Consider the following 48,946-nt stretch of genomic DNA (forward strand, 5'->3'; position numbering starts at 1 on the left):
GGTCGAGGAGACCGCGGAAGAGGTCGAGAAGGAGCGCGTCGAGGAGGTCGAGGCGGCAGCGGCAGCGCCGGCTGCTCCGAAGACCACCGGTGTCCCGAAGGCCGGCGGCCTGCAGATGAAGGGCGGTCTGAAGGCTCCGGGCGGACCGAAGACTCCCGGGGGCGCGAAGGCTCCTGCTGCCGAGGCTGCCGAGGCGCCGGCAGCGCCGAAGGCGAAGCCGGGCGGCCTGCAGATGAAGGGCGGTCTGAAGGGTCCGGGCGCGAAGAAGGCTGCGGCGCCGGCCGCACCGGCCGCGTCGTCCGAGGCTTCTTCTGCTCCTGAGACCGAGGCACCGGCAGCACCGAAGGCGAAGCCGGGCGGGCTGCAGATGAAGGGCGGTCTCAAGGCACCGGGCGCGAAGGCCCCGGGCGCTGCGAAGCCGGCCGCACCTGCTGCTCCCGCCGCTCCTGCCGAGTCGTCGGAAGCTCCCGCTGCCGAAGCACCCACGGTGCCGAAGGCGAAGCCGGGCGGACTGCAGCTCAAGAGCGGCTTGAAGGGACCGGGCGCCAAGAAGGCTTCTCCGGCGGCGTCCGCAGCTCCGGCTGCACCTGCCGAGGAGGCACCTGTTGCCGAGGCTCCCGCGGCGGAGTCGTCTACGGCCGAGGCGCCTGCTGCGGAGCAGCCGAAGGAGTCGGTGATCCCGAAGGCGAAGCCGGGCGGACTGCAGCTCAAGAGCGGTTTGAAGGGTCCGGGCGCGAAGAAGGCTGCGCCTGCCGCTCCGGCGAAGGCGGAGCCGACGCCGGAACCCGAGCCGGTCGCCGAGGCTCCGGCTGAGCCCGAGGCGCCCGCGACCCCGGCGAAGCCGGAGGTCGAGGCACCGAAGGCGAAGCCGGGCGCGCTCGGCTTCAAGCCCGGCGCGAAGGCACCTGGCCGCAAGTAGGTACGCAACGCGAGGTTGAGGCTCGCAACGCTGGCAGTGACTGCTGGCGTTGCGAGCCTTACTTCTTTGTTGCGTACCTCCCCGTCGGCCCGCTCCCCCGCGCCGCCCGTGCGAACGCCTCCCGCACCTTCGTTGCGACGGCGCCGCGGGTCCCGAGGTCCTGCCACGTCCACCGCACCACCGTCCACCCCGCGTGACGCAGTGCGTCCTCCCGCAGCTTCTCGCGGTAGACCACGTCCTCGGCGGCGGTGGTCGCGACCCCGTCGCGGCGGTACTTGATCCGACCGTCGAACTCGCCGATCACACCGTGCTCCGGCCACAGGAAGTCGACGCGAGCGAGCCACCTGCCGTCGGCGCAGAAGACGTCCACCTGCGTGAGCGGCATCGGGATCTGCTCACGGACGAACAGAACCCTGCTCCGCGACTCGCCGGCGCTGTCGCTGCACCCGCTCGACAGCTGCACGGCACGACGCGCATGCGCGATGCGGGGATGACTCCCCATCCGTTCCACGGCACGGGTCAGCTCGTCGGAGGCAACCAGCCCCGCTCGCAGCGCACTGTCGGCAAGTACGACGGCCTGCTCCACCGGCACCGTTGCGGCCACATCCGTGATCGTCCGTGCGACCGACAGCACCCGCGCTCCCCTCCGGTCCACGACGTCCGCCTCACGGAAGAGCGCCGCGTGCATGGCGCGGCCGGGTGTCCTCCGCGCTCCACTCGGCGCGTTGCGGGTGAGGTGCACATCATCGAGTGGGATCTGCCAGACGTCGAGCCCGTGCAGCACCGCGGCCGATACGTGGCTCAGCGCCGAGGTCGGTCCTGCATTGGCGATGAACGCCCGTGCCCGAAGAGCATGTCGAGCGTGATCGTCGGCCCCCGCGTATTGGTCGGACTGGACGAAGACTCCCGACGCGAGCCGAGTCCACGTTCCGTTCCGCACCAGACGTCGGATCTCCGCATCGGTGACGCCGCGCGCATTTGCCTCGCGCCGCAGAATCAACTCCCCCATGGCGCCTAGCATCGCCCGTCGACCCGGGCCGCAGGTGCCTACGAGGACGAATCGGCCGGATCTGTGGATGAACCGACCGCCTGTGGATGAACCGTCAGGACGCGCCGATCGCGGGACCGAGGACGGGCCACGAGTTGTGCAGGTCGTCCTGCCAGTAGCCCCAGTTGTGGGTGCCGTCGTCGTGGATGTCGATGGTGGCGGGGATGCCCAGTTCGTCGAGGCGCGTCGCCATGCGTCGGGTGCAGTCGGCCGCTGCGGCTTCGATGAGTCCGCCCTTGATGACCACGTCGGTAAGGTCTTCCTCGTCCTTGATCCACTCGGATTCGAGATTGTCGTAGCGGCCGGGCAGGCCGGTGCGCGACGACAGGTACAAGGTGGTGCCGCGCAGTTTCTCGGCGTTGACGTAGGGATCATTGGCGACCCAGGTGGGGTCGTCGAACGGACCCCACATGTTGAGCGGGTTGCCGAAGAAGCGGGCGGTGGCGGCGCCGGCGTCGGCGAAGATCTCGGGATCGAATTCGCCTCGGACGTCGACGTACTGGGCGATGGTCAGTGGAATGTCGCCGAGCAGATGCTGGGCAAACCAGATCCCGCGTTGGGCCGACGAGAGCGGGAAACCGTCGCCGGTCTCCCCGACATGGCGCCTAACTGCGACCACCGTATCGTGCCTGAATCGCATTTCGTTTCTCAGGCTCAATATTGATTCGCGAGAAATCGTGACTGTAGTGCTCGAGCAGTCGCGGGTCCATGATGCGCCGCCACAGCGGCGGGAACAGAGCCAGGATGATCAATACCGCGTAACCGGCGGGTAGCTGCGGCGCCTGCGGCATCGACCGCAGGGTCTGGTAGCGGCGCAGCGGATTGGCGTGATGGTCGCTGTGCCGTTGCAGGTTGTAGAGGAACAGGTTGGAGCACACGTGGTTGCTGTTCCAGCTGTGCTGGGGCTGCACGCGTTCGTAACTGCCGTCCGGTCGCTTCTCGCGCAGCAGCCCGTAGTGCTCGAGATAGTTGGCGCCTTCGAGGAACATGATCGCCATGACGGCCTGGACGACGAGCCACGGGGCGATCGACCAGCCGAACACGGCGATGAGCACCGCGTAGAGGACGACGCTCAGCGCCCATGCGTTGAGGATGTCGTTGTGCCGCAGATTCCAGAACGACGTGCCGCGACGTTCGAGCCGGCCCTTCTCGTAACGGATCGCGGAACGGAGGCTGCCGAACACCGAACGGGGCAGGAAGCGCCAGTAGCTCTCTCCCATGCGGGCGGTGGCCGGGTCCTCCGGGGTCGCCACACGGGCGTGGTGCCCCCGATTGTGTTCGACGTAGAAGTGGCCGTAGAACGACTGGGCGAGCGCGATCTTCGCGAGGCGCCGCTCGATGGTGGTGCGCTTGTGTCCGAGTTCGTGCGCCGCGTTGATGCCGACACCGCCGACGATGCCGAGTGTGGCGGCCATCGCGAATCGTTCGGCGCCGCCCATGGGCTGCGACACCCACATCCAGCACCCGAATGTCAGGCCCGCGTATTGCAGTGGGAGATAGAGATAGGTGCAGTAGCGGTAGTACCGGTCGTTCTCGAGCGTCCGCATCACGCTCTCGGGCGGATTGCTCGTGTCCAGCCTCGCGAACGCGTCGACCAACGGGCAGACGACGGCGATGACCAGTGCACCGGTGGCCCAGAAGACGCCGAGGTGGAGGTATTCGACGAGGAAGTAGGCGATGAAGGGGCTCAGGGGGACGACGAGTCCGTACAGCCAGAGGCGTTTCTTGGGGTCGGTCCATCGATCGTGTGTCGCACTGCGAGGAGTAGCCGAATCCACAAACACCAATCCCCCAGGAAGGAAAAACCGTCCGGTACGAATCCCCACGCACCGGAGAAAACAAACTGTTACCCCACGAACCGGATATACCTTACAAGCAGTACTTACCGACGGGTAGGCCTACACCTCCCGGCTGTGACAGAGAGCACACGACGACGGCGCCGCACCGGAAGTGCGACGCCGTCGAACGCGGAATTCTCGAAAGAGTGCGACCTAGATGGCGCGCACACCCTGAGCCTGCGGGCCTTTCTGCCCCTGGCCGATCTCGAACTCGACTCGTGCCCCCTCGTCCAGGGTCTTGAAGCCCGAACCCTGGATCTCGGAGTAATGGACGAAAACGTCTGCTCCCCCACCATCCTGCTCGATGAAGCCGAAGCCCTTTTCCGCGTTGAACCACTTGACAGTGCCCTGCGCCATACCACTTGCTCCTTGCATTCCCCCACGTCACCCCGACGTGAGGCCTAGATGGACCTCGATCATCGCATTGATCCGGACATTCGTCGCGCCTTGTTTCCCAACTCGTTACCGCAACCGGCAAAACGCGGATGAAATCCTGTTGCGGCACGGTGGCACGATGTAAGCCGTGACTATCGAGGAGCAAGGCCAACTTCACCATCACATCAGCCGTCGGCTCGAGCAGTCGTCGAAGCTCCAGAACGTGCTCTACGAGATCCGCGGGCCGGTGCACGCCCACGCCGCGCGGCTCGAGGCCGAGGGGCATCGCATCCTCAAGCTCAACATCGGCAACCCCGCACCGTTCGGGTTCGAGGCGCCCGACACGATCGTGCAGGACATGATCGCGGCGCTGCCCCACGCGCAGGGCTACTCGGAGTCCAAGGGCATCGCCTCCGCCCGTCGCGCGATCGTCACGCGCTACGAGCTCGTGCCGCGCTTCCCGAAGTTCGACATCAACGATGTCTACCTGGGCAACGGAGTCTCCGAGCTCATCACCATCACCATGCAGGCCCTGCTCGACGACGGCGACGAGGTGCTCATCCCGGCACCCGACTATCCGTTGTGGACGGCGATGACCTCGCTCGCCGGTGGCACCCCCGTGCACTATCTGTGCGACGAGACCAACGACTGGAACCCGGACCTCGACGACATCGAGTCCCGGATCACCGACCGCACCAAGGCGATCGTGGTGATCAACCCGAACAACCCGACGGGCGCCGTGTACTCGCACGAGGTGCTCGAGGGGATCGTGCGCCTCGCCCGCAAGCACCAGTTGCTGCTGCTCGCCGACGAGATCTACGACAAGATCCTGTACGACGATTCGAAGCACATCTCCCTCGCCTCGCTGGCCCCCGACCTGCTCTGCCTGACCTACAACGGCCTGTCGAAGGCGTACCGGGTCGCCGGCTACCGGTCGGGCTGGATGGTCATCACCGGCCCGAAGGATCACGCAGAGGGCTTTCTCGAGGGCGTCGACCTGCTCGCCTCGACCCGCTTGTGCCCCAATGTGCCGGCCCAGCACGCCATCCAGGTGGCGCTCGGCGGCTATCAGAGCATCGAGGACCTGGTACGGCCCGGTGGGCGCCTGCTCGAGCAGCGCGACGTCGCGTGGGAGCGCCTCAACGCCATCCCGGGCGTGAGCTGCGTGAAGCCGCGCGGTGCGCTCTACGCCTTCCCGCGTCTGGATCCGGAGGTCTACGACATCCACGACGACGAGAAGCTCGTGCAGGATCTGCTGCTGCAGGAGCGCATCCTCGTCACGCAGGGCACGGGCTTCAACTGGCCGAACCACGACCATCTGCGCATCGTCACGCTGCCGTGGGCACGCGACCTGGCGGTGGCGATCGAGCGGATCGGTAACTTCCTGTCCTCCTACAAACAGTAGGAACAGGGCTTCCGACCCCGGGCGGGCAATCGTTGCCGAACAGTTATATTGTGCCTTTCGGGACCGAAGTCCCTGTTTAGAGGCACGGTCGACCTACCCGAACGGACAGTTTGTCGGCTTCGTGACCATCGACACATGCCAACCCCTCCCCAACCCGGGTCGGAACCAGTAATTTGTCTGATGGCACTAAGCACTACGCACTGTGCCGGGCTCCCTGATCGATCGCCATCCCCCCTGTGCGAGATCAGGTGACGGTGGCGGGGACACCCCCCTGCTCCCCGCCACCACCAGCCCCAACCATCTCGCCTCTTGGCTAGCCTGTCCGGGTGAATCACGGACACGGCCATTTCGGCCACGGACACGGCCACGGGCAGGACGAAAGTCCCATCCCACTCGGACCCATCGCCGCGAAGATCGTGGTCGGCCTGCTGGCTGCGATCGGTCTCCTGGTGCTCTTCGGCACCGCCCTGTTATGGCCGAGCAGCCGTGCCGTGGACATCCCCGCCCCCTTTCAGACGAGTAGCGGCGGCGCGGTCGTCACCGAAGCCGGAACGGTCGTCGAGCAGAACACCGGCCCGTGCGGCAGCGCGTCCTTCGGGCGCGTCTTCACCGGTGAGCCGTCCCCTCCCTCGAGCAACGCCTTCGACTGCGAACGCAGCATCGTCGCCATCGAATCCGGTCCCGACGACGGTGCCCGGACCCTCCTCGAGGTGATCCCCGGCCCGGGTCAGCCCGATCTACAGGCCGGCGACGAGATCCGTCTCGTCCGCCAGACCGATCCGGCGGGCGCCACCCAGTACTCCTTCTACGACTACGCCCGCGGCTTCCCGCTCGCCCTGGTGGTCGCAGTGTTCGCTGTCGTGGTGGTCGCCATCGCCCGCTGGCGCGGTCTGCGGGCCCTGATCGGCCTGGTGGTCGCGTTCGGTGTGCTGGTGGTGTTCATGCTCCCGGCGCTCCTGGACGGCAAACCCGCCGTGCCGGTCGCACTGGTCGGCGGTGCACTGATCCTCTACGCGGTGCTGTATCTGGCGCACGGTGTGAATCTGAGGACCAGTTCGGCGCTGCTCGGCACGCTCGCCTCGATGGTCGTCGCGGCCCTGCTGTCCTACGTCGCGATCCGCATGACACATCTGACCGGTCTGTCGGAGGAACAGAACACCGACGTGCAGCTGTACATCGGGCACGTCTCGATCTCGGGCCTACTGCTGGCGGGATTCATCATCGGCTCGCTCGGTGTGCTCAACGACGTCACCATCACGCAGGCGTCGTCGGCCTTCGAACTCGCCGGGCTCGATCCCGAGTCGTCACGTCGTGAGATCTTCTCGGCGGCGATGCGCGTGGGCCGCGACCACATCGCCAGCACCGTCTACACGCTCGTCCTCGCCTACGCGGGCGGCGCGCTGCCTCTCCTGCTGCTGTTCTCGGTGGCCGGGCGGTCGATCACCGATGTGATCACGAGCGACGCCGTGGCGATCGAGCTGGTCCGCGCATGCGTCGGCGGCATCGCGCTCACGTTGTCGGTGCCGCTCACCACGGCGATCGCCGCCGTGCTCGCGCGTACCGACGCCCCCGGACAGCAGACGGGTGGCCGGCACGCGCGACGCGCGTGAGCGGGTGACTCAGGGAAGCCGGATCTGCGGCAGCGGCGGCAGCTCGATCGTCGGCAGCGGCGGCAGCGTCGGGACCGGCACTCCCAGCCCCGGGATGGTCGGAGCCGGAGCGGGCGGAGGTTCGGGGGCCGGCGGAACCGGGCGCGGTGAATGGGTGGTCGGAGCCGGCTCCTGCTCGACCGTGGTGGTCGTGGTGACCTGCGTGGGCGCTACCGCCGGCGCGGGATTCTGCCGCGGCGCGTTGGTGGTCGTCGGGATGTACGACTGGGTGGGGCTCGTCTCGTCGGTCGACGAACTCGTGAAGCCGGTGCTCAGCGCCACGCCGATGACCGCGACGACCGCGAGAGCCGTGCCCGCGATCCCGGCGCCGGAGATCTGCCTGCCGCTGACCGACGGACCGCGACCGGCCAGCGACGACCACCACGGCTTCTTCGCGTCGGCGGACTCCGCGCCGGTGGCGGCAGCCGTGGGCGCAGCGGCCGCGGCGGCGACGACCGGGATCTGCTCGGTGTCGGCGCTCGTCGACGGGGGCTGACCCGGCACGATGCGCGTGAGGGTGCTCACCGGTTGCGAGGTGGCCGGTTGCGCGGCGGCCAGGGCCCCGCCCTTGGCGAGGACGAGTTCGGGCTCGTGCGGCACCACCAGGGGCAGGCCGAGCCAGGAGCGCAGCACCTCCTGCACGAGCGGGATGTGCGCGCCGCCGCCGAGCAGGACCACGGCCTCGGGGTTGCGACCGGCACGGGAGATCACCTGGTGCACGAATTGCGCCGACGACTCGACGCACTGCGCGATGAGCGGATCGAAGGTCTCGCGCGACATGAGCACGACCCCTGCCGCGCCCGGCACGGCCACGGTCTCGCTCTGCGAGAGCTTCTCCTTGGCCTCGCGGCACTGGGCCGACAATTCGTCGTCGGTGGCGGGGTCGTCGGGGCGCCACACACCGTTGGTGTCGAGCTGGTGGTCGCGGATCACGTTGTCGAAGACGCGGCCGCCGATGCTGTCGGTGCGTTCGGCGAGCACCTCGCGGGAGACGAGGTCGACGACGGTGACGGTGAGCCCGGCGTCGCCGAGGTCGTAGAAGACGGCGGTGTTGCTGCCGAGCTCGCCGGTGGCCTGCAGATAGGTGACGGCGGCTTCGGGTTCGGAGACGAGCAGGTAACGGTCGATGTGCTCGACGGCCATTGCCGCGCGCAGGCGCTCGCCCTGGGCCTGGTCGCGATAGACCAGTCCCACCCGTTCGATCGGATCGCCCGCCACACCGGTCTGGAAGAGCACCCCGAGGGTGCCTGCCGCCAGCCGCGCCGGATCGTCCTTACCGGTTTCGACCACCTGGAACTGGAACCCCGCCGTCGGGGTCGTTCGATCCACCGGCCGCACCACCCGAACGGCGCTCTCCCCCACGGTCACACCGAGAATAGAACTCATCAGCCGCCTTCGACGTTGGATGCGCCAGCCGCGTCAGCTTCCCCCGGCGCCCGAAATCACCGACGATGGTACAGAACGTTACCGGCGGGTCACGAGGGCCGTTCGTATGACGTACGCCGGGACCGAGCACCCCGGAGATGGCTCCTGAGCGCCTGGATAGCGTCTCCCATAGGATCGCCGAATGCGGATTCTCTATGTGTGTACCGGAAACATCTGCCGATCACCCACCGCAGAGAGGTTGACCACCGCATACGCGGCCGAGGCCGGTCGCGAGGACCTTTCGGCGCACAGCGCCGGCACCCGGGCGATGGTCGGTTACGGCATGGAACCCACCGCGGCACTCGTGTTGCAGCAGCTCGGAGGCGATCCGGACGGATTCGCTGCGCGTCGGATCACCCCGCCGATCGCGGAGGACTCCGACATGATCATCACGATGAGCGAGCGGCACCGCGCCAAGGTCATCCAGCTCGCACCGCGCAGGATGCGGGTGACGTTCACGCTGCGCGAGGCCGCCCGGCTGCAGAACGCCACCGGTGCGCGGACCATCGCAGAACTGACGACGGCCCGGGCGCAGATGTCTGCACCCGGGCCGGAGGACATCGTCGACCCGATCGGCCGAGACGAGGAGACGTTCGTCACGGTCGGATCCGAGATCGCCGATCTGTTGCTACCTCTCCTCGCCGCTCTCCGAGCCTGAGTCGTTCACCGGGCGTCGCGGTGCGTGCACCACGGGTCGCGACAGCGGCTCGGCGGCGGAGTACGCCTGCGGCGCCTGGTAGGGCTCGCTGCCGTATCGCTCCGATGCCGGCTGCGGCGCCGGCGGGAACTGCTCCGCAGCGCGGTAGTGGTAGGCGTCGTTGCTCGGCGCCGGGTGGGCCTGCGTGGCCGGCGGCTCGACATGATGCTGACCGTTCTGCGGCCGGCCCGGTCCCTCGACGGGTGCCGACGCGGTCGTCTGAGCCTGCGCAGCCGGCTGGGCGGCCGGTGCGGTCGGTGCCGGCGCTCCGACACGCTGCGTCGCCGGCGTGCTCGTCTGGGCGGCTGCCGGAGCAGCACCGTCCTTGTCGGAGCTGTAGTAGTAGCGGTATTCGTAGGCCGTGCCGCGTCCCTTGGTCGGGGTCAGCGCCAGGATCGTGCCCAGCACGGGCGCGTTGACCGCCCGCAGGTTGCCGACGGCCCGCGCGAACTGCTCGCGGGTGGTCTTGCCGTAACGCGCGATGAGCAGCGCACCGTCGGCGATGTTCGTGAGGATCGCCGCGTCGGTGACGGGCAGCAGCGGCGGCGCGTCGATGATGACGTAGTCGAAGCGCGACCGCAGGTCCTCGACGACCTCCCGCGCATGCGCGGAACCGAGCAGCTCGGACGGGTTGGGCGGCAGACCGCCGGCCGCGAGCACCCACATGCCGTCGAAGCGCGTCGGCTGGAGCACGTCCTCGAGTGCAGCCGTGTGTGCGAGCACGTTCGACAGGCCGGCGTCGCCGAGCGTGCCGAGGTACTTGGTCACACGCGGGCGGCGCAGGTCGGCTTCGACGAGCACGACGGAGTGACCGGCCTCGGCGAGCACCAGGGCCAGGTTGACGGCCGTGGTGGTCTTGCCCTCACCGGGCAGGGAACTGGTGATAACGATCGCGCGCGGCGGGTTGTCGACCTCGAGGAACTGCAGGTTGGTCCGCATCTCCCGGTAGGCCTCGGCGTCGCCGCTGTTGGCGTCCGCGAACACGATCGCCGGCTCTTCGTGCCGGGCCTTCTCGAGCGGGATCACACCCACCACACCGGTGCCGGCGAGCTCCTCGACGGCGTTGCGGTCCTTGATGGTGTTGTCGAGGCGATCGCGCAGCACCGCGAGGGCGATGCCGAGCAGCACACCGACGGCCAGACCCAGCGCGACGTTCCGTGTGGTCTTCGGCGTCACCGGCGCCGACGGCGTGGCCGCGTACTGCTCGACCACCACGCGGGCGGTCGGCGGGCCACCGTCCTCGGGGGTCTCCAGTTCGCGTGCCATGACGACGAACTCGTCCGACAGTGCGTTGGCGAGGTCGCGGGCACGCTCGGGCGACTCGTCGGTGACGGCGGTGTCGATGAGCACCGTGTCGGGGGTCGACGAGGCGGTCACCTTGCCGGCGAGATCGACGGCCGACATCTCGCCGAGACCGAGCTTGTCGAGGGTGCGCTGCGCGAGGGTGGTGCCCTCGAGCAGTTCGGTGTAGGAGGTGACTCGCTGCTGCGAGAACAGGTTGCCCTGGTAGATCTCCTGCACCGACGCGCCCGACGAGGTCGACACGAACAGGCGTGTCTTGGCTTCGTACTGGGGCGTGGTCAGCAGGGAGGCGCCGAGGGCGGCAAGAACCGCCACCACCGTCGTGACGGCGACGATCTTCCACCTCGCCTGCAGAATTCGCAGGTAATCATGTACTTCCATCAGGGCGTCTCCCTCGTTGCGGTAACACTGCGTGCGCACCCGGCGGGCGCGGTGTGGGGGTCGTCGTGGCGCTCGAGCACGCTGTCGAGCACCGGGCCGATCGCACGCACCGCGTCCGCATCGGCCAGTTCCGAGTGCGTGAACGGCACCGGATGTTCGACGACGAGACCGCGCACATATCGCTGCCAGGTGGCGGCGAGATCTGGGTGCCGGTCGAGATCGGGTTCGGCGACCACCAGGTCGATGTCGCCGTCGTATTCGCTGAGGGTGTGTCGGCGCACCGCGTCTTCGACGGCCTGCGCGGCGGCGTCGGTGCGGCGCCGGACCTCGGCGACGAGTTCTTCGGGCAGCCCGGCGATGTCGGGTACGTTCTCTGCCGTCGGGTGGGGCTCGGCAGGCACAGTCTCGGGCGTGAGCGTGTCGAGCAGCACTACCGCACCGACCTGCTCTCCGTGCTCGCGGAGCTGCACGGCCATCTCGTGTGCGATGGTGCCGCCCACCGACCAGCCCAGCAGGTGGTAGGGACCATCGGCCCTCACCTTACGGATTTCGGCCACATACCGCGCGGCGAGTTCGCCGATGCTGTCCGGAATGTCGTCGAAGCCCGTTGCCTGGAGACCGTAGAGGGTACGGCCGTCGAGATGCTGCGCGAAACCGGCGTACATCCATGCGAGTCCGCTGATGGGGTGCACGCAGAACAACGGCGGCTTCTCGTCACCGCGACCGGCGATCTCGACGAGGCTGCCGAGCGGGTCGCGTTCGTCATTACTGCGGCCGTGGTCGATGCGACCGGCGAGCGACGCGAGATCCGGGCTGGTGAACAGCCACTCGACGGGAACGTCGGCGCCGAGCTCGTCGCGCAGTTCACCGGCGACGGTGACGGCCGCGATGGAACTGCCACCGAGGTCGAAGAAGCTTCGGTCAGCAGAGATCTCGTCGATCGGCCGGTCGAGGTGGCGGGCGAACACCGCGGCGACGGTCTGCGCGATGCGTCCCTGCGGCGCCACATATGGTTCGTCGACGGCGGTGTCGGGGGCGGGCAGCGCCGCGCGGTCGACCTTGCCGGACGCCATCAGCGGCAGTGCGTCGACGACGGTGATGCTCACCGGCCGCAGGTGACGCGGCAGGTCGGCGACGAGCGCGCGACGCAATGCTGCCGTGTCGGGTGCGGTGCCGGTCTCGGGCTGGATATAGGAGACGAGCACGGTGTCGCCGTCACGTCCGGGATGCGGAACGGTCACGGCCGCCGCGACTCCCGGACGGTTCAGCAGCGCGGCGTCGACCTCGGCGGGTTCGATGCGGATGCCGTGGATCTTCACCTGGTCGTCGATGCGGGCCACGTGATCCAGTACCCCGTTCGGCAGGATCCGAACCAGGTCGCCCGTGCGGTACAGCCGCGACCCGCCGTCGTCGAACGGGTTCGCGACGAATCGGGTTGCGGTGAGTCCGGATTCGTAGCGGTAGCCGCGGGCGGTGCTGTCACCGGTCACGTAGAGCTCGCCGACGGTGCCGCGCGGCACGGGGTGCAGACGCGAGTCGAGCACGTAGGCGGTGGCTCCCGCGACAGGCGTGCCGATGCTCGGCTTCTCGTCATCGGTGAGCGGCGCGGAATACGAGACGGCGACGGTGAATTCGGTGGGTCCGTAGCCGTTGACGATCCGGTGCCGCGACCAGCGGCCCACCAGTGCACCGGGTAGGGTCTCACCCGCGGCGACGATCGTCGTCGGCTCGAATGCCTCGGGGTCGAGGGTGCCGAGCACGGTGGGCGTGAGGTTGAGGTGCGTGACGCGCTCGTCGACGATCAGCTCCTGCAGGGGTTCCCCGGCGAAGGTGTGGTCGGGGGCGATCACGAGGGCGCCGCCGTGCGCGTGGGCGGAGAGCAGTTCGAAGACCGCGGCGTCGAAGGTGTGCGAGGCGACCTGCAGCACGCGCGATTCCGGGCCGAGGTCGAGCAGGGCGGTCTGCACGTCGAGCAGCGCCGCGAGCCCACGGTGGGTGACGTCGACGCCCTTCGGTGTGCCCGTGGTGCCGGACGTGTAGATCGTGTAGGCGAGGTCGTCGGATGTGACTACGGGACGCGGGGGTTCGACGGCGTCGAAGTCGATGCTGCGGTCGGCGGTGAGGTCGAGCCACGTCACGTGGCCGAGTTCGCGGTAGCCGACGGTCAGGCCGATGCGGGCACCGGAGTCGGTGAGGATCGCGGCGCTGCGCGCGTCGGGCTGGGTGAGGTCGACGGACACCCATGCCGCACCGAGTTTCGTGATCGCCCATACGGCGAGCGGCCAGTACTCGCTGCGCGGCACGGCGATCGCGACGAGGTCTCCGCGTCGCACGCCGTGGGAGGCGAGCACGGAGGCGATCTCGTCGGCGCGGGCGTCGAGTCCGCCGTACGTCCAGACGACGGTGCCGGAGCGCACCGCGATGCGTCCGCGATGCTGCTCGACGGCGGTCGCGAAGATCTCGGGCAGGGTGCGCGGCGCGACGGCGGGAGCCGACAGCGGTGCGGGCACCGGCACGGCGAGATCGCCGACGGCACGCTCGGGTTCGGCGAGGGCCGCGGCGAGCATCGCCACGAGGTCGGTGAGCATCGCGTCGCCGGTGGTGTCGTCGAACAGATCCGTCGCATAGACCAGGCGCAGGTCGAGTCCGGCCTCGCGCTCGACGAGTTCGACGACCACGTCGAACTGCGCGGCCGGTTCCCCGGCGTCGGTCTCGGCGATCTGCACATCCGGCAGTTGCGGCAGCACCTCGCCGGCCTCGACGCGGTGCGTGAGCAGCACCTGGAAGAGCGGGCTGTACGACGGGTCGCGGCGCGGCGCGAGACGGGCGACGACCTCGTCGAACGGCACGTCGGCGTGCGCGAGCGCACCGAGATCGGTGGCCCGCACGTCGCGCAGCAGGTCGGTGAACGGACGCGACGGGTCGACGGCGGTGCGCAGCACGACGGTGCCGACGAACATGCCGACGAGCCGGTCGAGGCGGGCATCCGTGCGACCCGCGATCGCCGTGCCCACGGCGATGTCGGTGCGTCCGCTGCGACGCGCGAGCATCGCGGCGAGCACCGCGTGGACGAGCATGAACACGGTGACGTCGTGGCTGCGCGCGACGTCCCGGAGGCGACGGTGGGTCTCGGTGTCGAGGGTCGAGACGATCTGCGCGCCACGGTGGGTCGGCCGCGCGGGACGCGGCCGGTCGGCGGGCAGCGGAAGCGGGCTGTCGGGCAGGCCGGCGAGTGTGGTTGTCCAGTAGTCGAGTTGGCGCGCGGCGACCGAACTCGGGTCGGTGGCGTCGCCGAGCAGTTCGTGCTGCCAGCGCGCGTAGTCGCCGTAGGTGACGGGCAGCGACTCGAAGACCGGCGCTTCTCCCCCGCGACGCGCGGCGTAGGCGACGGCGAGATCGGTGAGCAGCGGACCGACGGATGCGCCGTCGAACGCGATGTGGTGCACGGCGGCGGCGAGCACCCAGCGGCCGGGTTCGACGTCGAACAACCGGATCCGCATCGGGGCCTGCGTCGTGATGTCGAAGGGCGTGGTGATCGTGGCGGTCACGGCCGCGGCGACGTCCTCCGGCGCGGAGTGTTCGAGCACCGGCGGGTCGACGGGTACCTGCACGTCGTCGGTGAAGGCGGTGCGCAGCACGCGGTGGCGGTCGACGACATCGCTCACCGCGACGGTGAGAGCGTCGACGTCGAGGTCGCCGCTCAGCGTCAGCACGACCGGCACGACATAGCCGGCGGTGCCGGTCTCGGCCCGCGCGACGATGCCGAGGCGGCGCTGCGCGGGTGCGATCGGTGCCGGGGTGTCATCGTCGTAGTGCCGCAGCGCGACGCGCTGGTCGTCGCCGGATTCGATGCGGGCAGCGAGCACGGCGAGCGTGGGGGCGGCGAGCACCTCGCGCACCGGCACGTCGGTGCCGAACGTCTCGCTCAGTCGCGCGGCGAACACGACGGCCGACAGCGAATCGCCGCCGGCGGTGAAGAACCCCCGGTGCGCGGCCGGGCGAGCACCGAGCACGTCCTCGGCGACGGTGACGACGAGATCCTCGGCATCGGTGAGCGGCCGGTCGAGGGCCGCGTCGTCGTCGAGTGCGGCGGCGTCGTGCAGTTCGAGCGCGGCGACGTCGAGCTTGCCGTTGGACGTGAGGGGCAGCTGGTCGAGCGCGTGCACGCGGGTCGGCATGCGGTGCGGCGGCACGACGAGCGCGAGTCGCGCGGTGATGTCGTCGGCCGACAGATCCGGTCCGGCCGCGAACGCGACGAGCGTGCCGCTCACCGCGACCACCGCTGCCTGCCGGATACCGGGCTGGGCGAGCAGCGTCGCCTCGAGTTCGCCGGGTTCGATGCGCACGCCGCGCACCTTGAGCTGGCGGTCGGTGCGGCCGAGATAGCCGAGGGTGTCGTCGACGCGGCGGTGGACGCGGTCGCCGGTGCGGTACATGCGGGCACCACCGGGAGCGGCCACGAAGCGTTCGGCGGTGCGCGCGGGGTCGTCGAGATATCCGGCGGCGAGGCCTTCACCCGCGAGATACAGCTCGCCGACGCCTCCGGCGGGCACGGGACGCAGGCGCGCGTCGAGCACGTGGGCGACGGTGCCGGGCACGGGCTTGCCGATGCTCGGGCGGGTGCCGGGTTCGATGTCGACGAGGGTCGCGACGATCGTGGCCTCGGTCGGTCCGTAGGCGTCGAGCATCACGCGGCCGTCGGCCCAGCGCGCGGCGAGCGACGGCGACAGCGATTCGCCTCCGGAGGCGACGACCTTCAGGTCGGGCAGTCCCTCGGGGCCGAGGGTGCCGAGCACCGTGGGGGTCGACAGGTAATGGGTGATGCGCTGTTCGGCGAGGTAGCGGTGCAGGTCCTGCCCGGCGTAGACGTCCGGGGGTGCGACGACGAGCGTCGCACCGGTGGTGTGGGCGAGCAGCAGTTCGAGCAGCGCGGCGTCGAACTCGGGTGAATAGCCGTGCAGCACGCGGTCTCCGGGCTCGACCCGGTAACGCTCGGCCACTTCGGCGGCGAGCGGGGCGAGTCCGCGGTGCGTCACCGCGACCCGCTTCGGGGTGCCGGTGGAGCCGGAGGTGGACACGACGTAGGCGGTTCCGGGCAGGCACGTCTCCCCTGCCTGCCGCGAATGCGTGAAGGCCGCACCGGTCTTGGTGATGGCCCACAGGGTGCGGATGTAGTCGACGCTGCGCGGTGCGTCGATGCGCACGATCTTCCCGTCCCGCGCGCCGTCGGCCCGCAACTCCTCGGCGAGGGCGTCGGACTGCTCGTCGAGTTCGCGGTAGGTGAGCGATTCGCCCTCGCCGCGCAGGGCTTCCCGGTCGGGATGGGCGGCGGCGGTGGCGCGCAACATCTCGGCGAGTGTGTGTGCCGGGGCCGGTTCGCCGCCGTCGAGGGCGGCGGCCGGGGCATCGACGACCACTTCACCGATGGTCCTGTCGGGTGCGCTCGCCAGGCTGCCGAGCAGCGCGACGAAGCGGCTGACGAGCAGTTCGGCTGTGCGGCCGGCGAAGCGGGAGGCGTCGAACACGAGCGTGCCGATGTAGCCGTCGGGGCGCGGGGCGAGCGTGAACTGCAGGTCGAACTTCGGTGTGTCGTCGAGGACTTCGCGCGCCTCGACGGTGAGCTCTCCCAGGCTGATCGGGTCGATGCCGAAGTCCTGCAACGCCAGCGCGACCTGCGGTGCGCCGCTCTGCCGCTCCGACAGCAGCTGCTCGTAGGGCACGGCGACGTGGTCGAAGGCGGCGACGTCGAAGTCGCGGACCTGGCCGAGCAGCCCAGCGAACGACATGTCGGGGGCCACGCGGGCGCGCAGCACGAGGGTGTCGAGGAACGGGCCGACGAGGTCTTCGAGCTGCGCCCAGCGGCGTCCGCCCACCACGGCGGCGACGGCGATGTCGTCGCTGCCGCCGAGTCGCGCGAGCAGCACCGACAGCGCGGCGTGCAGCACCATGAACTCGGTGGCGCCGTGGGCGCGGGCGAGGTCGGCGAGCGCGTCGCGTACGTCGGTGGGCACGGTGAAGTCGACCCTGCGCGCACCGGTTTCGGTTCCGGTGGCGTCGGCGGGCAGTTCGGTGACGGTCAGTCCGTCGAGGGCGCGCCGCCAGTGCTCGAGGTCGCGTTCGGGGATGCCGCGTTCGGCTTCCCACAGGGCGTAGTCGGCGTACTGCAGCGGCAGCGGTTCCCACTGCGGGGCCGCACCGTTCACGCGGGCGAGGTAGGCGATGGTGAGGTCGCGCAGCAGCGGCCGCAGCGACGTGCCGTCGGCGATCGAATGGTCGACGTCGAGGTGCAGCACGTGCTGGTCGGGGCCGGTGCGTTCGAGTCGCACGCGCCACCGGTCGCTGCGCGGCGCTTCGTGGACCTGCTGGTACACGCCGTCGCCGTCGACGATGTAGTCGGTGCGCAGGATCTCGTGGCGCAGCGCGACGTCGCCGAGGGCGGCCTGCAGGGCACCGAGGTCGAGCGGTCCGCTCAGGTTGACCTCGCTGCGCAGCCGGTAGGCATCGGGGGCGAGCGAACTCAGTCCCCACAGGCGACGCTGGGCGCGGCTGAGCGGGATCCGTTCCGGTCGCGGCGACACGGCGACGGGTCCGGCGTCGGTATCGAAACCACCGGCGTCGAGGGCGGCGGCGAGTGCGTCGACGGTGGGGTTCGCGAAGACGGTGCGCAGCGGCACGTCGGTGCCGGTCTCGTCGCGCAGGCGTCCGACGAGGACGGTCGCGAGCAGCGAGTTGCCGCCGACCGCGAAGAAGTCGTCGGTGCGTCCCATCGTGGTGCCGTCGCCGAGGACGTCGCCGATGATGCGGGCGACGAGTGCTTCGGTCCCCGTGCGGGGTTCGCTGCCTTCGCCGCCGGCAGGTTCGGGCAGGGCGGCGGCGTCGACCTTGCCGTGGGAGGTGAGCGGGATCGCGGCGAGCGGCACGATCGCGGTGGGCACGAGGTGCGCGGGCAGGAGGGTGCGCAGCTGCGCTCGCAGGTCTGCGTCGTCCAGGTTATTGCCGTCGAGGTTCTCGCCGGTGACGTAGGAGATGAGGCGACCGCTGCGCACGAGGGTCACGGCCCGCTCGACGCCGTCGAGAGCGGTGAGGGCGGTGTCGATCTCGCCGGGTTCGACGCGCACGCCGCGCAGCTTGATCTGGTTGTCGCTGCGGCCGACGAATTCGAGGGCGCCGGTGCGGGTCCAGCGCACGAGGTCGCCGGTGCGGTAGCGACGGCCGTCGGGTCCGGCGACGAACCGCGAGGCGGTGCGCGCGGCGGCGTGACGGTAGCCCGACGCGAGTCGCGGTCCCGAGACGTACAGTTCGCCGACCACGCCGGCGGGCACGGGACGCAGTCGCTCGTCGAGGACCTCGACGGTGACGCCGCGGACGGGGGTGCCGATGACGATGTCGTCGCCCGGTCGCAGGGGTTGCGAGTTGGTGACGAACATCGTGGCCTCGGCCGGGCCGTAGCTGTTGATCAGGGTGCGCCCGTCTCCCCAGCGGTCGACGATCTCGCAGGTGAGCCGGTCGCCGCCGAGCACGAGCGTGCGCAGGGCGGGTAGGTCGCGCACCGGCACGGTCGCGAGCGTCGACGGTGTCATCACCGCGTGAGTGATCGCGGCGCTGTCGAGCAGGTCGCCGAGGGCAGCGCCACCGTAGCTGTCGGCGTCGGCCACCACGAGCGTCGCGCCGGAGATGCCGGCGGTGAGCATCTCGAGCATCGCGGCGTCGAACGACGGTGCCGCGACGTGCAGGACGCGATCGCCCGGGAAGGCTGCGAGGTATTCGCCGATGTCCTCGGCGAACGCGCTCGCGGCGCGCTGGGTGACGGTGACGGCCTTGGGGTGTCCGGTGGTGCCGGAGGTGAAGACGAAGTAGGCGGGGGCGTCGGGTGCGGGATCGACGACGTCGGCGAGCGGTTCCTCGTCGTCGGAGGTCACCTCGAGCCACCGCACGGTCGCCGGAAGTGTCGGCGCTTCACCGACTCCCACGTGCACGTCGGCGAGCATCTCGGCCAGGCGCGCGGTGGGGGCGGCGGGGTCGACGAGCATGGGTGCGGCGCCGGCGCCGATGATGCCCCACACGGCGAGCACGGATTCGAGCGAGCGCGGGTAGGCGCACGCCACCGGATCACCCGGGCGCACCCCGGCGAGCTGGAGACGCGCGGCGAGAGCGTCGGAATAGTAGAGCAGTTCGGGATACGACAGTTCGCGGTCGCCGTCGACGATCGCGAGTTCCTCGCCGCCCGCAGCCGCGCCCTGCGCGAGCCACTGGCGCAGCCACCGGGGTGCGCCCGGCACAGCGCCGACAGTGGGCAGGCCGGCGTCGCCGTGCAGGTCGATCTCCCCGACCCGCACGTCCGGATCGGCGACGGCCGCGCTCAGGATCGTTCGCAGGCGGTCGGCGTAGCCGGCGACGGTGTCGGCGTCGTACAGGTCTGTGCTGTAGAAGAATTCGAGGTCGATGCCGTCCTGCTGCTCGGTGACGGTGACCTGCACGTCGACGTTGACCGTTTCGGTGTCGACAGGCGCGGCGGTGACGTTCAGGCCGGGCAGCGCGAAGGTCGACGCGACGGGTCGTGCCTGCGACAGCGCCACCTGGAACAGCGGGTGCCGTGCTTCGCTGCGGGCGGGCTGCAGCTTCTCGACGAGCGTCTCGAACGGTGCGTCCGGGTTGCTGTAGGCGGCGAGGTCGCGGCGGTGCACCTGCGTGAGCAGGTCGGTGAAGGTGGCGTCGGGGTCGACGTCGGTGCGCAGCACGAGGGTGCCGGCGAACATGCCGACGACGTCGTCGAGCTGCGGGTCGCCGCGACCGGAGACGGCGGTGCCGATGGGGATGTCGCGACCGGCACCGTGCCGCGCGAGCAGCGCCGCGAGCGCGGCGTGCAGCACCATGAACACCGTCGCGTGACCCTCACGTGCCAGCGTGTGCAAACCTCGGACGAGGTCGACGTCGAGCGAGACGGTATGGGCGGCACCGTGTCCGGTGGGCTGTGCGGGGCGTGGCCGGTCGCCGGGCAGGGTCACCTCGTCGGGCAGGTCGGCGAGTTCGCCCAGCCAGTACGGGATCTGCTCGTCGGCGACGCTGCGCTGCCACCGCGCGTAGTCGGTGTACTGCACGGGCAGCACCGGCAGTTCGGGGGTCGCGCCGGTGAGGCGGGCGTCGTAGGCGACGGCGATGTCGCGCAGCAGCGGCGTGAGCGACCAGCCGTCGGCCGCGATGTGGTGCAGGACGACGAGCAGCACGTGCCGATCCGGTGCCGTCCGGTACAGCCGCATGCGGGCCGGGGGTTCGACGGTGAGGTCGAATCCGGTGGTGGCGTAGTCGCGGACGAATTCGTCGAGGGCGTCCTCCGGCACGGCCACCGGGTCGAGATCGGGGCGTGCCGGGGGCAGCACGGTGTACTCGTCGGCGGCCGGGTAGACGGTGCGCAGTGTGCGGTGCCGTTCGAGCACGTCGGCCACGGCGGCGGTGAGGGCATCGACGTCGAGGGTCCCGTCGAGCCGCACCGCGAAGGGCAGGTTGTAGCTCGGGGACGCCGGGTCGAAGCGGTTGATGAACCACAGGCGCTGCTGCGCCGCCGACAACGGGGCGGGTGCGTCGGGGTCGGCGACGAGACGCGCACGGCGAGAGGGCTTATCGCTTCCACTGGTTATGTGTGAAGTTAGGGCTGTAATGGTCCGGTTCTCGAAGATGTCTCTCACGGTGACGTCGGCGTCGAGCACGTCCGACAGGCGACCGGCGAGGCGCGTGGCGAGCAGTGAGTTGCCACCGAGGTGGAAGAAGTCGTCGTCGGCGCCGAGGGTGCCGGAGGTGATGCCGAGCAGTTCGGCGCACACGTCCGCGACGAGTTCCTCGACCGGTCCGTGCGGTGCCGCTCCCCCATCGGCGGTGACGTCGGGGGTGGGCAGCGCGGCGCGGTCGAGCTTGCCGTTGGCGGTGAGCGGCAGCGCGTCGAGAGCCACGGCGGCCGACGGGACGAGGTAGTCGGGCAGGCTACGTCGCAGGTCGCACAGGGCCGCGGTGGCGTCGCCGCCGACGAGATAGGCGACGAGGCGGTCGTCGCGCAGCAGCACGACGGCCTGGCGCACGCCTTCGCTGCGCAGCAGGGCGGCTTCGATCTCGCCGGGTTCGATACGGTAGCCGCGCAGTTCGATCTGCTGGTCGGCGCGACCGAGATAGTGCAGCGCACCGCCGGCGTCGCGGCGGCCGAGGTCGCCGGTGCGGTAGCGGCGGGTGCCACCGGGAGCGGCGACGAAGCGGGTCGCGGTCTGGCCGGGGCGTCCGCGATAGCCGCGCGCGAGTTGGTCTCCGCGCACGTACAGTTCGCCGATCGCACCGGGCAGTGCGGGTCGCAGCGACGAGTCGAGCACGTCCACGGCGAGACCGGGCAGCGGCGCACCGATGCCGGTCGCGGTGGCGTCTCCGGAGGTGACGTGCACGGTGGTCTCGGTGATGCCGAACATGTTGACCGCCCGCACATGCGGATGACGTTCGGCCCACGGGCGCACGCGCGCGGGGTCGAGGGCTTCGCCGCCGAAGATCAGCAGCCGCAGGTCTTCGAGCGGCGCGTGATCGGTGGCGGCGAGCTGGTAGAAGGCCGTGGGGGTCTGGTTGAGCACCGTCACCCGGTTGCTGGTGAGCACGTCCACGAAGGCGGCCGGGTCGCGCACGGTGAGGTGGTCGATCACCACCACGGAAGCGCCGGTGGCGAGCGGTGCCCACATCTCCCACACGGAGAAGTCGAAGGCCGGCGAGTGGAACATCGTCCACACGTCGTCGGCGCGCAGTCCGAACTCGTCGACGGTCGCGGCGAGCAGCGACAGCACGTTGCGGTGCGTGACCTGCACGCCCTTGGGGGTTCCGGTGGAGCCGGAGGTGTAGACGATGTAGGCGCCGAGATCCGCGACGAGCGGGAAGTCGAACAGGGCGCCGTCGTCGAGGCGGCCGGCCACCTCCGGGTCGTCGAGTCGCAGCGTCGGCACGCGGACGTCGGTGAAGTCGTTGTCGGTGACGACCAGCGAGGGCTGCGCGTCGTCGAACAGGACCTGCAGTCGCGTGGCGGGATGCGTGACGTCGACGGGCAGGTAGATTCCACCGGCGCGGGAGACGGCGAGGATCGCGACGACCAGCTCGGGGGTGCGCGGCAGCGCGACGGCGACGACGTCCTCGGCGGTGACGCCGCGTTCGCGGAGGAGTTTGGCGAGCGCGCCCGAACGCGACCACAGCGCGCCGTAGCTGAGGGAGTACCCGTCCCCCACCACGGCGACGGCCGCCGGATCGTCGGCCACGCGCTGCGCGACCAGCTCGGGCAGCGACTCTGCCGAAAGTTGTTGCGCGACGCCGACGGGGGTGAGGTCGGCGTCGCCCAACTCGATACCGCCGACCGACACAGCCGGGTCGGCGGTAACGGCATCGAGGATACGCACGAACCACGACTGCCACTGCGCAATCGTGTGCGAATCCAAAAGTTCGTCCGCGTACGTGAGGACCGTTTCCAAACCGGCGGGTACACCGGTCTCGGAACGGCGTTCGCGGACGGTCAGTTCGAGGTCGACGCGGGCCGTGCCCACCGGGATTTCGCGGATCGTCGTGGAGCTGCCGGGCAGCGTGAACTCGTCGAGCGAGAACGACTCGTACGCCAGGATGACCTGGAACAACGGGTGGTGCGCGTCGGTGCCGGCACCCACCGCGTCGACGATCCGATCGAACGGCACGTCGGCGTGAGCGAAGGCGTCGAGATCGGCGCGACGGGTATCGGCGAGCAGGTCGGCGAAGGTGCGGCGCGGATGCACCCGCAACCGCAGCGGCACGGTGCCGACGAACATGCCCACCACGTCGTCGACCGCGGCGTCGCTGCGTCCGGAGACGGGCGTGCCGATGGTGACGTCGTCAGTGGCGGCGAGCGCCGACAGCAAGATCGCAAAGGCCGCGTGCATCACCATGAACGGCGTGACGTCGTGGGCGCGGGCGAGCTTGTCGACCGCGGCGTGCAGTTCGGCGGGGATCGTGAAACTCGCGCGACCCGCGGTACCGGTGGTCGCCGCGCTGCGGGGACGGTCGGTGGGCAACGCGAGCAGCGGCGACGCGTCGTCGAGGGTCTGCTTCCAGAAGGCGAGCTGCCGTGCCGCGAGGCTGTCGGGGTCGTTCTCGTGGCCGAGCACGGCCCGGTGCCAGCGCGCGTAGTCGCGGTAGGTGACCGACGGTGCCGGCAGCTCCGGCGTCTCCCCGTCGCGGTGGGCACGGTAGGCAGCGACGGCGTCACGTCCGAGCGGCAGCAGCGACAAGCCGTCGGCGGCGATGTGATCGATCACCACGGCGAGCACGTAGCCGGAGTTTGTCCGATACAGCCGGGGGCGGATCGGAAGGTCGACGGTGAGATCGAAACGCGCGCGAGCGAATTCGGTCAGCTCCGCATCGAGATCGGTGCCGGCGTCGACGGGCTCGAGGTCGAGCGTCACCGTCGGCAGCACGTGCTGGCGTGGGCCGGACGGGCTGTCGGGGAAGACCGTGCGCAGCGATTCGTGGCGGGCCAGCACGGTGGCGGCGGCCGCGCGCACGGCGTCGAGGTCGGTCTCGGCGTCGAGGTCGAGCGCGAAGGCGATGTGGTCGCCGCCGTCGATGCCGTCGGCCACGTCGAACCGATTGAGCAGCCACATGCGCTGCTGCGCCGGTGCGAGCGGGGCGTCGCTGTCGTCGTCGATGTGCACGAGCGGCAGGTGCTCGCCGGTGGGTTCCTCGGCGAGCAGGTTCGCGAGTTCGGCGACGGTGGGGTGCTCGAAGATGTCGCGCACACCCACCCGGCGACCCGCGACTCCCCGCAGACGCGCGGCGAGCTGGGTCGCGAGCAGCGAGTTGCCGCCGACGGCGAAGAAGTCGTCGGATCCGGCGACGCTCGGCAGGTCGAGCAGGTCGGCGACGACACCGGCGACGAGTTCTTCGGTGGCGCTGCGATATCCGTCGGTGCGGGTCGCGGCGACCTCCGGTTCGGGCAGCGCGGCGCGGTCGATCTTGCCGGTGCTGGTGAGCGGGAACGCGTCGAGCACGGTGACGGTCGCGGGCACCATGTGCCGGGGCAGACGCTCGGCGGCCCATTCGCGGATCTCGTGCGGGTCGAGGCGGCCGTTGCGGCTGTGCACGTAGGTGGCGAGGGTGTCGCCGCGCACCACGGTCACGGCGGTGCCGATGCCCGGGTGGGCCTGCAGGGTCGCGTCGATCTCGCCGAGTTCGATGCGGAAGCCGCGGATCTTGACCTGATGGTCGCTGCGGCCGACGAATTCGAGGGCGCGGTCGTCGTCGTGTCCCGTCCAGCGGACGAGATCGCCTGTGCGGTAGAGGCGTCCGGTGTCGAACGGGTTGGCGACGAACCGGTCGGCGGTGAGCGCGGGTGCGTCGAGATATCCGCGGGCGACGCCCTGTCCCCCGAGATACAGCTCGCCGGTCACACCCTCGGGCACGGGCCGCAGGCGTTCGCTGAGCACCACCGCGGTGACGCCGACGAGGCCGGTGCCGATGGTGAGCCGGTCGCCGGGTGCGAAGGGTTCGCTCGACGTGGCGAGCACCGTCGTCTCGGTGGGTCCGTAGACGTTGAGCAGGGTGCGGCCGGGTGCCCAGCGTTCGGCGGTCTCGACGGGCCATGCCTCGCCGCCGATCGCGATGGTGCGCAGGGCGTCGAGTCCGGTGGGGTCGAGTTGGGTGGGCACCGAGGGCGTCGAGAACCAGTGGGTGATGCCTTCGGTGCGAAGCAGTTCCACGAGTTCGTCGCCACCGAACAGGTCGGCGGGTGCGACCACCAGCGTGCCGCCGGAGGTGAGCGCCAGGACGTATTCGAGCACCGCGCCGTCGAAGGCGGGGGTGGCGAAGTGCAGCACCCGTGCGTCGGTTGCGGTGTCCGAGATGGTGGGCAGGTCGAAGCGTTCGACGAACGACTGGGCGAGCGGGCCGAGTCCGCGGTGCGAGACCACCACGCCCTTGGGCCGGCCGGTGGAGCCGGAGGTGTAGACGACGTAGGCGGTGTTGTCGACGTGCAGCGGCCGCACACGATCCGCGTCGGCGATCGGGCGGGTGTCGCCCTCGACCGTGAAGGCGATCGGCTCGACCCCGTCGGGCAGCGCGACGTCGCCGTCGACGATCGCGTACTGCGCGCCGGACGCGCCGAGCAACTGGGCGATGCGTGCGGCGGGCTGGTTGGGGTCGACGGGCACGAAGGCCGCGCCACTCAGCGCGACGGCCGCGGCGGCGAGCACCGACCGCGTCGACCGCGGGAGCACGACGGCCACGCGGTCTTCCGTACCGATGCCCCGCTCGATCAGCGTCCACGCGAGCGGGCGCGCCGCGGTGCGGATCTCGACGGCTTGTCCACCGGGTTCGGTCACGCAGGTCGGCGACCGGTCGATGATCTCGGCGAAGGTCGCCTCCGGGCCGGGCTCGGCCGGTTCGACGGAAAGCGTGCCGAGGTCGAGATCGCCGGCGGGCAGCGACGGATGCTGCGCGACCTGCTCGAGCACTCCGCTCAGGCGGGTCACCCAGCGGGCGATGGTGTCGTCGTCGAACAGTTTCGTGTCGTAGACGAGGCGGCCGGTGAGCGATCCGTCGCGCAGTTCGCGCAGCGAGATCTCGAGGTCGAATCGTGCCTGCGACGAGGCGATCTCCTGCGGTCGCACGGTGAGGCCGGGCAGTTCGAGGTCGGGCACGTCCACGTTGTCGTAGGCGAGCATCACGTGGAAGGGCGAGAAACCGAGGGCGTCGACGACGTAGTCGAACGGCACGGTGGCGTGCGCGAAGGCGTCGAGGTCGGTGTCGCGGGCTTGCACGAGCAGCGACGTGAAGGGCTGCGCCGGGTCGACATTCGTTCGCAGGGTGACGGTGCCGACGAACATGCCGACGAGCGCGTCGAGGTCGGGATGGTCGCGACCAGCCGTTCCGGTGCCGATGGCGATGTCGTGGCCGGAGGTCCAGGCGGCGAGCCACACGGCGACGGCGGCGTGCACGGCCATGAAAGTGGTGGCGTCGTGCGCGGCGGCAACGGACCGCAGTGCCGCGACCTGCTCGGCCGGCACCGTGAAGTCCACGGCCGCAGCGGGACCGAAGCCACCGTTGCGGGGACGGTCGGTGGGCAGCGGCGCGGCGTCGGCGAGGCCGTCGAGTGCGCGTGTCCAGTAGTCGATCTCGCGACCGGCGCGAGTGTCGGGCGCTGTCGGATCGCCGAGGCGATCGAGGTGCCACTGCGCGTAGTGCCGGTAGTGCAGCGGCAGCGGCGTCCACGCGGGCGCCTCCCCGGCCGTGCGGGCGAGGTAGGCGGTGGCGACGTCGGCGGTGAGCGGCACGAACGACGCACCGTCGAGCGCGATGTGATGTGCGACGACGGCGAGCACGTGCTTGTCGTCGGCGAGTCGCAGCAGGCGGATCCGGAACGGGATCTGCGCGGTGAGATCGAACGGTTCGGCTGCCCACTCGGTGATGAGCGCTTCGACGTCGCCGGCGGCCGCTTCGGGTTCGAGAGCGAGGCCGGCGACGGCACGGTCGAGCGGCAGCACGTCCTGCACCGGGCCGTCGAGTTCGAGGCGGAACAGCGTGCGGAGGGTTTCGTGCCGGTCGAGGACGTCCACCACCGCGGCCTGCAGCGCCGGCAGGTCGAGTGCGCCGTCGAGGTGCAACGCGAACGGCAGATGGTAGGCGGCCGGGTCGCCGTGTGCCCGGGCGAGCAGGAACAGTCGGCGTTGCGCGGGGGCGAGCGGCGACGGCCCGGTGTCGGGGGTGACGACGGGGCGCGATTCCGATTCGGGTCGCGTCGCCGCAGCGGCCGCCAGTCGGGCGACCGTCGGGTGGGCGAACACGTCGCGCAGCTGCACGTCGCGGCCCAGTGCGGCACCGAGACGGGCAGCGAGTTGCGCGGCACCGAGCGAGTGACCGCCGAGCGCGAAGAAGTCGTCGTCGGCGCCGATGTCGTCGATGCCGGTGAGTTCGGCGAACAACTCGGCGACGATCTTCTCGGTCGGGCCGTTGGGCGGCCGCGATCCGACGGCCACGGCGCGCTCGGGTGCGGGCAGCGCGCGCCGGTCGACCTTGCCGCCCGGCGTGAGCGGCAGCGCGTCGAGCACCGTGATCGACGACGGACGCAGATAGGTGGGCAGCTCGTCGGCGAGACGGACGGTGAGGTCGGCGGGGTCGACGTCGCCCACGATGTAGGCGGCGATGTGCTCGCCGTGGACGGTGACGGTCGCGGCCTGCACCTCGTCGAAGGCGACGAGCGCGGCTTCGATCTCGCCGAGTTCGATGCGGTAGCCGCGGATCTTCACCTGCTGGTCGGCGCGGCCGAGGAATTCGAGGTGGCCGTCGATGGTCCAGCGGGCGCGGTCACCTGTGCGGTACATGCGGCCACCGAACGGTGAGGCGAGGAAGCGTTCGGCGGTGAGGGCCGGTGCACCGAGGTAGCCGCGCGCGACGCCCGGTCCCCCGAGATACAGCTCGCCGATCACGCCGGCGGGCACGGGATGCAGGCGGGCATCGAGGACGACGGCGGTGGTGCCGTCGATCGGCCGGCCGATCGGCACGCCCGTGCCGGGCTGCAGCGGGTCGCTGAGCGTCGCGAGGATCGTGGTCTCGGTGGGGCCGTAGGCGTTGAGCATGGTGCGGCCGGTGGACCAGCGGTCGGCCACGGCCTGCGGCAGTGCTTCGCCACCGGCGTCGAGAACCTGCAGGTCGGGCAGGCCGTCATCGGGAGTGACGGCGAGGATCGCCGGTGCGGTGATCGCGTGCGTGACGGATTCGTTGCGCAGCAGGGTTGCCAGCGCCGGTCCGCCGACGGCGTCGGGCGGGCAGATCACCAGAGTCGCGCCGGCGTCGAAGGCCAGGAGCAGTTCCTGCAGCGACGCGTCGAAAGACGGCGACGCGAGGTGCAGCACGCGCGACGTCTCGTCGGCGCGGTAGCGATCGCGCAGCGTCGACACGAGCGCCGACACACCGCGATGGCCGACCGCGACGGCCTTCGGGGTGCCGGTGGAACCGGAGGTGTGGATGACCCACGCCGTGTTGTCGACGTGCAGCGGCCGCAGGCGATGCTCGGCAGTGAAGGTCTCGCCGGATCCGTCGGCTCGCGGCGCGAGGCGGGTGACGTGCTCGGGCAGCACCGGATGGTCGTGGGCGACGGCGATCCGCACGTCGCGCAGCACCTGCTCGAGGCGACGGGCGGGAAGTTCGGGGTCGAGCGGGGTGTAGGCGGCGCCGGTCTTGGCGACGGCCCACAGGGCGACCACCGAATCGATGGAGCGGGGCAGCAGTACCGCGACGCGCTTTTCGGGTCCGGCACCGGCCGCGACCAGCGCATGAGCAAGCGCATCGGAGCGAGCGTCGAGTTCGCGGTAGGTGATGCTGTCGTGTCCGTCCACGACGGCGACGGCGGCGCTCGCGGCGTGGCGGGTGAGGACGTCGGGCAGCAGTTCCGGCTCGGGCGCGGTGCGTCCGCGGGCGGGAGCCAGGCCGTCGAGTTCGGCTGGCTCGGCGAGGGCGAGATCGCCCACCGCGACGCCCGCGTTCTGCACGAACTCCTTCAGGAATCCGCGGAAACGGCTGTGCAGCGACGAGAGGTGTTCGTCGCTGTAGAGATTGGGGTTGGCCTCGAAATCGACGCGCATCGTGCGGCCGGCGACGCCCGGGTAGACGTTGACGGCGAGATCGTCGATCGGACCGCTGGACTGGTGGTGGTACTCCCCCGTCACGTCGCCGAAGGCGATCTCGGGATGGAACATCATCAGATTGACCGTGGGGCCGAACGGACTCGCCGCCTCGTCGCGGGAGCGGCCGAGGCTGCGCAGATCCGCGAGCATGTCTTCGTACCGATAGCGCTGGTGGCGCAGGGTGCTGCTCAGTTCCACCTGCACGTCGCGGATGAGTTCGACGGGTGTGGTGGCCGAATCCACGCACAGGCGCAACGGCACGACGTTGGCAAGAACGCCTGCGGACCGACGCAACGCGGCAGTGGTGCGCGCCGAGACGGGCAGGCTGAGCACGACGTCGACCACACCCGTCGTCCGGGCGAGGAACGCGCCGAACGCGGCGAGGACGATCGGCACGTCGGTGGAGTTCGCGTCGTGGGCGAGCGCCGAGACCGCGGCCGCGGTGTCGGCGTCGAGTTCGGAGTTCGCCCGGCGCGCCGGCACCCCGAGAGGCGCTTCGTGGTCGACGAACGACACGGATTCGGGCAGGTCGGCGAGGCGCTCGAGCCAGTGCTGGCGGTCGATGTCCTGACGCTTCGAACCCACATAGGCGGCCTCGACATCGAGAATGTCCGCAATCGGCATTGCCTCGAGCGGCGGCGCCTCGGAGCCGGAGACCCACGCCGAATACAGCTCGGCGGCGCGGTTGAGCATGTTGACCGCGCCCTGCCCGTCGAGCGCGATGTGGTGGACGTAGCTCGACAGGAAATAGCGGTCGTCCGCGATGCGCAGCACGGTAGTGGCGATGAGCCGGTCGCTCAGCAGGTCGAGGGGCTTCGTGTACTGCTCGGTCATCCAGCGATGAGCTGCAGCTTCCGGGTCCTTCTCGGACCGCAGGTCCAGATAACGCGGCGCGTCCTCGATATCGGGGACGACCTTCTGGAACGGCTTGCCGTCCTGTTCGACGAGCACGAGAGTGCCTGACTCGACCTCGCGCGCAGCCTGATTACAGGCGTCCCGAACCAGGTCCGCGTCGAGATCGCCACGGAACTCCACGTATTGCGCCGTGGTGAACGGTATGTCGGGATTCAGTTGCTGCGCGAACCACAGGCCCCGCTGACTCGGGGACAGCGGAAGTAGATGCACCACGCTCCCCTCGTCCTCCCGACACAATTCAGGACACGGGAAGTGCAGAACCCTCCCCTGTCATGCGATCGTGGACGGAGCCTCCCAACTCCACGGTCACGATCACCGTGCAGAAGTTTACTTACAGTCACTGTTACCCACCACTTGAACGGTTGGCCAGATCGAAATCGGGTTATCGTCTCGAGCGGAAACCACGAAGGGGGCACAAGCGGCGTGAACGATGTTACCGGTGAGTCAGTTTCGCCCGAACCGCGTCGACGCAAGGTGCGTAGGCGCCTGTCGGACGAGGAGATCGCAGCTCAGCGCAGGAAGCGCCGGCGCGTGCAGATCGGCTGCGGCGTAGGCGCGCTCGTTGCCGTCGGATTCATCGGTTGGCTGGGTTACGAAGGCTTGCAGGCGAAGTCGAATCTGGAGAAGGCGCAGGACTTCGCGACGCAGGCGAAAGACGCTCTGCTCGCAGGCGATACCGACAAGGCCCGCGTCGCCGCGGGCGATGCCGATCGTTACGCCCAGGACGCCTGGAGTTCGGTCGACTCGGTGCCGTGGCGTATTGCCGGCGCCGTTCCATTCTTGGGAAGCCCGTTCGATTCCACCCGCCAGATGACCACCATTGTGAGCGGTCTCACAGAGCAGGTTCTCCTCCCCGCGGTCGACGCAGGTAGTGCCGTGTCTCCCGATCAGTTGATTTTGGACGGCGCCCGAATCAATCTCGCCGCTCTTCGCGACGCCGCGCCCGTCCTCGAGACGACCTCTGCGGCGATCAGCGACCTCGACGAGCAGGCCCAGAATGTCGACAGCACGTGGTTGGGACTGATCGACGACGCGCGAGTCGACCTGCAGGATCAGGTGTCCGAGCTGTCCGGACTACTGAACAACACTTCGCTCGCAGCGCAGATCGCGCCGGCCATGCTGGGCGCAGACGGTCCGCGCAGTTATTTCGTCGGTTTCCAGACGAACGCAGAGGCACGTGGCACAGGTGGTTTGCTCGGTGGATTCGGCGTCGTACACGCGACTGACGGGCGAGTAACTGTCGACGAATTGTCCAGCCGCGATTTCGCGGGTAAGTACCAACCAGTCGACCTCGGCCCCGAGTTCGCCCAAGCCTACGGCCACAGCGCACCGACCACACGGGCAGTCAATAGCAACGTCAGTCCTCACTTTCCCTATGCCGGCAAGATCTGGCAATCACTCTGGGAACAGGAATCCGGTCAGCGGGTCGACGGTGCGATAGCGACTGATCCGGTCGCGTTGAGTTATGTACTCGAAGTTGTGGGGCCGGTGACGATGCCCGACGGCGAGGTCATCAGTGCGAATAATGTCGTCGAACTGACAGAGTCGACCGCCTATACGCGATTCGCCGACAACAACAACGCACGTAAGGAGTACCTCCAGGCGGTTGCCCGTCAAGTCGTGCTCAAGATGACTGGTGCCGTTTCCAAGCCACGCCAACTCCTGGAAGCACTCGGACGTGCTGCAAGCGAGGGACGCCTCGCTCTTTGGAGTTCCCATGAGGACGAACAGGAAGTGCTCAGCACCACCAAGCTTGGTCATGTCGTTCCCGACGACAGTGCTCCGTACGCGGGGGTCGTAGTGAACAACCTCGGAGGAAACAAACTGGACTACTACCTGCAGAGGGAAATTAGCTACTCCGCAGGATCCTGCGAGGGCGAGACCAGAGACTCCACCGTTACCGTCCGATTGACCAATGCGTTGCCGTCGGGAGACTACACCGACTACGTGGCGGGGATGTTCGACAATCCCAAAGGGGAACCCTTCGGCACGAACCTCTCCGACGTCGGACTGATCGCTACACAGGGCGCCAAATTGAAGAAGGTCACCGTAAACGGTGTGTCTGCGTTCAGTTTCACCGGCAAAGAACGTGGTCATCCCATGTTCAACGTGCAGGTTCCAATCCCTCAAGGACAAACTGTCGAGATCGTGTACGAAATGACGGAGCCGACTGTTGCAGGTGCGCCTCGAGTTCCGGTGCAACCTCTGATCGACAACCCGGCAGTGAGTGTGGATGTCCCTGAGTGCCGCGCGGAGTAGGCCGTAAAGCAACTTCGGGCGTTCCGGTTCCAACCTTATGAATGGACCCGGAACGCCCGACAGCGATCAGCTTCCTACGTCCTGATCGTATCCACGTTCTCTCGGTACCACTCAATCGTGGACGCGATTCCTGAACGCAGGTCGATCTTGGGTTCCCATCCTGCCGCACGTAGCTTGGAGACGTCGAGTAGTTTCCGGGGAGTGCCATCCGGCTTGCTCGTATCCCACTCGATTCGACCGGAGAAGCCGACCTCTTCAGCAACGATCTGCGAGATCTCCTTGATGGTGTGGTCCTCACCGGTGCCTACATTCACCTGGTCCGGACCGTCATAGTGTTCCATCAGGTGCAAGCATGCAGATGCCATGTCGTCGACGTGCAGGAACTCTCGCCTGGGAGATCCCGAGCCCCAGTTCGTCACCGATTCGAGCCCATCGCGTCTCGCCTCGTCGAAGCGCCTGATCAGCGCGGGAAGTACGTGCGACCCTTGGGGCGAGAAGTTGTCTCCAGGGCCATACAAGTTAGTCGGCATAGCCGATATCCACGGTAGGCCGTACTGTCGGCGTACGGCTTGCACGTGCAATATCCCTGCGATCTTGGCAATCGCGTACGCGTCATTGGTGGGCTCCAGATGACCGGTAAGAAGGTATTCCTCCTTGATCGGCTGAGGCGCCAACTTGGGGTAGATGCATGACGATCCGAGGAAAAGCAGCCGATGCGTACCGTGCTCGCGTGCCGCATCCAGCACGTTCACCTGGATCCGCATGTTCTCCGACAAGAAGTCGACCGGGTACGTGCTGTTGGCGAGAATCCCTCCGACCTTCGCGGCGGCCAGCACAACGTTAACCGGGCGATGCTCAGCGAAGAAACTGAAAACTGCGTCTCGGTCGCGCAGGTCCAGTTCCGAAGACGACCGGCCGATAAGGTTGCCGAAACCCTCCGTTTCCAATCGTCGCCAGATTGCCCCGCCGACAAGCCCCCTATGTCCCGCCACGTAAAACGGAGCGGCCCGATCCAACGGCTGGGGGACAAAGACGTCCGCCATCAGAGAATCTCCCAATCCGGGTGCGCCGGCTTGTCGATCCACGGCCGGCCTTCATGCTCGAGTGCCTGAATGTCTGCGTCCACCATTATGCGAGCAAGTTCGGGGGTATGAACTCTGGCCTTCCATCCGAGCTTTTCCTGTGCCTTCGCCGCATCGCCGATAAGGGCGTCGACTTCGGTCGGACGCAAATAACGCTCGTCGAACTTGACGTGATCCTCCCAGTTCAATCCTGCATGTTCGAAGGCGACCTCTAAGAAGTCGCGTACCGAGTACGCCTCACCAGTCGCAAGGACGAAATCGTCCGGCTCATCAGCTTGCAGCATGCGCCACATGCCCTCTACGTACTCGGGAGCGTAGCCCCAGTCACGAACCGCATCCAGATTTCCCATGTAGAGGTTCTTCTCGACACCGGCCTTGATCCGAGCCACAGCACGCGTAATCTTCCGAGTCACAAACGTCTCGCCGCGACGAGGAGATTCATGGTTGAAAAGAATCCCGTTCACAGCGAACATCCCGTACGCTTCACGGTAATTCTTCGTGACCCAGTAAGAGTAGACCTTAGCCGCGCCGTACGGTGACCGCGGATAAAACGGCGTTTCTTCATTCTGAGGAGGAGGAGTAGCACCAAACATCTCAGAACTCGACGCCTGATAGTACTTGCACTGGAGCCCAGCCAGTCGGACCGCTTCGAGTAGCCGAATCGACCCGATACCAGTCGTATTACCGGTGTGCTCCGGTTCGTCGAAGCTCACCCGAACATGCGACTGGGCTCCAAGGTTGTACACTTCCTCGGGACGAATTTCTGACAACAAGGTCACCAAGCGTGCGCCGTCGCTAAGATCGCCGTAGTGAAGGAACAGACGAGCTTCAGGATCGTGTGGATCCACGTACAAATGATCAATACGCGACGTATTGAAGGTCGAAGATCGGCGTATTAGGCCGTGAACTTCGTAGCCCTTGGAGAGTAACAATTCTGCCAAATAGGAACCATCTTGTCCGGTAATACCGGTGATCAGAGCACGCTTCATGAGATCTCCTTAACACGATTGTCCGCCAGCACGGGTTAGAAATGGCGATTTATGGACCGATCTGTTGGATAAATTGTCGTCGGGCTTTTCCTACGCTCGGGACGATCCTCGGGCTGCAAGCACAGTCTCACAGGAGGCAACATCCGAAGTCACTAACGCTGTCGCACCTATCGTCGAATGATGCCCGATGGTTACTCCACGCAAGACAGTTGCGCGAGCGGCAATCCAAACTTGGTCCTCGATTCGAATCGGGCCATTATCGAATTCGAACGTCGAGGACTTGCGATCATGACTTCCTGCGCACAGAAACACGCCTTGCGAGACGCACACGTTGGATCCGATGCTCACAGGTTCAAGGTTTAAAATCCAAACCTGTTCGCCAATCCAAGTGTTGTTTCCGATCGATAGCTTCCATGGCCAATGGATTTTGACCCCGTGCCGAATAAGAACCCCCTCTCCCACGCTTGCACCGAATAAACGCAGAATTAGAACACGAATCTTGCTCGGGCACCACCACCGTGTAAAGACCGCACCGGAAACGCAGAGCCAAGCTATCTGAACAAGAACACTTCTCCCCTTCGCATACCCAGCACCCGAGAACTTTGACAAGTCCCGATCCACGCATTTGTGGGTACCGATATCAGTCACTCTCATCCTCATTTCAACCCGTTACCGCGTTGACATACTTGACTTAGACTCCTTTGAAGCAAGCACCTCACCGACCCACTTTTCATATGCTGCGAGGCACGCACTGGCGGAGAGCACTTCGTCCCGATACCGTTTGCCACGGGTCGCTAGATTTGCTGCCTTCACCTTGTCGGCACCAAGAGCTATCGCGGCTTCGATCAGGTCGTGCGGCTTGCCTGGCGCCACAACAACCCCTCCACCAGAATTATGAATTTCCTCCGCGGTCGTGCTCTCTTGTTCAGTAGCAGCAACAACTGGGCGGTCGGACGAAAAATAAGTTGTGAGTTTACTCGGTACAGCCATCTCAGTAACGCCAGGCTTCTCGTTAACCAGCAAAATATCCGCAGCAGCCAGCGCCACAGGGAAGAGTTCGTCAGATACCGGATCGATGAAATGCAAGTTGGGGATCTCAAGACCGCTCTCTTCCAACCGCGGTCGCTGATTCCCGTCGCCAAGCAGGACAAAGTGTAGATTTAGGCCACGTTCCGCAGCGATTCTTGCCGCCTCAACCACATTTTCAAGTCCCTGCTTAGCACCCATATTGCCTGCATGTAAAACCAATGTTCCCTTCCAGTCCCAACCCAGCTTATTTCGAGCCGAGACCGGATCAATACTCATCGCCTCACCCACGTGAGCCCAGTTTCTGAGAACATGTACCTTTTGCGGGTCGACCCGCAAAACATCAGTAACATAATCTTTGAAACGGCTGTGGATTACAGACACCGAGTCAGATGTACGGAGTATTCGCGCCTCTAACGCAGAAAGGATCTTCGCTGCCGCACCCGGCGCATTAGTCGTCTCAATCATTCCGCGGGTATAAATATCTTGAACCCAAACGCCAACCCTTAGGTCTTTGCGGGCAATTTTTGCACGAAGTAGGACAAGGCCAGTTGTTACTAACGACGGAGAGATGCAAATCACGGCGTCCGGATTACCCCAATCTGAACGAATCGCACGTAGCCCAAAAGATACTTCCATTCTCAGTCGTCCCAGTAAGGAGGGAGGAGACGGGACGTAGTGTTTCACGCGCGTCAACCCGACACCGCCAATTTCTTGACGCTTTGGCAGGGCTTGATGCTCGGGCGAGACCGACCAAGACGGGTAGTGGGGATACCCGGTAACAACCTTAACCTCATAATTGTGATCTTGCATATGCTCGCAGAACTTGGTCGTATATGGCGCGATACCCGTCATCTCTGGAGCATAATTCAAGCCAATAATAGTTAATTTTTTCCTAGCGCTCAACGCACTTCTCCATTTCGAGATGAGGCACTCCCGCGCCCAGATTTTTCTGGAACTTCTGCTTTAAATGACGCTGTGCAGAATAAAAGAACAGCGACCAGGACCGCGAGTCGTGACATCGACTGAAGCAATGAGCCGCGCAGGATTAGGACAACATACACAGAAAGCGGTACCAATATAAACGTCCAACCGCTGATGGTTCCTAGCACTGCCCGTTGCACAGCGTCGACACGCGAAAGTCTCCCACACAGGTATCCAAAAAGTCCGAAAATCCCAACGACTGCGACGAGACCGAACGCTATGTAACTCTCAGCCCATAGTGGTGCAGAGAGATTCTCGTGATGATAGTTCACGAACTGGGCAAGACTTGACCCCGTATCAATCGGCTTGTCCGGCCACACCATACGCGGAACCCAAAAAAAGAAAGCCCCAACAAAGTTGTCCCCAAAAGAATAACCGTAAACATCCGCGTATTTAATTGAATTTCCGATTTGCACCATCGAGTCATAGTCGGACTTTTCCAGGATCATCTGTATAACACCGCGATTTTCTCGCGAGCCGTCTGAGTACCTGAAGGCGTCCAGATAGGGAAACAACACAATACTTCCCAATACAAACCCGCCAATAATTGCGCGAACCCCAGCTGCCGACCGCGACCAAGGGAAAACAAACAGGACGCTGAGGCAGACCACCAGAAACCAAAATCGCGAGGATGAAATAGGATTGTTGAGCGCAATGTTGCAGCACACTACAACGAAATAAAGCGCAACAAAATCCACCTTCCTTCGCAATTCGCGACGATATACAAGTATCATCGTCATCGCGTAGAGAGCAACAAAAGGAAGAACCGAGGCGACGGCGGTCACGATCGCGCCGGATGCCTTTGAGCTTGCTGAGTACAATCCTGAGTCCAGTAGGACTTCAGTGCGCGCCTGCCGACTCGTGAAGAGCACGTCAAACCCACCCAGAGCCTGGACAAAAACGGGCGTTGATGCGACTGCGATCAATGCCAGGATTACCACACGACGCGTGTCTAGCAGTCGAAACGTCTTCGTGGAATCCTTCCCTCTAGCCGGCTTCTCTCGAAAACGGACATGATATACCACGTCGAAAGCGACTAACCCAACTAAAACGACGACCGACTGCAATGCGTAGGTCGAATTGTCTAGCGGCACCCCCAGTGGATTCTGCCGCGCGAGGTACTGAACCATTGGGGTCAGGCCGAGCCATGTATACGCGTACCCGAACACGACGATCAAGAACCAAGCTGGCTTTCCTGATGCGGCACAACTAGCCAGACGCAGGGCGGTGTACACAATGACGCTGAGCTGTACGAGGAGAACGCCCCAATCCATAGCTGGTCCGCTGGGGACCGACGTAGCCAGACCTAGAGGCAGCACCACCCCAAGAACGCCGAAAAACAACGCTCCCGTAAGAAAATACCCGTGGCTCGCAGCGCCCTTACTCCTGCGGTGGGTGCGACCAAGCTCGGTTGTCGCCACCACTCACCCCATCGTCCGTTGATTTGCCTTCTGCCATGCGTACTGCCGCGCAATACCGTCCGCAATTGCAACCTGAGGTTCCCACCCAAGCTGCTCACGTGCGTTGGTGCTGTCCCCACCTGTGCGTCGGACGTCGCCAGCCTGCTGTGCTACACGCTCAACTTTCAGTGGCTCACCGTGGACACGCTCTAGAATCTCCAGGACTTCATTGACCGTTGCGTGTGACCCGCCCGAAAGGTTATATATGGCGCCATTACCTCCGGTTTGACCGGCTCGGATATTCGCCTCGACAATGTCCGAAACATAGGTGAAATCGCGAATTTGTTCGCCGTCACCATAGACAGTAATCGTGTCACTATGTATGGCCGCATTGATAAATCGCGTGAACGCCATATCTGGGCGTTGTTTCGGGCCGTACACAGTGAAGTATCGCAGAGAGACGCTGTTAAGGCCGAAGTTTTCGGCGTACAGTGTCACCAGGTGCTCTGCCGCAAGTTTAGTAACCCCGTAGGGCGAGAACGGCTTGGGTACTGCGGTCTCTGTGCAGGGCCATGAATCCGCGTTCCCGTACACGCTAGAACTCGAAGCGTATACAAATTTTGTTCCCGGTTTGTCCTCTATGCATTCGAGCAACTTTTGAGTTGCAAGTACGTTGCGCTCGACGTAGTCGTCGAATCCATCGCTCCAGGAACCTCGCACACCAGGCTGCCCTGCCTGATGGTAGATTACGGAACAATCGTTGACCGCTTGATGTAATTCAGTCGACATCGCGAGAATATCTTCATTTAGATACTCGAATCTGGAGAATTCTTGCAGTGCAGCGAGATTCTTTTGCTTGTTCTCAACCGGGTAGTAATCAGTCAAACTATCGACACCGACGACTGATAAACCACTTCTCAGCAGCGTCTCGGCAAGTGTCGAGCCAATGAAACCTGCAACACCCGTGATCAAGTGCTTCGTCATCCTGCGACTCCTCCGTAGATATTCGCGAGTTCAGTTGCGACACCAGACATGGTGAACTTGTCTTCAGCTAATTTCAAACCAGCTCTCCTCAAATGCTCTCTTTCGCGGGGATTCTTCATCATCTCGATAATTCCGCGAGTGAGACCATCGACACCCGGTTCAACCACAATGCCGGCCTTGTAATCCTCGATATAGGGGGCGAGACCGCAACTCTTAGTTAAAATTACAGGCACGCCGGACGCCAGACTCTCCAGGACGATGTTGGGAAAGGGTTCATTCACAGACGGAAGGACCATCGTGTGATATTCGCGCAGCGTCGACCTCACCTCAGAGTACTTCAGAGCTCCCTTGTAACTTACGTGTGAGACAAGGGATCGATTATTTATCTCTTCGGTGACTTCTGCTAGCGCACCTTCATCTGGCCCGTAGATATCGAGATAAACGTTGCCGCCCTGTTCGTTCACCTTCTCCACCGCCTTGACCAAGTCAATTAGCCGTTTACGAGGGTGAATCCTGGAGATAAAGGCCAACCGAAACTCATTCGAAGATGGCAAGGAAAGACTGTCTGCCAACTCGCCGATATTCTCGACACCATTCACAACATGGACGAGTCCCCACTCGCGACCAACAGATTCGAGGTCCCGCCGCTCGTAGTCGGTGAGGTACAGGAGTTGGGACGCCCCGCGCAAGGCGGGGGTGGTCAAGACAAGATCGTACAGCTTGTACACCAGTCGATTTCGGGGAGCAAGCATGCCGTGCGTTTGCCAGACGTACTTGATCTTCAGCGTACGCATCAAGAGCATGGACAGGAGGATCCATAAATCACGACCCGCATGAACGTGGACAACGTCGACAGACTTGCGGTTACGCGCGATCCATCGAAGCGGTGCGAGGCTGAGGGCGGTTGCGAATCGATGACCTGGAAGCCTCTTGAATTTATAAAGAGTTGCCGGAACTCCGAGGACCTCATCGGGAGTGTCACCCGCGCCTCTCCAGAGACCGAGTATTTGACATTCGTGCCCCTTCTCCGTTAGAGCCTGACTTTGGCGAGCGGTACCCCTTACAGGGCCGCCGAATGCTGAGTCGTCACTCACAAGGGGAACTATGTGGAGCACTTTCATAATCAGCCCTTCACGTCAGATATGGATAATTTATTGCTGGCTTGATCAAATCCTTTGAACGTCCGCATTAGTAGCACAACCGCGACCGTGCAAGAGGAAAGGACAAGTTCACACGCTAATGCTACTTCGGGATTGGATCCACCGATAGCAAGTAGAACGAGTAGTATGAACCCTCCAGTACCTCCAACGTAAACCCAAGAACTCGCATTGAGTACATGCGCTACGGAGGCTTGAGTTGATACTACGATTCCGAGAATTAAAATGATGGCCCACACTGTGAGCATTTGAGTTTTCGACTGTAGCAATGTCACGGAAGTCCCTGCCAAAGCCGCTAATACGATTACAGAAATCGCAAATATGCGTACGCGTGCGCTGGTGCAGAGCATCGCGACGCGACCACGTCGGCTGTATATCTCATTTACTACAAGGAATCCAAGAAGCGCCTGCACAGTAGCGTAGACGATCAAAAAATAGTGCCAACCGGTGAATTCATTCGCCGATGCCATTCCGCGTACAATATTGACATCGTTACGATATATTACGCCAGTAATGCATCCGAGCACCAACGGATAAATCGACGAAGATCGAGTTCCGACCGAACTGTTTGATAAAATGAAAATTATCCATGCAACAGGAATCGAATATGCCAGATAATCTGGCATTAAGAAGGAACATGTCAGGACGACCCCCAGCCACACCAGGTTACGTTTTAGGATGAATCCTTGATATCCGACGGGGTTCCCAGCATCTAAGAAGGAGGTTGCGGAGCCGCCTATATAAGCACCGACCGCAAGTCCTGCAATGCCGATCATCGCCATCCCGGAAAGGGAGACCGAAATATGCGCAAATTCGACCGAGAATAGCGCGCCAAGAAATAATATGGGTGTGGTGAGCAACGCGATGGAAGGTCCACTGAGACGAACAGTGCTGCGCGTTTGCACGGCCGCAGCCTGGCCGGCCTGGAGACTTACCAGTGCAATCGAAAGAGCGAGAACATGCTTGGCAGGAACACCCAGTAGCGGCGGCACAGCAAGGATCGCCATAGCAGCCAACATGTTGCTTCCCGCGACTGCGGCAGCCTTAACTCGGGCGTTGGAAAGAAAGCGAGTTACCATCACTCACCTACGCCCGAAGTTTCGGGAAATCGACGTTAATCACGCTGTTCGCTGGAACTCGAGCACCTGTGTGCACAACGATGTCTCCGACGATGACCGCGCCAGCAAACAGACGAACATCATCTTTGACGGTGGGATACTTACCTGAGCCATCTCGACCAAGCGTCACGTTTTGAAAAATGGATACGTTTGCTCCGATACGAGATCCGCTACCGATGACGATCCCAATCGGATGCGGAATGTAGATCGGTCCGACGATTTCAGCTCCTGAGGAAACATCGCACGCGTACCTCCGCAGAAGAAGCTTTCTCCAGAAGAGATGCCTGACCCCCGTAGTCTCGGCACATCGTCGGAATATGAACGCAGCCTGAAGAGAAGGAGAAATGAGCCACCTTACAGGCCAGAAGCTGCTGAGAGTCCTCCCGCTTTCCCTCATCAGAAGTGCACTATCGTCACGTGCAATTTTCCACAGGCGTCTCATATCGGCTTCCTCAATCAGCGCAAATGCATTGCGTAGTACCGCGGGATGGTTACCGGCCAAGTCCGCGGTAATTCCAGCCCGCAGATCGCCACAACTCGGGATCGAGGCAATTTCTGCCGTCAATAATATTCTTTCCTCTTACAATTTTTTCGATCTGTGCAGGTTTGAGTTCTCGGAACTCCTTCCACTCCGTGAGAACTAGAACAGCGTCCGCACCTTGGCACGCCTCGCTCGCACTTGTTGAATAACCCAAGGTGGGGAAAATCTTCCGCGAGTTATCCATTGCTTTCGGGTCATATACGTTAACGGAGGCACCGTGCAATTGGATCTGCCCGGCGATATTGAGCGCTGGAGAGTCCCGTACGTCGTCAGAGTTCGGCTTGAAGGCGGCGCCCAGGACTGCGATCCTCGTTCCTAGTAATGAACCCCCAACGACATTGCGCGCAAGTTCGACCATTCTTGTTCGTCGCCGCATGTTGATGTTGTCGACTTCTCGCAGAAACGTGAGTGCTTCATCTGCTCCGATCTCTCCAGCGCGCGCCATGAATGCCCGGATATCCTTCGGCAAGCAACCGCCGCCAAAGCCGACACCGGCGTTCAGGAAACGCCGGCCGATGCGCGCATCGTGACCGATTGCGTCGGCCAGGGTGGTGACGTCCGCACCAGCAGCTTCACACACTTCAGCCATCGCATTGATGAATGAGATCTTGGTTGCGAGAAACGCATTTGCGGCGGTCTTGACCAGTTCCGCCGTGGCAAGATCGGTCACGATAAACGGAATGTTCTCGTCGAGGAGATCGGCGTACACCTCTCGGGCGACCTGCTCCGCGCGCCCGGGGCTCGCTTTATCTATTCCAAGGACGACTCGATCAGGATGGAGAGTGTCTTTTACGGCATAGCCTTCTCGCAAGAATTCTGGGTTCCAAGCAACCTCGACTTGGTCGCCAGCTGGTGCCAGTTCCCTCGCGCGCTCTCCCAGGATTTGGGCTGTTCCGACGGGAACTGTGGACTTTCCAAAAATAACGGAAGGTTTGTTCAACAACGGAGCGAGTGACTCGATAACGGAGTGTACGTATGTGAGGTCAGCGGCAAACTCGCCCTTCTTTTGTGGCGTGCCCACGCCAATGAAATGCACGTCCGCAAATTGCGCTGCCTCTTCATACGATGCAGTGAAGCGCAAACGTCCGTTATGGACGTTCTTTTTCAAGACTTCCTCAAGTCCCGGCTCGTAGAAGGGGACTTCACCGGCTTCCAGCTTCGCGAGTTTTGCTGCATCGACATCGACACCCAGGACTTCATGACCAAGTTCTGCCATACAGGCGGCGTGGGTCGCGCCGAGGTAACCCGTCCCAAAGACTGCGATTCGGGTGTTCATTTTTTCTATCTCCGACTCTTCTATCGAGGACTGCTTGTCTCCGGAATTTGACATGCTCGGTGTTCTATTCGCGTTGATATGGAAGTACGGTCATTGGCCATACGGTAATAAGTATGCAGTGCTGTTCAGTAGGCTCCGTCGCTGGCGAGCACGGCTTTGACGGTCTTGCCGATGATCAGCACATCGCTCACCATCGACCAGTTCTCCACATACGACAGATCCAGCCGTACCGACTCGTCCCAGGACAGATCCGAGCGGCCCGAGACCTGCCACAGCCCGGTCACCCCTGGGCGCACCAGCAACCGGCGCTTGACCCGACCGTCATAGGCCTCCACCTCACGCCGCAACGGCGGACGCGGACCCACCACACTCATCTCCCCGCGAATGACATTGAGGAACTGCGGCAACTCGTCGATGCTGAACCGCCGCATCACCTTCCCGATAGGGGTGACCCGCGGGTCGTCCTTCATCTTGAACAACGGGCCGGCACCCTCGTTCTGCGCCAACAACGTCTCGACCATCGTGTCGGCGTTGGTGACCATCGACCGGAACTTGATCATCCCGAACGGCGTGCCATCGATGCCGATGCGCTCGGCCTTGTAGAAGACCGGACCCCGATCCTCGAGCTTGATCAACAGGGCGACGACCGCGAACACCGGCGCCAACGCCACCAGCGCCGCGCCGGCGAACACCAGATCGAAGATCCGCTTCCCCGACCGCTTCGCGCCGTGATAGCTCGGCTTTTCCACGTGGATGAGCGGCAACCCGGCCACCGGGCGCATCTCGATCCGCGGACCGGCCACATCGACCACACCGGTGGCGACCACCAGGTCGGTGTCGAGCGGCTCGAGCTGCCAGACCAGATCGTGCAAACCGTCGCTGCCCAAGGTTTCGGTGGCGGTGACCACCACCGTGTCCGCCCCGGACAGTTTGAGTGCCTCGACGACGGAATGCTCATCGCCGTAGATGGTGATCTCCCGGCCGTCGACATCGATGACGTCCCCGGCCACACCCGAATAGCGGGGCACACAGACCCCGACGACGCGGTAACCCTCCCCGTCCTTACGGGAGAAGGTGCTCGCCATGTGCCGCACCGCCCGCGCACCACCGACCACCAGCACCGACGTCTGGAACTCACCCCGAGCACGCTTACGCGCGATCACCTTCCGCCACAACCACCGCGACAGCAACAGACCGGCAAGCCCCACCGGCAGAGCAATCGCCAGATATCCACGCGCGAGTTCGAGACGGAACACGAGTGCAATGATCGCAATGAACCCGAACAGCCGAGCAGTACTCGAAACGACGCGTTGATACTCGCTATAACCTGCGCCGATGACACGCCGGGACCGGGTACGGAGCAAGGCGAGAGTGATCAACCAAAGACTGATAAGACCTGCCGAGATCAGCGTGTAGCTGAGTTCGGAGACCGGCTCCGTTGTCAGTAGATCGCTCTGTCCGAAACGGATGCTGTGTGCCATGACTACGGCGAGCACAACGACAATCGCGTCGGACCAGATCACCCCTCTGACGTAGGATTTCTGCCAGTTTCGGCGATTCGCTGGCTGTGACGATTGGTGATGTCTGCAAACAGAATCGGCGTCATTCCCCACGAGTGCATCAGGTACGCCCTGACTCGCCTCCCCGACGGCAGTCATAGCCCAACCACCCTCATTGTTGTCTCCTCCCCGAGACACGCACTGCTCCACGAATAAGCAACGCCGGCCACGGTCCGCGTACCCTCCCCGGTCGCGTGACCTGCCCGTGGCGTGCCCAGTCGGGCGCAGTTCCTCTAGTTGTACGCGTGTCGCTCCTATGCGAAAACGCTCTTTGAGACTGTAACGTTACTTACCAGATATGGCAGCTTGAACAGGGGTCCAGATCGAGCTCTTCTCCCGCCACACGCAGTGCTGCATCCTACGAGCGTGCAGCGCTTCGATGTAGCTCCGTGTGCAATCAGGCCAGTTATCTTGCACTTTCAGTGCTTTCCCCGATTCGCAAGCCCGGTGATCGGCCCCTAGACTGCGCTTACGGATCGCCACGTCTGGGTGGGATCTACGGTCGGAATCTAAGGGTGAGATGCATCTCACTATTATTCAACGTTTTGACTGGACGTACGCGGATATTCCCGCGCGGTCATGCGCTCGGCAGGGGAGGCGAGGGTAGAACATGAAAGAAGAAGCGGGAGTGAAAAAAACGTTCCGAACGGCCGTGGTGCCTGCAGCAGGGATGGGCACACGATTCCTGCCAGCCACGAAGACAGTGCCGAAGGAACTACTACCAGTGGTCGACACGCCGGGCATCGAGCTCGTCGCAACGGAAGCTGCCCACTCGGGAGCTCAACGACTTCTTATCGTGACTTCGCCCGGAAAAGACGGAGTCGTCGCGCATTTCGTCGACGACTTCGATCTCGAGGAGCACCTCGCCGCGAAGGGCAAACTCAAGTTGCTTGAGAAAGTACGACGGGCGCCCAATCTTCTTACGGTTGAATCGGTTGTCCAGGAAAAGCCACTCGGCCTGGGTCATGCTGTCGGGTGCACCGAAACAGCGCTGAGCCCTGATGAAGATGCGATCGCAGTCCTCCTTCCCGATGACCTTGTGCAACCGAGCGGCATCCTCGAAACGATGGCTCGCGTCCGCGCCAAGCGCGGCGGAAGCGTGCTGTGCGCCATCGACGTTCCCAAGAGCCAAGTGAGCTCGTACGGCGTATTCGAGGTCGAGGAAGTACCCAATGTCGCGAATCCGGATGTTCTGCGAGTTCGCGGCATGGTGGAGAAGCCGGCGCTTGCCGACGCCCCGTCCACACTTGCTGCCGCTGGCCGGTACTTGCTGGACCGCGAGATTTTTGATGCCCTACGTCGGATCAAGCCGGGCGCAGGGGGGGAACTCCAACTGACCGACGCGATTGCGCTGCTGATCGAAGGAGGTCACCCGGTCCACGTCGTCGTACATCGAGGCACCCGCCATGACCTCGGTAACCCGGGCGGTTACCTCCGCGCAGCAGTCGATGCGGCACTCGACAGCGAGGAGTACGGCGATGGCCTCCGGAAGTGGCTTCACGAGCGGCTAGATCTGGATACCTCAGGCGCCAACTGAGCAAGATGCGGTCAAGTCCCAACGATGGGACTTAGGTCCCTACCTCGATGTGCCGCATGGCACCGGTTCTGGTTAAACTCTCAAGTGTGTTGCCTCCCCGCAACACGCCTCTTCCCCTCTCGGGAATTGGCGACAACTGAGACCCGCTGGCTCCTCCCCCTCTGCCAGCGGGTCTCGCTACGTTTGGCGTTGGCGCAGCTACTTCTGCGATCCGCCCAGTACGTTCTCCGGAACGTAGACAGACTGATACGTCGGTGTCGAATCACGAGCTTGATTCACGGCCACGCCTCCGGCAAACAACGCAACCGCTGCTATCAACGCCACGATCGCGGTGATAAGCCACCAGTTTGGGCCATTCCTCTCCTTGAACACGACCCGCTTCGAAGCTGGACGACCGGCCGAGGATCGCAGCCGGTCCGCACCATCGACCCCCGGCCCGACAGACGCACGGGCGTGGCGACGTAACGTACCGTCATCGACGCGCTGGAACTGGATCGTATCGGCCGTGTGGTCGACCAATGGATGCTCACTCATGGAACCCCAATCGGAGATGCACTGACACTGCATCTTCGCCGCGTCCGATTCTTCCGTTACGTCATTTTCTTGAATCACTCACATCTTTCATCCGAACGAGGGACAATCTGCGCCTTCCTGAGACGCGTCGTCCATACCGGAGACCGTTGACGCCCCCTCGGTCCCGATGCCAAGATGATCAACCACACCCGAACGGGTGTGCGAACAATTCAAAACAGATGGCCCGCCGCGACTGGCATCGCGACGGGCCGGATGTCCGACTAATGAGGAGTCGAACATGCGTCAGCATACTCATGTGCAGGTGACATCGTGAGCATCGAAGCGATCACCTGGGCGCTCGAACGCGCCGAAATTCCGTCCCCTACTCCTCCCGGCATGCCCTCGGCGTCGGCCCTGACAGTGGTACTCCTCGGTCTCGCCAATCACGCGTCCCGACATGGCGCGGATGCGTATCCATCCGTGCGGAAGCTCGCGGGGTACGCCCGCATCAGCGAGCGTCAGGTACAGCGTTGTCTGAAGGCGCTCGCCGCTCTCGGCCTCATCTCAAAAGGCGATCAAGAGCGAATTGCAGCGACAATCCCTCGCGAAGACCGTCGCCCAGTTCTCTACAACCTGTCGATGAAGCGGGGTGGCACGTCGTCACCCCGCAGCTCTGAACGAGGTGACAAGACGAAGCGCCACGGGGTGACAAGAACGACCGAGCGGGGTGACACCCCGGTCACCCGAACCGTCCTTGAACCAACAAATGAACCTGCTGCACTCCCCCACCCGACAAATCGCACCTTCGATGCAACACGCGAGCAGCAGCCATCTCCCATCGACCGATTGGCCACGGCGTGCCGCCGGGCTGGCCTATCTGCACGGTTCGACACCCTGACGCCGGCGAAGTGCACCCTCGTCGAGCAATCGATTGACACTCACGGCGTAGATGCTCTCGTCCGTGCCGCGCTCGAACGTCATCGACCGTGGGACCCAGCTCGCTCCGCAGCAGCATGGATCCCGATCTGGCAGTCGCTGCAACCACCCCGCCCGAAACTCCCGCCACGATGCGGTCGGTGCGACGAATATGGCTGGTTACCCGACGACGAACTCGGACGTGCAGTGCGATGCCCATGCCGCCAAGTGACGTCGCACAGGATTGCCACTCCGCCCCGGGAGACGATGCTCTTGGCAGCATGAGCAGACTTGCCGCTGTCGGTAGTGCGCTGACGCCGTAGTTGCCCTCATAGCAACACATTCCGATCCGTGAAAGGTAATACGAGCGATACGACGACGTCGCGAATCAGACATCGCCGATTCCTTCTCTCGGTACCATGAGCCCGTAGTTCGCGGAAACGAGCGGCGGTATGCCGCGGAGGATGTGAGGCAACTGGCACCCGAAGAAATCGAACATTGTCCGATTGCAGTGTGCGTAGTCGGGACCGGCGCGATCGGGCAGACGGTGATCGACGCTCTGCGCGACGACGTGGTGCCGGATGTGAGCCTCGCGGCCGTGTTGAACTCACGAAGCAGCCCTGAGGAAGCCGCTACTGCGTTCGACGCTGCTGACATCGTGGTCGAAGCTGCCACGGTCGATGCAGCCCGGACAGTGCTACCCGAAGTGGTGAAGCGCGGTAAAAACACCATCGTCTGTTCGTGTGGAGTCTTCGCCGACCGCAACTTCGAGGTGGAATCGTTCGGCTCCGGACCAAGCCGTGTACTGCTCCCGACGGGTGCGATCGGCGGCTTCGATGTTCTGGCCGCAGCGACACGAGCAGGAACAGTTGGCGCCCGCCTGACCCACACGACGATCAAGCGACCCAGTGCTCTCGGCATCAAAGAAAGTCTGGATGTGGAACGGGAGGTCTTCCGCGGATCGGCCAGGGAAGCAGCGCTGACTTTCCCTCGAACCTCGAATTCGTCGGTGGCCCTCGCGCTCGCGACGCTCGGGCTCGATCGGGTCGAGGTGGTGGTCATTGCCGACCCCGCCGCTGCGAGCACACGCCACGTCGTCGAGTGGGAGTCACCGCTGGGCCGGTACGAGTTGACGTTCGAGAACGCGATCGACCCGGCGTCGAGTGGACGCACGTCTTCGATCACTGCGTGGTCGGTGATCGGGGTTCTCGCTGCGCTACCGCTCGGGATCGGTCCCGGCGCGGTCGTGCTTGGGCCTTCCCGTAGGTCGTAGCCGACGCCGGCCCCGACGTTTCGAGGAGAATTAGTCGCTTTCGCGTGTTTGGACCAGAATTTCGGGACGAAAGTCCCAAGCGTCCGAGCGGAATCGTAACCACTTCTGTCACATTCGTGTTTCCTGATAGTTGCCCGGGTAGCGGAGGGTGAACGAGTCCTGTACACAGTGTGAAACACCACATTTCGCAGGTGAAGGTGTAACTCCCTACCGGGAGTGGCAATTCGGTTTCACCTGACCTACTCGCACCCTGGAGCAGCCTGTGACGACATCATCGCTTTCGGACCGACCGGCACGGGTACTTTTCCTCGGCACTCCCTCAAACGCTGTCGCACTCGACCGGTGGACGGAGTTGCAGGAGCGCCTCGACCTCGCAGGCATCGAGACCACCACCGCTTTCGAAGGCGAAGTGGACTACGCGGTCCTCACCGAGGACATCCTCGACGGCTACTGCACCGCCGCCGAAGCTCTCATTCTTCAGAAGCTCCGCACTCGAGGGATCACGTGCGCAAGCACATGCGCCGGCCCCGAGCAGATCCTCGCCGCGCTGGCGGAAACCTCGGCCGACGTTGCTTCTGTCGTGCCGATCTCGGCAGCCCGGGGAAGCACTTACCGGCACGCTGTATCCAGCGCAGTCTGAAACTCCAGAACGAGTCGTGGGGGGGGGGGGGGGGGGGGGGGGGGGGGGGGGGGGGGGGGGGGGGGGGGGGGGGGGGGGGGGGGGG

Annotated in this window: 27 protein-coding genes (1 of these 27 running past the window's edge); 9 read left to right on the top strand and 18 right to left on the bottom strand. The window is 65.2% G+C overall.

Features of this window, described 5'->3' with window-relative positions; all coding sequences use genetic code 11:
- Window positions 1-919 carry the end of a (Fe-S)-binding protein gene (locus A5767_RS13310; protein WP_064852479.1) on the top strand. 2,270 nt of this gene lie to the left of the window's left edge, so the window shows 919 of its 3,189 coding nt (coding positions 2,271-3,189); its start codon lies off the left edge, out of view; it ends in the stop codon at window positions 917-919.
- Window positions 920-977: 58 nt separating this feature from the next.
- Here the strand turns inward: A5767_RS13310 and A5767_RS13315 are convergent, their stop codons facing one another.
- From A5767_RS13315 to A5767_RS13330, 4 genes are all read right to left on the bottom strand, one after another.
- Window positions 978-1,928, bottom strand: a complete 951-nt coding sequence (locus tag A5767_RS13315) for a hypothetical protein (protein WP_006553041.1) — start codon at window positions 1,926-1,928, stop codon at window positions 978-980.
- Window positions 1,929-2,022: 94 nt separating this feature from the next.
- Complete coding sequence (locus A5767_RS13320; RefSeq protein WP_006553042.1) at window positions 2,023-2,586, bottom strand: alpha/beta hydrolase-fold protein; 564 nt, start codon at window positions 2,584-2,586, stop codon at window positions 2,023-2,025.
- On the bottom strand, window positions 2,573-3,745 hold the full coding sequence (locus A5767_RS13325) for an alkane 1-monooxygenase (protein ID WP_064256517.1): 1,173 nt from the start codon (window positions 3,743-3,745) through the stop codon (window positions 2,573-2,575). Before A5767_RS13325 ends, A5767_RS13320 begins: the two co-directional genes overlap by 14 nt.
- Window positions 3,746-3,958: 213 nt before the next feature.
- Window positions 3,959-4,162: a cold-shock protein gene (locus tag A5767_RS13330; RefSeq protein ID WP_006553044.1), complete on the bottom strand. Its 204-nt coding sequence runs from the start codon at window positions 4,160-4,162 to the stop codon at window positions 3,959-3,961.
- A 166-nt stretch (window positions 4,163-4,328) separates the two neighbouring features.
- Between A5767_RS13330 and A5767_RS13335 the strand changes: the two genes are divergently transcribed.
- Both A5767_RS13335 and A5767_RS13340 read left to right on the top strand, forming a co-directional pair.
- Window positions 4,329-5,585: a pyridoxal phosphate-dependent aminotransferase gene (locus A5767_RS13335; protein WP_019291004.1), complete on the top strand. Its 1,257-nt coding sequence runs from the start codon at window positions 4,329-4,331 to the stop codon at window positions 5,583-5,585.
- A 326-nt stretch (window positions 5,586-5,911) separates the two neighbouring features.
- Window positions 5,912-7,195 (top strand): YibE/F family protein, encoded by a 1,284-nt coding sequence (locus tag A5767_RS13340; RefSeq protein WP_064852480.1) that lies wholly within the window; start codon window positions 5,912-5,914, stop codon window positions 7,193-7,195.
- Between the two features lie 9 nt (window positions 7,196-7,204).
- On the opposite strand, the gene A5767_RS13345 is transcribed toward A5767_RS13340, so the two are convergent.
- Entirely contained in the window at window positions 7,205-8,620 is a 1,416-nt protein-coding gene (locus tag A5767_RS13345) for an Hsp70 family protein (RefSeq protein WP_033096243.1), read from the bottom strand.
- Window positions 8,621-8,801: 181 nt separating this feature from the next.
- On the opposite strand from A5767_RS13345, the gene A5767_RS13350 reads away from it, so the two are divergent.
- The gene (locus tag A5767_RS13350; protein ID WP_024101937.1) at window positions 8,802-9,317 is read left to right on the top strand and encodes an arsenate reductase/protein-tyrosine-phosphatase family protein; all 516 of its coding nucleotides are present in this window, start codon (window positions 8,802-8,804) and stop codon (window positions 9,315-9,317) included.
- Here the strand turns inward: A5767_RS13350 and A5767_RS13355 are convergent.
- Both A5767_RS13355 and A5767_RS13360 read right to left on the bottom strand, forming a co-directional pair.
- Window positions 9,288-11,039 (bottom strand): polysaccharide biosynthesis tyrosine autokinase, encoded by a 1,752-nt coding sequence (locus A5767_RS13355; RefSeq protein ID WP_064852492.1) that lies wholly within the window; start codon window positions 11,037-11,039, stop codon window positions 9,288-9,290. The genes A5767_RS13350 and A5767_RS13355 overlap by 30 nt on opposite strands.
- A complete protein-coding gene (locus tag A5767_RS13360; protein ID WP_442978760.1) occupies window positions 11,039-29,818 on the bottom strand; it encodes an amino acid adenylation domain-containing protein in 18,780 nt (6,259 codons plus the stop codon). Before A5767_RS13360 ends, A5767_RS13355 begins: the two co-directional genes overlap by 1 nt.
- A gap of 213 nt (window positions 29,819-30,031) precedes the next feature.
- On the opposite strand from A5767_RS13360, the gene A5767_RS13365 reads away from it, so the two are divergent.
- Complete coding sequence (locus tag A5767_RS13365; protein ID WP_442978758.1) at window positions 30,032-31,867, top strand: DUF4012 domain-containing protein; 1,836 nt, start codon at window positions 30,032-30,034, stop codon at window positions 31,865-31,867.
- A 74-nt stretch (window positions 31,868-31,941) separates the two neighbouring features.
- Here A5767_RS13365 and A5767_RS13370 read toward each other — a convergent pair whose 3' ends face one another.
- The 10 genes from A5767_RS13370 to A5767_RS13390 all read right to left on the bottom strand — a co-directional run bounded on the left by A5767_RS13370 (window position 31,942) and on the right by A5767_RS13390 (window position 44,082).
- On the bottom strand, window positions 31,942-32,910 hold the full coding sequence (locus A5767_RS13370; RefSeq protein ID WP_064852482.1) for a GDP-L-fucose synthase family protein: 969 nt from the start codon (window positions 32,908-32,910) through the stop codon (window positions 31,942-31,944).
- Entirely contained in the window at window positions 32,910-33,938 is a 1,029-nt protein-coding gene (gene gmd, locus A5767_RS13375; RefSeq protein WP_064852483.1) for a GDP-mannose 4,6-dehydratase, read from the bottom strand. The genes A5767_RS13370 and gmd overlap by 1 nt, the downstream gene beginning before the upstream one ends.
- 90 nt (window positions 33,939-34,028) lie before the next feature.
- Window positions 34,029-34,598, bottom strand: coding sequence for a DapH/DapD/GlmU-related protein (locus A5767_RS22640; RefSeq protein WP_082937691.1), 570 nt, complete (start codon window positions 34,596-34,598; stop codon window positions 34,029-34,031).
- 9 nt (window positions 34,599-34,607) lie between these two features.
- Window positions 34,608-35,870: a glycosyltransferase gene (locus tag A5767_RS22645; protein WP_156665154.1), complete on the bottom strand. Its 1,263-nt coding sequence runs from the start codon at window positions 35,868-35,870 to the stop codon at window positions 34,608-34,610.
- The gene (locus A5767_RS23135) at window positions 35,867-37,369 is read right to left on the bottom strand and encodes an O-antigen polymerase (RefSeq protein ID WP_197483245.1); all 1,503 of its coding nucleotides are present in this window, start codon (window positions 37,367-37,369) and stop codon (window positions 35,867-35,869) included. The genes A5767_RS22645 and A5767_RS23135 overlap by 4 nt, the downstream gene beginning before the upstream one ends.
- Window positions 37,370-37,372: 3 nt before the next feature.
- A complete protein-coding gene (locus A5767_RS22650; protein WP_082937693.1) occupies window positions 37,373-38,332 on the bottom strand; it encodes an NAD-dependent epimerase/dehydratase family protein in 960 nt (319 codons plus the stop codon).
- Entirely contained in the window at window positions 38,329-39,453 is a 1,125-nt protein-coding gene (locus tag A5767_RS13380; protein ID WP_082937694.1) for a glycosyltransferase, read from the bottom strand. Before A5767_RS13380 ends, A5767_RS22650 begins: the two co-directional genes overlap by 4 nt.
- 2 nt (window positions 39,454-39,455) lie before the next feature.
- On the bottom strand, window positions 39,456-40,508 hold the full coding sequence (locus A5767_RS23140; RefSeq protein WP_156665156.1) for a hypothetical protein: 1,053 nt from the start codon (window positions 40,506-40,508) through the stop codon (window positions 39,456-39,458).
- A 590-nt stretch (window positions 40,509-41,098) separates the two neighbouring features.
- Window positions 41,099-42,424 carry a UDP-glucose dehydrogenase family protein gene (locus tag A5767_RS22655; protein ID WP_082937695.1) on the bottom strand — a complete coding sequence of 442 codons (1,326 nt, stop codon included), beginning with the start codon at window positions 42,422-42,424 and terminating at the stop codon, window positions 41,099-41,101.
- 125 nt (window positions 42,425-42,549) lie between these two features.
- Window positions 42,550-44,082 carry a sugar transferase gene (locus tag A5767_RS13390; RefSeq protein WP_442978759.1) on the bottom strand — a complete coding sequence of 511 codons (1,533 nt, stop codon included), beginning with the start codon at window positions 44,080-44,082 and terminating at the stop codon, window positions 42,550-42,552.
- A 511-nt stretch (window positions 44,083-44,593) separates the two neighbouring features.
- Between A5767_RS13390 and A5767_RS13395 the strand changes: the two genes are divergently transcribed.
- On the top strand, window positions 44,594-45,520 hold the full coding sequence (locus tag A5767_RS13395) for a UTP--glucose-1-phosphate uridylyltransferase (protein ID WP_064852487.1): 927 nt from the start codon (window positions 44,594-44,596) through the stop codon (window positions 45,518-45,520).
- Between the two features lie 198 nt (window positions 45,521-45,718).
- Here A5767_RS13395 and A5767_RS23145 read toward each other — a convergent pair whose 3' ends face one another.
- Entirely contained in the window at window positions 45,719-46,132 is a 414-nt protein-coding gene (locus A5767_RS23145; protein WP_156665158.1) for a hypothetical protein, read from the bottom strand.
- Window positions 46,133-46,429: 297 nt separating this feature from the next.
- On the opposite strand from A5767_RS23145, the gene A5767_RS24165 reads away from it, so the two are divergent.
- The 3 genes from A5767_RS24165 (at window position 46,430) to A5767_RS13410 (ending at window position 48,861) form a co-directional block, all read left to right on the top strand.
- Window positions 46,430-47,233 (top strand): helix-turn-helix domain-containing protein, encoded by an 804-nt coding sequence (locus A5767_RS24165; RefSeq protein WP_442978761.1) that lies wholly within the window; start codon window positions 46,430-46,432, stop codon window positions 47,231-47,233.
- Between the two features lie 181 nt (window positions 47,234-47,414).
- Window positions 47,415-48,221 (top strand): aspartate dehydrogenase domain-containing protein, encoded by an 807-nt coding sequence (locus tag A5767_RS13405; protein ID WP_231913187.1) that lies wholly within the window; start codon window positions 47,415-47,417, stop codon window positions 48,219-48,221.
- Between the two features lie 352 nt (window positions 48,222-48,573).
- Window positions 48,574-48,861 (top strand): hypothetical protein, encoded by a 288-nt coding sequence (locus tag A5767_RS13410; protein ID WP_064852489.1) that lies wholly within the window; start codon window positions 48,574-48,576, stop codon window positions 48,859-48,861.
- Window positions 48,862-48,946 lie beyond the last annotated feature (85 nt).

This window comes from Rhodococcus sp. 852002-51564_SCH6189132-a, from assembly GCF_001665495.1.
GTDB lineage: Bacteria > Actinomycetota > Actinomycetes > Mycobacteriales > Mycobacteriaceae > Rhodococcus > Rhodococcus pyridinivorans.

What these genes read in the sequence shown, in the direction of transcription:
- A5767_RS13395 (WP_064852487.1), top strand. Translation starts at nt 44,594, where the DNA reads ATGAAAGAAGAAGCGGGAGTGAAAAAAACGTTCCGAACGGCCGTGGTG.
- A5767_RS13315 (WP_006553041.1), bottom strand. Translation starts at nt 1,928, where the DNA reads ATGGGGGAGTTGATTCTGCGGCGCGAGGCAAATGCGCGCGGCGTCACC.
- A5767_RS13330 (WP_006553044.1), bottom strand. Translation starts at nt 4,162, where the DNA reads ATGGCGCAGGGCACTGTCAAGTGGTTCAACGCGGAAAAGGGCTTCGGC.
- A5767_RS13390 (WP_442978759.1), bottom strand. Translation starts at nt 44,082, where the DNA reads ATGACTGCCGTCGGGGAGGCGAGTCAGGGCGTACCTGATGCACTCGTG.
- A5767_RS13370 (WP_064852482.1), bottom strand. Translation starts at nt 32,910, where the DNA reads ATGGCGGACGTCTTTGTCCCCCAGCCGTTGGATCGGGCCGCTCCGTTT.
- A5767_RS23140 (WP_156665156.1), bottom strand. Translation starts at nt 40,508, where the DNA reads ATGTTGGCTGCTATGGCGATCCTTGCTGTGCCGCCGCTACTGGGTGTT.
- A5767_RS13355 (WP_064852492.1), bottom strand. Translation starts at nt 11,039, where the DNA reads ATGGAAGTACATGATTACCTGCGAATTCTGCAGGCGAGGTGGAAGATC.
- A5767_RS13380 (WP_082937694.1), bottom strand. Translation starts at nt 39,453, where the DNA reads ATGAAAGTGCTCCACATAGTTCCCCTTGTGAGTGACGACTCAGCATTC.
- A5767_RS22655 (WP_082937695.1), bottom strand. Translation starts at nt 42,424, where the DNA reads ATGAACACCCGAATCGCAGTCTTTGGGACGGGTTACCTCGGCGCGACC.
- A5767_RS22640 (WP_082937691.1), bottom strand. Translation starts at nt 34,598, where the DNA reads ATGAGGATGAGAGTGACTGATATCGGTACCCACAAATGCGTGGATCGG.
- A5767_RS22650 (WP_082937693.1), bottom strand. Translation starts at nt 38,332, where the DNA reads ATGACGAAGCACTTGATCACGGGTGTTGCAGGTTTCATTGGCTCGACA.
- A5767_RS13345 (WP_033096243.1), bottom strand. Translation starts at nt 8,620, where the DNA reads ATGAGTTCTATTCTCGGTGTGACCGTGGGGGAGAGCGCCGTTCGGGTG.
- gmd (WP_064852483.1), bottom strand. Translation starts at nt 33,938, where the DNA reads ATGAAGCGTGCTCTGATCACCGGTATTACCGGACAAGATGGTTCCTAT.
- A5767_RS24165 (WP_442978761.1), top strand. Translation starts at nt 46,430, where the DNA reads ATGCCCTCGGCGTCGGCCCTGACAGTGGTACTCCTCGGTCTCGCCAAT.
- A5767_RS13350 (WP_024101937.1), top strand. Translation starts at nt 8,802, where the DNA reads ATGCGGATTCTCTATGTGTGTACCGGAAACATCTGCCGATCACCCACC.